Genomic DNA, 56,650 nt, shown 5'->3' on the forward strand with positions numbered 1-56,650 from the left:
TTCAACATCGATGCAAGCAGACCCACCGCCATCGCGAGCAAGCTCAGCTCCCACAGTTTTTTCGGGTGTGTTCACAGACATCGCATCCATCCCCAACCCCTGTGGGAGCCGAGCTTGCTCGCGATGGCGGCGGCACATTCAACATCGATGCAAGCAGACCCACCGCTATCGCGAGCAAGCTCAGCTCCCACAGTTTTTTCGGGTTTGCTCACAGACATCGCATCCATCCCCAATCCCTGTGGGAGCGAGCCTGCTCGCGATAGCGCCCTGACAGCCGCCGCCTAACTAACTGACCCGACCCTCCAGTGGCGAGGGAGCTTGCTCCCGCTGGGCTGCGCAGCAGCCCCGACCGGGCTAACGTATTCCCCCAGGCAAACCCAACGGAGGCCGAATGGATAGCGCTCCAGGCAAACGCGTCATCGTCATCGGTGCCGGCATCGTAGGCGCATCCCTGGCCTACCATCTGGCGACCCAAGGCGCGAAAGTCACGGTAGTCGAGGCCGAAGGCATCGCGTCAGGCGTGACCGGCAGCTCATTCGCCTGGATCAACACCTCCCATGGCGAACCCGATCCCATTGCGCCATTGCGCGGTGCTGCCATCCAGGAATACCGCCGACTCGAAACACAGCTGCCCGACCTGAAGATCCAATGGACTGGCGCCCTATCTTACGGCCCGAGTTCAAAAGCGTCGGCAAGCCGAATATCCCAATCACAGATCCGTGAACTTGAGCCAAACCTCAAGAGCCCTCCTCAACAGGCTTCGTATGCAGCCGATGAAGGAGCACTGGACGCCGTAGCAGCAACCCATGCGTTGATCGCCGGTGCTCAAGCGAATGGCGCGCAAGTGCTCACTCAAACGCCGGTTCTCGGCTTTAAAACTCAGGGGTCCAGTGTGCGGGGCGTTGAAACCGCCGCGGGCGTCATCGAAGCCGATATCGTCGTATTGGCAGCCGGTACAGGCATCACGAAGCTGACCAACCTGCTTGAAGTCTGCCTGCCCATAGACGCCTCCCCGGCAATTTTCATCCGCTACACCTCGCCACCCAACCTGGTGCGCACCCTCATCTCCAGCCCTGAAATGGAAGTGAGGCAAACCCCGGAGGGGGCGTTGCTGGCGGCCGAAGACTACCTGGACGACGCCTTGGAAAACCAACCATCGGAGATCGCGCTGCGCACCGCCAACGCCATCAAAAGCGAACTCCACGGCGTTGTCTCCCTGGATCTGCAATCGGCTCGTGTCGGATACAGACCAATGCCTGCCGATGACCTCCCCATCATTGGTTATCTTCCGCAGGTTGGCGGCGTATACGTGTGCGTCATGCACCCCGGCGTTACCCTGGCGGCGATTGTGGGTCGGCTTGCCGCTGAAGAGATCATCGACAACGAGACGTCCTCCGCCCTCTCCCCCTGCCGTCCGGATCGATTTTTCCAAGCGCATTGAGGGTTGAATGACCTAAGCTCGCCTATTCCAAAATCAGCCAAGGAAGCGACAATGGGCATTCGAGGTAAAGACCGTCAGATCGATAACATCGAGTTCAATGTCAACGACATCGCCCGAAGCAAAGCCTTCTATGGTGGTGTATTCGGCTGGAGCTTCGTCGACTACGGCCCGACCTATACCGAATTCAGCGACGGTCGCCTGACCGGTGGTCTCACGACCGGTGAACCGGTGCGCCCGGGCGGCCCGTTGATCATCTTGTACGCGGATGACCTTGAGGCCACCCAACTCAGGCTCAAGGCCACAGGAGCGACCATCAGCCGTGAAGTGTTCGCGTTCCCGGGTGGCCGACGTTTCCATTTTATCGATCCGGATGGCTATGAGTTGGCGGTGTGGTCGGCTTCCTGATAGCTGATTGAACGCAAACAAGCCTCCCTCTCCATGTCGGTTCAACTAAGCAAAATGGGGCGAGGTCATCCATTGTGGCGAGGGAGCTTGCTCCCGCTGGGCTGCGAAGCAGCCCCCATCATTCCTACAGAAAAACCGCATCAACCGCTTTACGACGCCTATCCGCTGAGCAGAAGTAAGTCCTGCTCCGAGTCCCAGGGCAACACAACGCTCTGTTTATTCCCCCACCGCCACCCTTCTCCCCACCCACAAACAACTAATCGCGCTTGCTCCACTCCCCCAGCAACGCCTCGTAGACGCCCTGGCAAGCGATCTCGGCAGAGACCTCTGCATCGGCAAAAACTTGATAGCCAGTTGGGGTTAAACAGGCGTATCCCACACGCGCATCTCGTGGGTCGCTTTGGCGAGAAACCAAGCCTATTTTTTCAAGTGGTAGCAGGGATTTGGTGACTGCCGATGCAGTCAGCCCCATGCACTCAGCCAGATCAGCGCGCCGCAGTCGCGAGTTGTGCGCATGTTTTAGGTGATACAGGATCATGAAGTCGCTGAAGCTCAGGCCATGAACGGCGGAGAGCTTGGCGTCAACGCGCCGCGATGCCGAGGTGTATGCGCGTGACAGGCGAATACATAGATCAAGCATTGAGCCGTTGGCGGCATCTGAATTAGGTTTGTTGTCAGACATGGCAGCACTGCTCCAGCTCTTTTGGGGAGGGACGTTCAAATCGTGCCTCCATGGCATCGAACATGGGACCCGTCACCTCAAAGGCATAGGTCTCTCCTTTTTCAGTGTTCCGGCGCATGACCCGCTCGCGCCGCAGTTGGAGATCTGCGTCGATGAAATAGCTGGACACCTGATATCCGGATTGGCCGGCCAACAGACGAACTCGCGTGCGATCAGCTTCGGTCATGAAGCCTTGATCAAGCACAACGTCGCGACCCGAATCCAGGACCTGTAAACACATCTCCCACATCTGCGCCTCACACCGCTGTACGCGCGTTAAAACCCACGCCAAGTTCATAGGCTGGGGTAAATCTGGGCCATAAAGCCTGAACATCCATTCATCGATAGAGAAGCGGACGCCGGTCAATTTGGCGCTCAGCTTTCGAGCTAGCGTCGACTTGCCCGCGCCAAGAGGGCCAAAAACAATATGCACAGAATTCATTTCAACGCCTGCCTTCCAGATACTTGACTACTACAGCATCTGGAAATTAAGTGGGCGCGTCAAGCCTGGCGATTAGTATTTTCAGACCATCTGTCTCAGCAATGCTCACAAAGAGGCGAAAACCCTCAACCGCGTCCATGATTACCCCCCTGCGATATCGAAAACGCTGGGTGAATGACCATTCCAGCCCCTCGACAACCGCCCCCTAAACCCGCCGAACCACCGTCCAGCCAGGAATATCGCACAGTCCCCCAGGTCCATTAATCAAGGAGTCCCTGCCATGAAAATCGACTTCACCGGACGCCACGTCTTAGTCACCGGCTCCACCAGCGGTATCGGTTTTGCCACAGCCAAAGGCTTCCTCGAATCCGGCGCCCACGTGGTCATCAACGGTCGCAGCGAGAGCCGCGTGGAGGACGCGTTGCAACGCTTGGGCGACCTCGCCTCAAGGGCCGACGGCTTTGTGGGCGATCTCAGCAACGCGCCGGGCTGCCAGGCACTGATCGCCAAATACCCACGCTTCGATATCGTCATCAACAACCTGGGCATTTTCAAACTGGAAGACTTCTTCGAAACGCCGGACAGCGAATGGCAGCGCTTCTTCGAAACCAACGTGATGTCCGGCGTGCGTGTTTCCAGGGCCTACGCCCCGGGCATGGTCGAGCGCGGCTGGGGGCGGATTGTGTTTGTCTCTTCGGAATCCGGCGTGAACATTCCCGCCGACATGATCCACTACGGCTTCACCAAAACCGCCCAACTCTCAATCGCTCGCGGCCTGGCCAAACGCCTCGCCGGCACCGGCGTGACGGTGAACTCGGTGCTGCCTGGGCCGACGCTTTCCGAAGGCGTTGCCCAGATGCTGCAGGCAGACGTCGAGCGCACCGGGGACAGCCTGGAAAAGGTCGCGGCAGATTTCGTCAACCAGCACCGCAGCACCTCGATCATCCAGCGCGCGGCACGCGTCGAGGAAGTCGCCAACATGATCATCTACGCCAGCTCGGAACAGGCCTCGGCCACCACCGGAGCGGCGCTTCGTGTTGATGGTGGGGTGGTGGATAGCATCGTTTAGGATCCTGGGACATGTTGCAAAAAAACGCCGCTTCCTCATGAGAGATAAGCGGCGTTTTTTCTTTTGGAAGCAACATGGGTTGATTCGACCGGTTTTCGGAGCGGTGAAGGGATTGTTCAGCTCACTCTGTTTTCCATCAGGCGATCGGAGCCACCTTCAGCTACGCGGTTTTCCATCAGGCGATCCGAGCCGCCTTCAGCGACGCGGTTTTCGATCAGGCGATCCGAGCCGCCTTCGGCCACGCGGTTTTCGATGAGGCGATCGGAGCCGCCTTCAGCCACACGGCTTTCGATCAGGCGATCCGAGCCGCCTTCGGCCACACGGCTTTCGATCAGGCGATCCGAACCACCCTCAGCGAACGTAGGTTGAACGAAGGAAGTCGCGAACGCATTGCCGAGGGACAGTGCCAGAAGCGAGCCGATGAGAGTTTTGTTGAGCGTTTTCATGTCCTGATCCTTTTTATTCGTGGATGAAGTGAGTTAGACGGTGACGTGCAAACGGACGTCGACGTTGCCGCGTGTCGCGTTGGAGTACGGGCAAACCTGGTGAGCGGCGTCGACCAGCGCTTGAGCATCGGCTTGATCCAGACCTGGCAGGTTGATGTGCAGGTCGATGTCCAGGCCAAAACCGCCAGGGATCTGGCCGATACCGACATGTGCCGTGATCGAAGCGTCAGCAGGAATGCTGCGTTTGCTTTGGCTGGCGACAAACTTCAATGCGCCAATGAAGCAGGCGGAGTAGCCGGCAGCGAACAACTGCTCAGGGTTGGTGGCTTCACCACCGGCACCGCCCAAGGCTTTTGGAGTGGCCAGTTTCACGTCGAGAATCTTGTCGCTGGAAACAGCACGGCCATCACGGCCACCGGTGGAGGTTGCGACTGCGGTGTAGAGAACGTTCATGGTGTTTCCTCTATTGCTGATGGGTTTGATCGAGATTGGTTTGCGCTAAATGTTTGCGCGCTAACCAGTTGCGATAAAGTTAACGGATGAATAATTTGCGCGCAAGATAAATTTTGAAAAATTTATCGATTACGAATTAACATATTGATATAAAAGGAAATTTATTTTTAGACATTGGCAATGTCGCCAGCCCCGCGTGAGCCGCGAGGTGAGCCAAGGGGAAGGAGGTGCTAGAGGGGATCAGCAGGAACAGCGCAATTGCAGGGCTTCAAAGAGAGGGAAATTCATAAGCAGAATGATGGGTTTCGATCGTCCCCACGCTCTGCGTGGGAATGCCGCCTGGGACGCTCCGCGTTCCGCTTTGGGAAAGTGACGCAGAGCGTGGGAACGATCAAATTCCGACTGATGATGCAAAGCCAACCCGACTAAGCAACAGCCACTCGATTACGCCCCAGCGCCTTCGCCCGATACAGGGCTTTATCCGCATCGTTCATCAAGCTGTGAAGATCCTTGTTGCAGGCCTCCGTCGATGCCACGCCGAGGCTGGCTGATATGCAGTGGACAGGCTCGATCATCAAACCCGCAATCGTATCGACGAGCAGTTCTGCAATCTGGGTGGCAACCCCAATGGACGTGTCCGGGAGCAGAATGGCGAACTCTTCACCTCCGAGCCGACCCTGGATATCCGTTGCCCGAAACGACGAACTGATGACCGTCCCCATCTGGCGCAAAACCTGATCGCCGACCTGATGGCCGTAGGTGTCGTTGATGTGCTTGAAGTGATCCATGTCCAACATGACCGCGCACAAGCCTTGCCGCTTGGCCTTACATTCGTTGTAAAGCTGCTGGGCATGCTCGAAAAAAGCCCGTCGACTCTTCAGGCCGGTCAGTTCATCGGTTTGAGCGGCGCGGGTTGAAATGCTGTTGGCCTGTTCCATTTCACGGGTGAGTCGAAAGGCGATTTCCAATGCCTGGGACATTTTGTGTGTGGCGCGGGCCGCAAATGCCGTGAACACCAGAATCGAAAGGGCCATGCCGACTTGAATCGGGGACGGTTGAAACAGCAGCCAGATCGTGCACGGCAACAGCACCACGCCAATGGAGACCAGTGTCATATCGCGGTAAGCCGAGTAGCAGGACACCGCGCTGACGGACATGCCGACCGTAAAGAGCATGACCAACGCCTGCGACAACAGATCGTCCGCCGGCATGAGAACGAACGCCCCGCCGCCCCAGATGCTGGCGGATAGCACCAGCGTGACCCAGTATTTGCGCTCCCAATGTTGAGGCGTGCGCTGACTTTCGTCGCTGCGGAAATAGGCAACGAACATCGCGATACGCAACAGCGTCGATGCGGTCAGGATGGCCATCCACCAAAAAATAGCGCCGTGCTCAAAACGATCCCAACACAGCCAACTCAGCATGATGGCAGCCAGGTAACTACCAAAAACCGCAGAAACGGATTGGCGAAACAGTTGCTGCAATCGGTCAGTGCGCACCTGCTCGGCTATTACAAAATCCTGGCCATTGCGCAATCTTGGGCCATCCATTTGAACCACCTGGTTATGACGCGACAAAAAACGATTGTGGCACCCTGCCATTACCGTAAACAACTGAATTACTGTGACGAGGGGATTTATCCCCAAACGCTATGCAGGAACACAACCCCCCTGTGGCGAGGGAGCTTGCTCCCGCTGGGCTGCGAAGCGTCGAGCCGTGGTAGCGGGTGAACCCGCCAAAGAAAAACCCGACGCGTTACGTCGGGTTTTTCAGCGAGGGCAAGTTGTTTACGGGTTACTCGACTTGCGACAGCTTGGCGTCATCGCAACCGGCAGCACGGCACTCGCGCTCGACAGCTTTGAGTATGACGATACGTGCCTCGGTCTTCTCGTTGGCACAGTCCAGGTAGAGCAGGCCATCGTTGGAACAGGCGCTGTCACGATTTTTGATCCACTGGATTTGAGCGGCTTTCACTTTTTTCTTTTGATCCGGGTTCAGCGCACTCATCGTCTTCTTGTATTGATCATTGATGTCCTGATCCGACTGGACCATTTTCAGCGACGCGCAATAGGTTCTGTCATAGGCGTTTCTAGGGTTATCGCAACTCATCGCAGATGCCGATGCTGATGCCATTGCCAGCAATGCCCCAACCAACAAAGACTTGATCATTCATTTCACTCCCTGAATGCCCTCTATTCATTAGAGGTCGCGGCGGGAATTTATCATGAGGGTTGTAGAACAATGAAGCAGATCCTAGGGCTCATTCGGCCCGAACAATGGGCAAATGCTGATAGGGGTTCGGGAGCAAGTGATTGCTGAAAAAGGCTGGGTCGTTCCCGCCGCCCTCGCCGAATCCCCAAGCCGGTCAAATGTGGCGAGGGAGCCCCCGCCGCGTCTTCGACGCTGCGCTGTCGCGCAGCAAACAATTATTCGGCCTCAGATAGGAGGTGCGCGCAGGACAGAGGCCGCAGTGATCACTGGCGTGTTCGCACCCGAGAGGGAGAGTGGTCCGCACGGTATCGGCGTGGAGTCGTTGTTGGCACAGCAGGCTGTAACCACGTATAGGAGAGTGAACCCTTTCGCCACCGGGTAACCTGCGCCTTGGAATCTATTTAGAAGATCAGATATCTGAGTTTTTGGGTAGGAGCTTGCTCACGAAGTCAGTCTGACAGCTGGCCAGGATTATGGCCGAGTACATATCCATCGCTGCGGTAACGGCCACTTAGGGTTCCGCCCTGACGGCGGGTCACTTTCGAAAAGCCCGGAAGCCGGCCCAGTCGAAAGTAACCAAAGCGCTTTTGCCCCACCACTTGGTGCCTCGCTTAGGCTCGGCATGCCCTCACTCCGGCATTGCTCCGTGGGCCGCCGCGAAGGGCCATCCATGGCCCAGCGCGGCTATCCCGGCATCCATGCCGGGATGCCCACTGCGCAATGCCTGCGTTCGGCCAGCGTGGTTAACGGGGCGCCCGAGATCAACGTCCACGCCGAGGCGGCCTAGTAGCCGACCTGGCTCGTCCGGTCGTACTCCGGTCCAATTGTGGGAGCGAGCCTGCTCGCGAAGGCGGTCTGATAGTTGGCCATAGATTCTGGGCAACCACATTTCCCGTGGAAATTGAACCTTTTCGCTACCGTGCAGCCTTGACCTGGAATTTGTTATAGAAAATCAATTGCTTGCGTTTTTGATCATTCCCACGCTCTGCGTGGGGATGCATCCCGTGACGCTCTGCGTCACCTTCCAGAAGCGGAACGCGGAGCGTCCCTGGCGACATTCCCACGCAGGAGCGTGGGAACGATCGACATGTATTTCCAGCCTTAAAAATCACATGGTTGCAATTTGTTCCATGAGAGCTTGCTCCCGCTGGGCAGCAAAGCAGCCCCCCACCCTCCCCGAAAAATGCCTACAGACTAAGCCGCATCACCCACTTCAAACCCTAACCGCAAACCCGTCTAGCCCCAATTTACGGGCCAAAATAAGCCCTGTTTATTCCGCTGGCGTGATCCTTCCCTCAAGCTACACATCCTTGCGCCATTGCCTACAACTACGCCAGAATCCGCCCGCTTGTGCGCCTTGTCCCTGGGTTCTATCGTTTCCCTGCCACTGCCCATCAGTGGTCGGGTTTAGTAGCCCGAGGTATTTAGTAAGGTGCAAAGCTCTATCAGTCAGGTATCTCCATGCCTGTATTTGATGGCGGTTGTGCGCAGGGCGCTCTCGGGCGCGCCGGCTTGCTAAGTCCCCGGTCTACTAACCTGCGTACAGCTGCCACCCCTTGTTTAGTAGCTAGAGGGTTGCGGCTTCACCTATAGGACTTAAGCACATGATTAAACCTACACCGAATCCGCCAGAGGCGGACCAAGCTTCCCCGCGAACCAAATCCAAAGCCAAGAAACACGACGAAGCCACCAATCGCGCCTTGGATTACTACCTGCTACCAAAACCGGAAAAGTCCGAAAATGGGTCCCAACCGGGCCAACTTTTCACCGTCGCAAAAAACGCCGACAACGAATCCCTCCTCGCCAACCTAAGCGAAACCCTGGCGGCAGCCGACGCGATGGTCAGCAACCTGGCTTTCGACCTGGAAGGTCCGCGTCGTCACATCCTTCTCGGCATCCAGCAATTGATCGAATTGAGTTCATTGCTGGCGAATCGGGTGTTGGATAACGTTGATCCGCGTTAGCCCGTGATCTTGCGGGCCTTTCCGTGACGCCGCACATTTCCGAGCATAAAAAAACGGGCCTGCATTCCCACGCAGCCCCGTTTTTTTCACCACCCGATCAGATCAAAACGCCGGCAAAACCGCGCCTTTGTACTTCTCAAGAATAAAAGCCTTCACTTCCGGGCTGTGCAACGCAGCCACCAGCTTCTTCATCGCCGCACTGTCCTTGTCGTCCGGACGGGCCACCAGGATGTTCACATAAGGCGAATCACTCCCTTCAATCACCAACGCATCCTTGGAAGGATCAAGCTTCGCCTCCAACGCATAGTTGGTATTGATCAACGCCAGATCCACCTGGGTCAGCACCCGCGGAATAGTTGCCGCTTCCAGTTCACGGAATTTCAGATCCTTCGGGTTCTCGGTGATGTCCTTGGTAGTCGACAGGATGTTGTTCGAATCCTTCAGCTTGATCACCCCAGCCTTAGCCAGCAGCAACAGCGCCCGGCCGCCGTTGGTGGCGTCGTTCGGGATCACCACGTTGGCGCCGCCCGGCAATTCTGTCAGTGCCTTGTACTTGCTGGAATACGCGCCCAGGGGTTCCAGGTGCACACCGGCCACGCTCACCAGGTGCGTGCCCTTGGCCTTGTTGAATTCATCCAGGTACGGTTGGTGTTGGAAGAAGTTGGCGTCCAGGCGCTTTTCGGCGACTTGTACGTTCGGCTGGATGTAGTCGGTGAAGACCTTGACCTTGAGGTCCACGCCTTCTTTGGCCAGGGCCGGTTTGACGAATTCGAGGATTTCCGCGTGCGGGACCGGGGTGGCCGCGACGGTCAGGGTGTCGGCGGCGTGGGCGGAAAACGCTGCGGCGGCAGCGAAGGCAACCAGTAGTTTCTTCATTCAGCTAACTCCTTTTGAGGCGCCTGCTCTTGGCGCCTGCCAGCGAATGGCCGGCTCATGGTTTATTGGCCGCGAGGCCTTATTTTCTAGAGAAATGCACAACCAACTTGTCGCCCACGGTTTGCAGGGCCTGCACCAGCACCAGCAGCAACACCACCGTGACCACCATGACGTCGGTCTGGAAGCGTTGGTAGCCGAAGCGGATTGCCAAGTCGCCCAAACCACCGGCGCCGACCACCCCGGCCATGGCCGTGTAGGACACCAGCGTAATCGCTGTCACCGTAATCGCTGCAAAAATGCCTGGGCGGGCTTCCGGCAGCAAGGCGTTGACGATGATTTGCCGCGTCGTTGCGCCCATGGCCTGGGTCGCTTCGATGATGCCGCGGTCGACTTCGCGCAGGGCGGTTTCCACCAGGCGGGCGAAGAACGGTGTGGCGCCGACCACCAGCGGTGGGATCGCTCCGGCTACGCCCAACGAGGTGCCAGTGATCAATACCGTGAACGGGATCATCACGATCAACAGGATGATGAACGGCAGCGAACGCAGGATGTTCACGATCAGCGACAGCAGCGCATACACGCCGCGGGCTTCGAGCAACTGGCGCGGGCTGCACAGGAACAGCAACACGCCCAGGGGCAAGCCGAGCAGCACGGTGAACAGCAGCGAACCGAACAGCATCAGGAAGGTGTCGCCGGTGGCCAGCCAGATTTCCAGCCAGTCGATGTTGGAGAAGAACGAATTCAGCAGTTCCATTAGCGCAGCACCTCCATGTGGACATCGGCCGCGGTGAAGCGGGCAAACGCCGCCTCCATGTCACCGCCGGTGATGGCGAGGGTCAGTTGCCCGTAGGGGGTGTCTTTGATGCGGTCGATACGACCGGCCAGGATGCTGTAGTCCACGCCGGTTTCCCGGGCGATGGTGCCGAGCAATGGCGCGTAGGTCGCGTCGCCCTGGAACGTCAGACGCACGATGCGCCCGGGGACGTGAGCGAAATCGTCGCGCTGTTCGCTTTCGTCGATCTGCTCGTCTTCCTGGACGAAACGCTTGGTGGTCGGGTGCTTGGGGTGCAGGAACACCTGGGCCACCGGGCCTTGCTCGACGATCACGCCGGCGTCCATCACGGCCACTTGATCGCAAACGCGGCGGATCACGTCCATTTCATGGGTGATCAGCACGATGGTCAGCTTCAGCTCGCGGTTGATTTCCGCCAGCAGTTGCAGCACCGAGGCGGTGGTCTGTGGGTCGAGGGCGCTGGTGGCCTCGTCGCACAGCAAAATCTTGGGTTTGGTCGCCAGGGCGCGGGCGATGCCGACGCGCTGCTTCTGGCCGCCGGACAATTGCGCCGGGTGTTTGCGGGCGTGGTCGGACAAGCCCACCCGTGCCAGCAACTCGGCGACGCGCTGGTCGATTTCGCTGCGGGACAATTCGCCGGCCAGCGTCAGTGGCAGCGCCACGTTGTCGGCCACGGTCTTGGATGCCAGCAGGTTGAAGTGCTGGAAAATCATCCCGACTTGCTGGCGGAAGCGGCGCAGGCCGCTGGCGTCCAGGGCGGTGACTTCCTCGCCGTCGACGATGATCTTGCCGCCCGTGGAATCTTCAAGGCGATTGATCAGGCGCAGCAGGGTACTTTTTCCCGCGCCGGAATGGCCAATCAGGCCGAAGACCTGACCGTTCTCAATCGTCAGACTGGTCGGATGCAGGGCGGGGATATCCCTACCGGCGACTCGGTAGGTTTTATGGACGTCTTGAAACTCGATCACGTAGCGAACCTTGTGGGGCGCGTTGGAAAAGGATCAGCGGTTAGCCGGGCGCGCATTTTAGCCTGTCCGTATAGAGGTTCTTAGCATTTATTTGCGATCAGACCTGTCATTTGGCAATAACGCGATCAAAGGCCATAAAAAAGGAACACGGCCAAACGGCGTCGGTCACTCATTAGGCCACTCGAAAATGCCCAGGTGCCGAACCTGCGGTATCGAACTCAAGAGTCCCGGCCATGGCGGGGATTGCAAAGAGGAGTCATGCCTGATGAGTACCAAGAAGCCCACGGTCAACAAGAGCCAACTGGCCGGGACCGACACGCTGGATCGCGGCAACACCAACGCCAAGCTCGAAAGCCTGGAACAGTTCCGTTCCGACGCCACCGAACAGGCGTTGCGCACCAACCAGGGCGTGAAGATCGCCGATAACCAGAACACCCTGCGCGCCGGCCCCCGCGGCCCTTCGTTGCTGGAAGACTTCATCATGCGTGAAAAAATCACGCACTTTGACCATGAACGCATTCCGGAACGCATCGTCCACGCCCGCGGGACCGGTGCCCATGGTTATTTTCAGAGCTATGACGCGCATTCGGCATTGACCAAGGCCGGTTTCCTACAAGATCCGAGCAAGAAAACCCCGGTGTTCGTGCGTTTTTCCACTGTGCAAGGCCCACGCGGCTCCGGCGACACCGTGCGGGACGTGCGGGGCTTTGCGGTGAAGTTCTTCACCGACGAAGGCAACTTCGACCTGGTGGGCAACAACATGCCGGTGTTTTTCATTCAGGACGCGGTGAAATTTCCGGACTTTGTCCACGCGGTAAAACCCGAGCCCCACAACGAAATTCCTACAGGCGGCTCGGCCCACGACACGTTCTGGGATTTTGTCTCGCTGGTGCCGGAATCGGCTCACATGGTGATCTGGGCGATGTCTGACCGGGCCATTCCAAAAAGCCTACGAACGATGCAGGGTTTTGGGGTGCACACCTTCCGCATGATCAACGCCGAAGGCAAAAGCAGCTTCGTCAAATTCCACTGGCGCCCTACCGTCGGCACCTGCTCGTTGGTATGGGACGAAGCCCAGAAACTGGCGGGTAAAGATACGGACTACCACCGTCGTGATCTCTGGGAGTCGATCGAGATGGGCGACTACCCGGAATGGGAGTTCGGCGTGCAGGTTGTTGCCGAGGAAGACGAGCACAAGTTTGACTTCGACCTGCTCGACCCGACCAAGATCATCCCTGAAGAGCTGGTGCCCATCACGCCCCTGGGCAAAATGGTGCTGAACCGCAACCCGGACAATTTCTTCGCCGAGGTCGAGCAAGTTGCGTTCTGCCCCGGGCACATCGTGCCGGGCATCGACTTTTCCAATGACCCGTTGCTGCAAGGGCGGCTGTTTTCCTACACCGATACGCAGATCAGCCGACTCGGTGGGCCGAATTTTCATGAGCTGCCGATCAACCGGGCGATCACGCCGGTACACAACGGCCAGCGCGATGCGATGCACCGCACCACCATCGACAAGGGGCGTGCGTCCTACGAGCCGAACTCCATCGACGGCGGCTGGCCGAAGGAAACCCTGCCCGGCCCGGAAGATGGCGGCTTCGAAAGTTACCCAGAGCGCATCGACGCCTACAAGATCCGCCAACGCAGCGATTCGTTCGCTGACCATTTCTCCCAGGCACGGCTGTTTTACAAGAGCATGAGCGCTCACGAGCAGGAGCACATCATCGCTGCCTACAGCTTCGAGCTGGGCAAGGTGGAGCGTGAGCTCATCCGGGCGCGGCAGGTCAATGAGATCCTCGCCAATATCGACCTGGAACTGGCCGGGCGAGTGGCGAAAAACCTCGGGTTGCCGGCGCCCACCGCTGGCACCGTCGATGTGCCAACGCCATCGTTGGAGCAATCTCCGGCCTTGAGCCAGGCGAACCTGCTGTCCGGCGACATCAAGACGCGAAAAGTGGCGGTGTTGGTGGCTAACGGTGTCGATGGGGCGATCATCGATGCGCTCAAGAAGGCCCTGAAGGCCGAGGGCGCCCACGCTAAAGTGCTGGGGCCGACCTCCGCACCGGTGACCACGGCCGATGGGAAAACGCTGGCGGTGGATGCGTCCATGGAAGGGTTGCCGTCGATTGCCTTTGACGCGGTGTTCGTGCCGGGTGGGGCGGAGTCGATCAAGGCTTTGAGTCGCGACGGCGTGGCGTTGCATTACGTGCTGGAGGCCTACAAGCATCTGAAAGCCATTGGGCTTCATGGTGAGGCCCGGCAGTTGTTGGTGGGGTTGAAGCTGGAGGTGGATGCGGGGTTGATCGAAGATGCGGATGCGAGCGGTTTTTCGCGGTTTTTTGCGGCGATTGCTCAGCATCGGGTTTGGGCGCGGGAGCCGAAGGCCAAGGCGGTTCCGGCCTAAAGAGATTTGTTGTCTGGTAGGGCGCTATCGCGGGCAAGCCTTGCTCCCACAGATCAGCTCCACAGGATCAACTCTCACAGGATCAACTCTCACAGGTGTTAGCTCTCACAGGATCAACTCTCACAGGTGTTAGCTCTCACAGGATCAACTCTCACAGGTGTTAGCTCTCACAGGATCAACTCTCACAGGTGTTAGCTCTCACAGGATCAACTCTCACAGGTGTTAGCTCTCACAGGATCAACTCTCACAGGTGTTAGCTCTCACAGGGTCAATTCTCACAGGGTCAGATCTCACAGAGAACACATTGACCTATGGGAATTGCCCTGTGGGAGCAAGGCTTGCCCGCGATGCTTTTAGGGTTTGCGAGGTGTCAGCACCATCTGCGCCGACACACTGCGCAAAATCTGCTTCTGCAGTTTCAAATCAAACCCCGGATCAAGTTTCTTGACCCGCTTGCTCAGCAACGTCGCCAACCACGGATAATCATCAGTACGCGGCGCCTGGATGCTGACGTCACACTGATAATTCACCACGTCGGCGGCGATGGCATCCAGTTGTCGACGCATCTGCTGTATATCGGCGAGGTTGAGCGCAACAGTGGTGCTGGGGGCGCTCGGGTCGATCACTTTGGCGACTGGTTTGGCTTCGGCGGCCTTGAGGTCGGCCTCGGCTTTTTCCAGGTCGGCCTTGCGCGCTTCGGCAATGGCGCTGTTGACCTCGCCAGTGAGGGCCGGGGCCTTGGGCATCAACGCTCGGGCACGGCTCAGGGCGGTGGCGGCGGCGTTTACATCGCCTTTTTGCAGGTCGATCTGGCTGCGGCGCAAATACGCCTCGGCCAGTTGCCGCTGATAGGGTTCCAGCGACCGGTCTTCGGGCGACTGGGCTTGCAAGGCGGCCAACTGGTCTTCGGCGGTGGCCAGCTCATTGCTGGCAAGGCTTTGCTCGAGCTGCGCGATGGCCGGGCCCCGCGTATCGGGGGCCTGGATGACCGGCGGTGTACTCTGGCAGGCGCCCAGCAGCAGGGAAAATGCGACAAGGAGCAGATAACGGGAGGCGAACGGCTTCATTCCTGCGACTCTCTATTTGCGCAAAAAGCGAGCAAGTCTACACCCCTCGACGAGGCAGGACAAAACTCAGCAGAAACAGCGCGGCGGCGCTGACCACGATCGACGGGCCGGCCGGGGTGTCCTTGAACCAGGAAAGTGCCAGGCCGCCACACACTGCGAGCATGCCCAGCAGGCTCGCGCCCAGGGCCATCTGCTCGGGTGAGCGGGCGTGACGCTGTGCCGCAGCCGCCGGGATGATCAGCAATGAAGTAATCAGCAACACCCCGACGATTTTCATCGCCACCGCGATGACCACCGCAATCAGCAGCATCAGCGCCAGCCGCAAACCCAGTACGGGCAGGCCTTCGACCCGGGCCAGTTCCTCGTGCACGGTGACGGCCAGCAAGGGCCGCCAGAGCGCCACCAGCAACAGCAGCACCGCGGCGCTACCGCCGAGGATCCACGACAGGTCCGTCGGACTGATCGCCAACAGGTCGCCGAACAGATAGGCCATCAGGTCAATCCGCACGTCATGCATGAAGCTTAGTACCACCAGCCCGAGGGACAGGGTGCTCGGCGCCAAAATACCCAGCAGCGTGTCGGACGCCAGCGGTTGGCGGTGTTGCAAGGTCACCAGCACCACCGCCAGCAACAGGCAACCAACGGTCACCGCCACCGCCGGGCTGACATCCAGCAGAAACCCCAAGGCCACGCCGAGCAACGCTGCGTGGGACAAGGTGTCGCCGAAATAGGCCATGCGCCGCCAGACCACGAACGAACCCAGGGGACCGGCTACCAAGGCGAGTGCCAAGCCTGCGAGCAGGGCGTACAACAGAAAATCAGCCATGCTTGCAGCCATCTCCATGAACATGATTGGAAGCAGAAGGGGCGCTGACCACCGAACCATGCAGGTCATGGGCGTGGTCATGGTGGTGGTGATAAATCGCCAGGCTTTGTGCGTTTTTTCCGAACAGCTCGACGAAAGCCGGATCGCCACTGACTTGCTCGGGATGCCCGGAACAGCAGACGTGGCGATTGAGGCAGACCACCTGGTCGGTGGTGCTCATCACCAGGTGCAAGTCGTGGGAGACCATCAGCACGCCGCAGCCGTGGCGGTCGCGCAGGCGCGTGATCAGGCTGTACAGCTCGGCCTGCCCCGCCACGTCGACCCCTTGCACCGGCTCGTCGAGCACCAGCAGCTCAGGCTCACGCAGCAGGGCGCGAGCCAGCAATACGCGCTGCATCTCGCCCCCGGACACGCTTTGCACCGGGCTGTCGATCACCTGTTCGGCGCCGACTTCTTTGAGCGCGGCCAAGGCGCGTGCGCGGTCCACGCCTGGCACCAGGCGCAGGAAACGCAGCACCGACAGTGGCAGCGTCGGGTCGACGTGGAGTTTTTGCGGCATGTAGCCGACGCGCAACCTGGGCTTGCGCCAGACGCTGCCGCTGTCGGGCTTGAGCAAACCCAGCACGGCGCGCACCAGGGTGGTCTTGCCGGCGCCGTTGGGGCCGATCAAGGTCACGATCTGCCCCGGCTCGACGCTCAGGTGGATGTTGTCCAGCACGCTCTGCCCGGCGAACGTCACGGCCACCTGTTCGAGGCGGATCAACGCATTGCTCATCAGGCCCCCTGGCAGCCGGAGCAGAGACCGACCACTTCGACGGTCTGGGTGTCGACCACGAAGCCGACGTCTTTGGCGCTGGCGATGATGGCATCGCTGATGGACTTCTGTTCCAGCTCGATGGCGGCGTGGCATTCGCGGCAGATCAGGAACTGGCCTTGGTGGGCGTGCTCCGGGTGGTTGCAGCCGACGAAGGCGTTCAGCGACGAAATGCGATGCACCAGGCCGTTTTCCAAGAGGAAATCCAGCGCCCGGTAGACCGTTGGCGGCGCGGCGCGGCGGCCGTCCTGCTCGCTGAGCACCGCGAGGATGTCGTAGGCGCCCAGCGGCTTGTGGCTTTGCCAGACCAATTCCAGCACGCGCCGACGCAGGGCGGTCAGGCGCAACCCTTGGCGCGCGCAGATGGCGTCGGCCTCGGACAGCGCGCTGTGCACGCAGTGGGAGTGATCGTGGGGGCGACTGGCAAGGGGTGTAATAGGCATGGGCAGCGACGAGTTTAGTGAGAGACGTTATTATGTTACCCGTTCTCGCCTCTACGAGTGGTCATCGTGTCCCGATTTTTTTCGCTCTTTGTCGCTTTTGTCGCAAGTTTTCTACTGATCAGCTCGGCCCAGGCCGACGTCAAGGTGCTCACCAGCATCAAGCCGCTGCAACTGATTGCCGCCGCCGTGCAAGACGGCGTGGCCGTTCCAGAGGTGTTGCTGCCGCCAGGGGCTTCGCCGCATCACTATGCGTTGCGGCCATCGGATGTACGCAAGGTGCAGGCGGTGGACCTGCTGTATTGGATTGGCCCCGATATGGAAGGCTTTCTGCCGCGGGTGCTCAACGGTCGCAAGCAGCCCTCCGTCGCCATCCAGGATTTGCCCGGGCTCAAGTTGCGTCACTTCGCCCAGGACAGCGCGTCCCACGAAGATGATGACCATGACGCCGATGAACACGATCACGACCATCGCCCCGGCACCGTGGATGCCCACCTGTGGCTCTCGCCGCTCAATGCGCGGGTGATCGCCGCCAAGATGGCGGCTGACCTGAGCGCGGCGGATCCGGCCAATGCGGCCCGCTATCAAAGCAACCTCAAGGGGTTCAACCAGCGTCTCGATGCCTTGGACGCACGCCTCAAGGCGCGTCTGGCCGGGGTCGCAGGCAAGCCGTATTTCGTCTTCCACGAGGCGTTCGACTATTTCGAAGACCACTACGGCCTCAAGCACGCCGGGGTGTTCGCCGTGGCCGCCGAAGTCCAGCCCGGTGCCCAGCATGTGGCGGCGATGCGCACGCGCTTGCAGGCGGTGGGCAAGACCTGCGTCTTCAGCGAACCGCCCCTGCGCCCGCGCCTGGCCGAAACCCTGGTGGCCGGGTTGCCGGTGAAGCTGGCGGAGCTCGATGCACTGGGCGGCTATACCCCGGCGACGGCGCAGGGGTATGAGCAGTTGTTGGAGAAATTGGGCAATGATCTGGCGGGGTGCCTGGAGTCGCTATAGCCCTGTGGGAGCAAAGCTTGCTCGCGACATAGGCGACTCGATTTCTGAAAGATTTCATCGCCTTCATCGCGGGCAAGCCTTGCTCCCACAGGAAAAGTCGCTTACTGCTGTGGGAGCAAGGCTTGCCCGCGATGCTGTTTAGAGGGCGAAAGGCAACACTGTGTGAACCGTCTGCCGCTGCGCCAAGCGCTGCTGGAACTCCATCGGATCGTGGATCAACACATCCTGCCCGGCAAAGGATTCAGCGGCGATCAACCGCGACAGCCAGAACCGCACGCACGCCACGCGCAGCATGGTTGGCCATAACTCGGCTTCGGCGGCAGTGAACGGTCGCAGCGCTGCATAGGCGCCCAGCAACGCCCGCGCCCTGGGGCCATCGAGCACGCCGTCGTCGTCCGAGCACCAGTCGTTCAGGGCAATGGCGACGTCATACAGCATCGGCCCGGAGCAGGCGTTGTAGAAGTCGATCAGCCCGGTCAGGTGCGTGCCTTCGAACATCGCATTGTCGCGGAACAGATCGGCATGGATGTTGGCGCGCGGCAGCGCCAGGATGCCGACTTTCTGCAAGGAGATTTCATCCAGCGCCGCCTCGAGCAGCCGACGTGGCTCGGCGTCGAGGTGCGAAAGCAGCTGGGCGCCCTCCTCCTGCATCCAGTCCAGGCCGCGATCGGTCTTGCGCTTGATCATGTTGTCGCGGGTTGCCAGGTGCAGATGCGCCAGCAACTCGCCGACCTGGGCGCAGTGCTGGGCGTTGGCCTGCTTGATGTGCTTGCCGGCCAGGCGCGGTTGCAGCAGCGCCGGCTTGCCCGCCAGTTCCCGCAGCGCGACGCCGTCGGTGGTGCGCAAGGCGTAAGGCACCGGCAGGTCGGCGTCGTGCAGCACGTCCAGCAGTTCGATGAAGAACGGCATTTCCTGCACCGGACCGCGCTCGACCAGGGTCAGGACGAATTCGCCCTGCTCCAGGCTGATAAAGAAATTGGTGTTTTCGCTGCCGGCGGCGATCCCCTGGAAATCAAGCAGGCGGCCAAGCCCATAAGGGGCGAGAAAGGTTTCCAGCTCGGGCCGAGCCAGGGGCGTGAACACAGACATGGTTAAAACTGCCAGTACGGGCGCCCTTCAGCGGGCGCCGGTTGAAGTGCAGAGTGGTACTACCACTCAAAGATTTTCCACGAAGGGATCAGCATATCCGGCTGGTCCGAGCGGATGAAGTTTGCATCGGTACCGTCGGCACGCACCAGGAAATAAGGCTTGCCATTCTTGGGCGTGACCTTGATCGCGTACAAAAATCCGTTTTGCCGATACTCCTGAATGGTTTTATCGCCTTCGGTGCGGATGGTGACGTCCGGGTCTGCCGAAGGTGCGTCGTCCGCCGCCATGACGGCCAGCGGGGTGATTGCAAACAAGCCAGCCAGTAACAGGCGATTGAGTGTACGCATGATAACCTTGTCCCTTTGTCGTCAACGGTCCCGCTATTCTAGCCCCGGACCCGCCGAAAAGGTTGATCCTGCTCATGAGCCAAGCTCCCCTCGTCCTGGTGGACGGTTCTTCTTATCTGTACCGCGCCTTTCATGCGCTGCCACCGCTGACCACGTCCAAGGGCCTGCCGACCGGTGCGGTCAAGGGCGTGCTGAACATGCTCAAGAGCCTGCGCAAGCAGTATCCGGACAGTCCGTTCGCCGTGGTCTTCGACGCCAAGGGTGGGACGTTTCGCGATGAGCTGTACGCCGAATACAAGGCCAACCGCCCGAGCATGCCCGACGACATGCGCGTGCAGATCGAGCCGCTGCATGCCAGCGTCAAGGCCCTGGGGTTCCCGCTGCTGTGCGTGGACAACGTCGAAGCCGATGACGTGATCGGCACCCTGGCCCGCAGCAGCGCGGCGGCCGACCGCCCGGTGGTGATCTCCACCGGCGACAAGGACATGGCGCAGTTGGTCGACGGGCACATTACCTTGGTCAATACCATGACCGGTAGCGCCCTGGACGTGGCTGGCGTGAAGGAGAAGTTTGGCGTCGCTCCCGAGCAGATCATCGATTACCTGGCATTGATGGGCGATTCGTCCGACAACATCCCAGGCGTTCCGGGGATCGGACCGAAGACCGCTTCCGGCCTGCTGGTGGGCGTCAATGGCGGCCTGACCGAGCTGTATGCGCAACTGGACATCGTCGCCACCTTGCCGATCCGTGGCGCCAAGACCCTGGCCGCCAAGCTCGAAGAGCACAAGGAAATGGCGTTGCTTTCCTACGAGCTGGCGACCATCAAGACCGACGTACCGCTGGATGTCGGCCTCGACGACCTGCAAATGGGCACGCCCGATCACGAGAAACTCGCTGAGCTGTACACGCTGCTGGAGTTCAAGAGCTGGTTCGAAGACAACCAGCGGGACGCCAAGCGTGCCGGCCAGGAGATCGTCGACGTTGCCGAAGAACAGCCCGGCGCTGCCGAGGCCAAGTACGAGGTCATCCTCGATCAGGCGCGCTTCGACGCGTGGCTGGCCAAACTGGACAAAGTGCCGCTGTTTGCCTTCGTCACCGAAACCAATGGCGGCGATGCCCAGCATTCGCAACTCGTCGGCTTGTCGTTCGCCGTGGCTCCTTTCGAGGCGGCCTACATCCCGCTGACCCATTCCTACATGGGCGTGCCGGAGCAACTGGACCGCGACACAGTGCTCAAGGCACTCAAGCCGCTGCTGGAAAACCCGAACAAGCTCAAGGTCGGCCAGCACGCCAAGTTCGAAACCAACATCCTGGCCAACTGCGCCATCGGTGGCGATCAGAACAACGGCATCCTGGTCCAGGGCGTCGCCTTCGACACCATGCTTGAATCCTACGTGCTGGACTCCACCGCGACCCGCCACGACATGGACAGCCTGGCGCTCAAGTACCTGGGCCAGAGCAAGACCGATTTCCAGGACATCGCGGGCAAAGGGGTCAAGCAGCTGACCTTCGACCAGATATCCCTGGAACTGGCGGGTCCTTACGCCGCCGAAGACGCCGACGTGACCTTCCGCCTGCATCAGGCACTGCAGGAAAAGCTGGCCGCCACGCCAAGCCTGGGCACGGTGCTCAACGACATCGAAATGCCGCTGATGCCGGTCCTGGCGCGCATCGAGCGCCAGGGTGCGCTGGTCGATGCCAACCTGCTGGGCGTACAAAGTGTCGAGTTGGGCGAGAAACTGGTGGCGCTGGAGCGTGAGGCGTTTGCCATCGCCGGCGAGGAATTCAACCTGGGCTCGCCGAAGCAATTGGGCGTGATCCTGTACGAAAAGCTCGGCTTGCCGGTGCTCAGCAAAACCGCCAAGGGCCAGGCGTCTACCGCCGAAGCAGTGCTCGCCGAGCTGGCGGAGCAGGATTACCCGCTGCCCAAGGTGCTGATGCAGTACCGCTCGCTGAGCAAGCTCAAGAGCACCTACACCGATCGCCTGCCGGAACAGATCAACAGCCGCACGGGCCGCGTCCATACCAATTATCAGCAAGCCGTCGCCGCGACCGGGCGCCTGTCGTCCATCGATCCGAACCTGCAGAACATTCCGATCCGCACGGCCGAAGGCCGACGCATCCGCCAGGCGTTCGTCGCGCCGAAAGGCTACAAGCTGCTGGCGGCGGACTACTCGCAGATCGAACTGCGGATCATGGCGCACCTGGCCAAGGACGAAGGCCTGCTCTATGCGTTTCGCCATAACCTGGACGTGCACCGGGCCACCGCGGCCGAGGTTTTCGGCGTTGAGCTGGAAGCCGTCACCCTGGACCAGCGCCGCAGCGCCAAGGCGATCAACTTCGGCTTGATCTATGGCATGAGCGCGTTCGGCCTGGCCAAGCAGATCGGCGTCGATCGCAAACAGTCCCAGGCTTATATCGACCGCTACTTCGCCCGCTACCCGGGTGTGTTGGCGTACATGGAGCGCACCCGCGCCCAGGCGGCCGAGCAAGGTTTTGTCGAAACCATTTTCGGTCGCCGGCTGTACCTGCCGGACATCAACGCGAAAAACCCGGCCCTGCGCAAAGGCGCCGAGCGCACCGCCATCAACGCGCCGATGCAGGGCACGGCGGCCGACATCATCAAGAAAGCCATGGTCGCCGTGGACCGCTGGCTGACGGCGTCCGGGCTGGATGCGAAGGTCATCCTGCAGGTACACGACGAACTGGTGCTGGAAGTACGTGAAGACCTGGTCGACCAGGTACGCGAGGAAATCCGCCAGCACATGAGCGCCGCCGCCACCCTGGACGTGCCGCTGCTGGTGGAAGTGGGCGTGGGCAACAACTGGGACGAGGCGCACTGATCCTTTCGTCCTGAGGCTTCGGGCTTTTGTGGCGAGGGAGCTTGCTCCTGCTGGCCTGCGCCCTGTAGGAGCTGCCGAAGGCTGCGATCTTTTGATCTTGATCCTTCACTTGAGATTCAAGCGTCAGGGGAAAGATCGCAGCCTCGTTGCACTCGACAGCTCCTACGGGGCCGCTTTGAGCCTCAGCAGGAGCAAGCGCCCTCACCACATCGACTCACCGAAAACCCAGGCGCGGCCTCATTAGCTCTGAAGATTCCTACGGTTATTTCCAAAAATAATCTGAACTAAACCCATGAATTGCCACTCAGAGATTCTGAATGGCTGGTGAAGCCCTTCAATGCTCCTATGTTGTGTTAAGTGTTGGCAGATATCTGGACCCCGCCCTAGCGGTCCGGAACTTGGACCCCGAACTTCCCCCTCCCCATAAGAAGTCCGGGGTTTTTTTTGCCTGCGATTTGGCTTACTCGGCCTCTTCGCTGCCCTTGTCCGCCAATTCCATCCAGTCGGCCAGCACCGTGTAGGCGTCTTCCAGGCCCATGCGCTTGGGCGCGGAGAACAGCTGGATGGTGATCGCGTCGCCCCAGCCTTTGCGAATTTCCGACTGCACTTTGAGCAGGGTATTTTTGGCCGCGCCGTAGGTGAGCTTGTCGGCCTTGGTCAACAGGATGTGCATCGGCATGCCGCTGGCGACCGCCCAATCGAGCATCAACAGGTCGAAGTCGGTCATCGGATGGCGGATGTCCATCATCAGGATCAGGCCTTTCAAACTCTCGCGGCTGCCCAGGTAGGCTTCCAAGTGGCGTTGCCAGTGTTGCTTGAGCGGGATCGGTACCTTGGCGTAGCCGTAGCCGGGCAGGTCGACCAAACGCCGTTCATCGTCTAGCTTGAAGAAGTTCAAGAGCTGCGTGCGACCCGGGGTTTTCGAGGTGCGTGCCAGGCTCGCATGGGTCAAGGTGTTCAGCGCGCTGGATTTGCCGGCATTGGAGCGCCCGGCAAAAGCCACTTCGAAGCCTTCGTCGTCTGGGCATTGATCGACTTTGGCGGCGCTGAGCATGAAGGTGGACTGTTGGCACAGGCCGAGGATGGGGTTCTTCAGTTGCATGGGATTTCCGATGTGGGCGGCGTCGGGAATGGACGCGGCAAGCTGTGTCGTTTCCGTTTCAGTGACGCCAGTATATAATGCCGCAGATTTTGTGTGCGCTTTGTCCCAGCGTAGGATGAAGTTCACGGGAGCGACCGACCGAAATTGCGCATTAGAACGCAGCTCGTTCCCAACCCTGAAAAGGTCGTTTTATGACGAAATGGCTGCTAGCTGCCGGTGTCTTGATGCCGCTTTACAGTGCTCAGGCTACACAGGATCCGGAAGCTGTGTACAACCGTGTTTGTGGTGCCTGTCATTCCGGCCAACTCCCCATGGCGCCCCGCAAGGGTGATCAGGAAGCTTGGACGCCGAGGTTGGCGAAAGGTATGGAGACGCTGGTGCAACACGTGACCCAGGGTTTCAAGGCGATGCCGCCGCGTGGTTTGTGCATGGACTGCAGTGCCGAGGATTACCGAGCCATCATCCAGTGGATGAGCGAGTGAACCCGGTCCATAACTCTTTAACCCTTAGCCGTAGTTGGATTAGCTGATGAACAAACTGATCGTGAGTCTGCTGTTGACCTTGGGGATATCCGGCGTAGCCCACGCCGCTGGCGATGCCGCTGCCGGTCAGGCGAAGGCGGCCGTATGCGGAGCCTGCCACGGCCCGGATGGCAATAGCATGGCGCCCAACTTTCCGAAACTGGCGGGCCAGGGCGAGCGTTACCTGAACAAGCAACTGCAAGACATCAAGTCCGGCAAGCGCACGGTGCTGGAAATGACCGGCCTGCTGACCAACCTGAGCGATCAGGACCTGGCGGATATCTCGGCGTATTTCGCCAGCCAGAAAGGCAGCGTCGGCGCCGCCGATCCGAAACTCGTGGCCCGGGGTGAAGCGCTGTTCCGTGGGGGTGACCTGGCCAAGGGCCTGCCATCCTGCACCGGTTGCCATTCGCCTGACGGCAAGGGCAACGCCGCGGCCGGCTTCCCTCACCTGGGCGGCCAGCATGCCCAGTACGTCGGCAAGCAACTGACCGACTTCCGCAAGGAAGAAGGCGGCCGGACCAATGATGGCGACACCAAGCCGATGCAGAGCATCGCCAAGAAGCTGAGCGACGAAGATATCGCGGCAGTCTCGAGCTACATCCAGGGCCTGCACTAAGGCCGTTGGGCGGGCGTTGCAAGGGGATACACCGCTTGCAACGTTAACGCTCGATTAATCTGTCGATGCGAGCATCAAAAGGGTGGCTTTGGCCGCCCTTTTTTGTGGCCGCTGCCGTTACACTAGAGAACTTGAACCCGCCACGGCCTGTCTTAGAAACAGGTCTCGCGAGGCCCCCTCATTGTCCAGGAGTAAAGCATGCGTAATCTGATCATCAGCGCCGCGCTCGTCGCCGCCAGCCTGTTCGGCGTGACTGCCCAAGCGGCTGAAAAGCCAGCCGCACCCTATGTCGAATTGACCAACCCCGTTCCGGTGGCGGCACCTGGCAAGATCGAAGTCGTGGAGCTGTTCTGGTACGGCTGCCCGCATTGCTACGCTTTCGAGCCGGTCATCAACCCATGGGTCGAGAAGCTGCCGTCTGACGTTAACTTCGTGCGCATCCCCGCCATGTTCGGCGGCCCATGGGACGCCCACGGCCAGATGTTCCTGACCCTCGAAGCCATGGGCGTCGAGCACAAGGTTCACGCAGCGGTATTCAACGCGATCCAGAAAGAAGGCAAGAAGCTGGTCAAGAAAGATGAGATGGCGGACTTCCTCGCCACCCAGGGCGTCGATAAGGACAAGTTCCTCGCCACCTTCGATTCCTTCGCCATCCAGGGCCAGATCAAGAAGGCCCGCGAGCTGGCGAAGAAATACGAGATCACGGGCGTACCGACCATGATCGTCAACGGCAAGTATCGCTTTGATATCGGTTCTGCCGGTGGCGCAAATGAAGCGCTGCAACTGGCCGACCAGCTGATCGCCAAAGAGCGAGCGGCCACCAAGGCTGCTGCCAACTAAGCGCGGCCTCCGCCCATGGCCCGCTGGAGCACCGAACGCATCGTTGGCCTGCATGAACCGCGGGTCAACGAGCATCATGTCACGTCCACGGGCCTGCCTGGCGACAGCCGCTTGCGGCTGCTCAGCTTCAATATCCAGGTGGGCATCAGCACCGAGCGCTACCGGCATTACCTGACCCGCGGCTGGCAACATTTGCTGCCGCACACCGGGCGTGCCGGTAACCTGCAGAAAATCGGCGACCTGCTCAAGGACTTCGACCTGGTGGCGCTGCAAGAGGCCGACGGCGGGAGCTTGCGCTCAGGCTACGTCAATCAGGTGGAACACCTGGCCCAATTGGGCGCCTTTCCCTACTGGTACCAGCAACTCAATCGCAACCTTGGACGCCTCGGCCAGCACAGCAATGGTGTGTTGAGTCGCTTGCGCCCGTGGGCGATCGAAGACCATCCGCTGCCCGGGCCGAAGGGCCGCGGGGCGATCCTCGCGCGTTTCGGCGAAGGTCCCGAGGCGCTGGTCGTGGTCATGATGCACCTGGCGCTCGGGGCGCGTACCCGGACGATGCAGCTGGCGTACATTCGCGAGTTGATCGGCGGCTACAAACACCAGGTGCTGATGGGCGACATGAACACCCATGCCAGCGATTTGCTGCAGACGTCGCCCCTGCGCGATCTCGGTCTGCTTGCGCCACAACTGGAAGCGACATTCCCCAGCTGGCGCCCCCAGCGCTGCCTGGACCATATCCTGTTGAGCCCGACCCTGACCCTCGAACGCGTCGAGGTGCTGGCCCAACCCATTTCCGATCACCTGCCAGTCGCGGTAGAAATTCGTTTGCCAGGTTCGCTCACGGCCGATGCATTCCCCGCGCTGAGTCCTGCCCCTCGCGGATCCGATGAATGAGCGACGACGCCGAACGCTGGAGAGAGAAGTACCTCAAGAGTATCGAACAGCAGGAAAAGCTTGAGCGTCGTTGGGAGGCTCGGCTCGACTTGCTGCGTCGTGGCCTGGTGCGCAGCACCCTGGCCGCTGAGGGCACTGACAGGGCTGTCGATCAATGCATGAAAGAGATGCGCGAGGTGGTGCGCACCGATGACATGGATGCCGGCCTCGCCGCCCTGCTGCCGCGCCTGGAGAAAGCCGTACTCGATTCCGAGCAGCGCCGCGAGACGCGGGTCGAGCAGACGAGCGCCGCGTTGACCGCCCTGGTTGCCCAGTTGCAGAGCCTGCCGCTGCCCAAGGAAGTCAGCCGGCCGCTGAAGAAGTTTGCCAAGCAAGTGGAGGATCGGGCCAGCCAGGCCCGGGAGATTCCGCTACTGCTCAGCGAATTGAGCGGCTTGCAAGGCAAGGCACTCAATGCCCTGGATGCCCCTGTCGAACCGAGTCGCCCCGGCCTGCTGCAACGGCTGTTTGGCGGCCAAGGCCATGAGGAAGCGACGCCCCAGCCCCACGAGCCTGCCCAGGCCAGTGTGGCATCGACGTCAGAAACGGCCTTGCCCATAGCCGTGGCGCCGGCAACGGACGCAAAATCTGTCGCACCAGCACCAGCACCAGCACCAGCACCAGCACCAGCACCAGCACCAGCACCAGCACCAGCACCAGCACCGCAGCCATCGGTCGCGGAGCAAGCACCCACGTTGGAGATGACGCCCGAACCGGTTGCCATGACTGCGCCGAAGATCGAGCCAGACCCGACGCCCGCTCCAACACCTGTAGCCGAAGTGGTTCAACCGATCAGCGAACCGGACGAAGCCACCGAGCCCACGCCGCTGCAAGCCTTGGTCGCGGACGAACCCCCGGTAGCGGCAACGCCGCTCGAGAATCCCGACGAACTGATGCCCGAGGAGCCTGCACAGGCCCTGCCCGATCCCTCGCTGCCCCCAGCGGAGCCCGCCGAGCCTCTGGAAGCCATCGATGGGGCTGACGCCCAGTACGCCCTGCCCGACTCGCCGGAGCCGTCGTACAGCTCGGTCGCCAAGCATATCGAAGACACGTTGTTGGGCCTGTTGGGCGACCTGACCTTGCCCGAGCGCCATCGGCCACAAGCCGAAGCCATGCGTGAGCGGTTGCGAAATGGCTTGAACTGGTACGAATTGCTGCCGATCCTCGATGATCTGGCGGTACTGATGTTGGCCATCACCGACACCGGTCAGCATGAGTTCGAAGCGTACCTGCAGCGCCTCAACGATCGGCTTGAGTCATTCCAGAGCAGCCTGCAGGCCGCCAGTGAAGACCACGCGGATAACCTGTCGGCCTCCCGGGAAATGGACACCCAGATTCGCGAACAGGTGGACGGCCTGCAAAGCAGCGTGCAACAAGCCGATGACCTGGAAGGCCTCAAGCAGGTGCTCGAGAATCATCTCGAAGGCTTGCTCGGCACGATGGACCAACACCGCCAGCAACGTGATCAACGCGAGCAGGAAGTCTCGGCTCGCCTGAAAAGCCTGGCCGATCGCGTCGCGCTGATGGAGCAGGACGCCCAGGTCGTGCGGGAGAACCTCGAGGAGCAGCGGCAAAAAGCGTTGGTCGATCCGCTCACCGGGCTGCCGAACCGCGCCGCCTGGTCCGAACGTCTCGAGCATGAAGTCGTCCAGTGGCAACGGCACGGCAACAGCATGCTGCTGGCCATGCTCGATCTCGATCATTTCAAGCGCATCAATGATAACTACGGCCATCTGGCCGGTGACCGGGTGTTGAAACTGATCGCCTCGGTCCTGCGTAAACGCCTGCGTGGCGGCGATTTCATTGCGCGTTTTGGTGGCGAGGAATTTATCCTGTTGGTGCCCAATACGCCCCTGGCTGCCGGCGCCAAGCTGGCCGAAGCGCTGCGCCTGGCCGTTGAAGCCTGTCCGTTCCATTTCAAGGGCGAGCCGGTGACGGTGACGGTATCCATTGGCCTGACGGCCTTCAAGCCGGGCGAACACAGCGATTCGGTGCTTAAAAGAGCCGATCAGGCGCTTTACCGCGCGAAAAATGCCGGGCGTAACCGCATAGAATTGGGCTGAGGGGCTAATTGTTCCAATTTGTTTAATATCGCCGCGCGCACCGGATCATCGCGAGGCGATACGTTACACTGTTGCATTACTTCCAGCGTGTAATGCCTTCCGCCATGAAATTTTTTTCGCTCATTGCTGCTTTATTTATCCTGGCCGGCTGCACCAGCGGCCCGCGGCTCGACACCAGCCACCCTTCGGTCAACCATGACAACCGCATCCAATTCGTGGTGGTGCATTACACCTCGGCTTCCCAGGAACGCTCACTGGCCCTGCTGACCCATGGCGAAGTCAGTGCCCATTACCTGATCGGCGATGATAAAGACGCGACCATCTATAAGCTGGTGGATGAAGGTCGACGCGCCTGGCACGCCGGGGAAAGTGAATGGGAAGGCCGGACCTGGCTCAATTCCAGTTCCATCGGCATCGAAATCGTCAATCCGGGGTTTGTCGACACGCCCACCGGGCGCCTCTGGTACCCCTACAGCGAAGCCCAGGTCCAGGCCTTGACCGTCTTGCTCAAGGACATCATCCAGCGAAACGGGATCAACCCGCGCAGCATCATCGGCCACAGCGACATCGCGCCCCTGCGCAAGCTCGATCCGGGCCCGCTGTTCCCCTGGAAGCGCCTGGCACAAGCCGGCTTGGGGGTATGGCCGGATGAACAGGCCGTCGCCCGCCAGCAGGCCGTCTTCGCGCCACAGCTGCCACCTGCCAGTTGGTTCCAGGCCGAGCTGGCCCGCCTCGGTTACCCGACGCCCCAGACTGGCGAATGGGACGTGGCCACCCACCATGTGCTGGCCGCCTTCCAGATGCACTACCGGCCGACCCGCTTCGATGGCACGCCGGACGCGCAAAGCGCGGCGATCCTGCAGGTGCTCAACCAGACAAAATAATGACGCCCGTCCGACTAATCGGGCCAAATCCAAATCAGAAGCTATAACTCATTGGTAACTTTCGGATTACCCATGATGACGGCTGCCCGCGAAACCCTGCAGAGCTGGCTCCATCGCCCCCTTTTCCTGGCGATGATGGCGGCTGCCCTGAGTACCGTCCTGCTGCTGGCGGGGAGTCTGTTTGTGGTCGTGCAGCAGATCCAGCAGCGTGAAAGCGACCAGATGAATGCCCAGGGCGAGCGCTTCCTGCAACGGCTGGAACAGCTTTTCGGGCAATTGCGTGAAAGCCTCGACGACCTGCAAAACCAGCCGCTGCGCGGATGCGACGATGACATGATCGCGACCTTGCGCGAGGTCAGCTTCAATTACCGTTTCGTTTATGAAGCGGTGTATATCGATGGCAGTGGTGTCTGTTCCAATCGCCCGCGCCAGACTGGCTTGTCGGTGACCCGCCCGCCCGACCTCCGAGGGCCGACCTACAATTACTGGCTCAATACCACCACCGAACCCAACGAAGACCGCGCGGCGTTAATGCTGGGGCGCGGCAATTTTCGAGTCGCCACCTCCCGCGGGCATTTGGCCGACGTGGTCGATCTGCCCCCGGGCAGCAGCCTGCTGGTGGTCCTGGACCACGGTGAACGAGCCATTCCGGTGTTGGGCACGGATCAACATTGGCCGCCCGCGGAGCCTTGGCCACCGAAAAGCCAGAATGCCCTGCAAGTGACGCCGACCCGGCTGATCTATCGGATGCCCACCGACAGCCCGGAATATCAACTGGTGCTGATCGCTCGGCGCAACGTTTTTGATATTCCGGCCAATGCCTGGTGGATGCTGCCCGTCAGCCTGGTGCTGGGCCTGGGGATTGGTTTCCAGGTGTTTCTGCTGGCGCGCCACCGCCAGTCCATGGATGCCGAACTGCACGGGGCCATCCGGCGCGGTGAGTTGCAGGTGCTGTACCAGCCGATTTTCGACTTGAGCAGCCGCAACTGCGTCGGTGCCGAAGCCTTGCTGCGCTGGCGACGACCGGACGGCACCCTGACCAGCCCGGACCTGTTTATCCCGATGGCCGAGAACACCGGGCAGATCCGCCAGATCACCGATTTCGTGCTGCAGCGGCTGTTCGATCAATTGGGCCAACTGTTGCGGGCCAATCCACAGTTGTACATCTCGGTGAACCTGGCGGCCTGCGATGTGATGGTGCCGCGTATTGGCGAAGTGATCGCCCGCCTGCTGGCGCTGCATCGGGTGTCGGCGCACCAGATTGCCTTCGAAGTGACCGAGCGTGGGTTGGTCGATGTGTTGGTCGCCCGGGATAACCTGCAATCGCTGCGCGACGTCGGGCATCAGGTGTTGATCGACGATTTCGGCACCGGTTATTGCAGCCTGGCCTACCTGCAAACCCTGCCGGTGGACTGCCTGAAAATCGACAAGGCCTTCATCGACGCCTTGGGCCACGATGCCGCCAGCAGCGGCGTGGCCCCGCACATCATTCGCATGGCCCACGCCCTGCAACTCAAGGTGATCGCCGAAGGCATCGAGCATGAAGCCCAGGCTTCCTATTTGAGCAGCGAAGGGGTGAAGTTCGGCCAGGGCTGGCTGTTCGCCCATGCCCTCAGCGCGGTGCAGCTCATTGAATTGATTACCCGTGGTCGGCGCCTGCGTGGACGCCGCCTCGATGACGAAGCCTGAGTCCGCTCAGGCCGTGAGCTCAGACCGCCAGCGCCATGTAGAACTGCGTGCCCTGCCCCGGCCTTGAATAGACGCCCATGCGTCCGCCGTGGAGCTGGACGATCTCCTTGCACAGCGCCAGGCCGAGGCCGGCGCCCCCTTTCTTGCGTCCGACCTGGACGAAAGGTTCGAAGATCCGTCCCTGCTGGCCGTAGGCAATGCCTTCACCGTTGTCTTCGACGCTGATGATCACCCGCTCGCCATGGCGCCGGGCCTGCAGGCGAATCTGGCCGTTTTCGCCGGTGTGACGCATGGCGTTGTCGATCAGGTTATCGAGCACGCGATCCAGTTGCGCAGCGTCGGCATGCAGTCGCGGGAGCGGGCCCTGGACCGCCACGAGCAGCTCGATACCCTTGGCTTGGGCCTGTTCGGAGAACCGCAGCCGGGCCGCTTCCAATAGCTCGTCGATGGAGCAAGGTGCCAGGGTCAGCTTCTGCAGGCCGTTCTGGTAGCGAGAGAAGTTCAGCAAGTCATTGATGAGCTGCATCAGCCGCTGCATTTCTTCGGTGACGGTGTTGAGCAGGTCGGCCTCGCGCGACTCCTCTGGAAAATGCAGGCGCTCCTGCAACAGGCCGAACGCCATGTGCATGCCCGTCACGGGCGTGCGCAGTTCATGGGAGGCACGCAAGACGAACTCGCTGCGCACCCGTTCGAAGGCGCGTTGTTCGGTCACGTCATGCAGCACCATGACCGCGCCGAGGATGTGGCCCTGGGTATGGCTGACTGGTGTGAGACTGTAGGTTAGCACCCGCGACTCGCCGTCGACTTCGATGCTCAGGTCTTCCGGCGCGCGCTCCAGGCTTCCACCGCGCAGGACCAGGTGCAATTCTTCATCCAGTTCAAGGCGCCCCAGCGCCTCGCCCAGTCCTTGCCCGAGGCGTTCCTCATCCCAGCCCAATTGACGCTGGGCCACCGGGTTGAGGTGCTCCAGCTGGCCTTGGCGGTCGATCATCAGCAAGCCGTCGTCGATGCTGTCGAGCACCGCTTGCAAACGTTGCTGGCCGGCGAGCAGCTCATCGACGTTGGTGGCCTGATGCTCACGCAGGGCCTCGGCCATGACCCCGAAACGACGGGTCAGGAGATTCAACTCAGCGGCCGAGGAAACGGGGAGCGTGACCTCGAAATTGCCTTGGCCAATGTCGTCCGCCGCTGCAGCCAGTGCCTCGATCGGCGCGCCGAAACGCTGGGCAATGCCATGGGCCGTGATAAACCCGATGATCAGCACCGCAAACCCCACCAACCCCAGCAGTCCGGAAATCCACATCGCGCGCTCACGGGTGCGGTCCTGGGTTTCACTGATGTTGGTCAGGGCCTGGCGATAACCTTCGATCAGTCCATTGCGCAGCACGTTGAATTTTTCGGTGAGGTCCTTGATGTTCGTGAGCTGGCTCGGCTGCTGGCGAGACGCGGTGAAGGCCTCAAGAAACTCCATGTAGTCGGCCTTGGCCCTGCTGAAGCTGACTGCCGCATCGTCCAGCCCCCGTTCGTGAGCGATGCCCTCGTCGATCAGCGCCAGGTATTGCTGCTTGGAGGCCTCCAGCGCCGCCAGGTCGGGCTTGTCGTCGAGCATGATCATCAACTGATCGCCGAGGGTCTGGCGCAGCTTGAGGCCCAGGTCCAGCAGGATGAAGTTGTCGCGTACCGATTGTTCCTGGGTATTGGCCATCTGCATCACGCTGACCAGGCCAAGCACCAATCCCAGCAAGGCCACGGTGATCAGGGCCGAGATGCTGAGAAACAGTCGTGTGCGCAGCTTCATCGCCAGTTTCATAAGGTGTCGCTCACAGGTTGTACTGCTTGCGTTTGCGATACAGCGTGGAAGCATCGATACCCAGGGTCTTGGCTGCCTGGTCGAGGGTGTCGGCCGTGGCCAGCACCGCGCCGATGTGGGCTTTTTCCAGTTCGTCGAGGCTCAGTGCGGCGCCGATGCGCGGCGCATTGTTGACCGGCTGCTCGGCCATGCCCAAGTGACTGATTTCGACTTTTTCCTGAGGGCAGATAATGCTGGCGCGCTCGACCACGTTGCGCAGTTCGCGGATATTGCCCGGCCAGCGATAGCCTAGCAGCGCTTCGCGCGCTTCGTCGCTGAAGCCCCGGGCCGGGCGCGCGTATTCCTTGACGAAGCGGGCCAGAAAGCGGTCGGCCAGGGTCAGAATGTCTTCGGCGCGCTCACGCAGTGGCGGCAGGTGCAGGGTGATGACGTTCAGGCGATACAGCAGGTCTTCGCGAAAACGCCCGTCGCGCACCATGTCTTCGAGGTTGAGGTTGGTCGCGGCGAGAATCCGCACATCGGCGCGGCGGGTGACTGGGTCCCCTACCCGCTCGTATTCCTTGTCCTGGATGAAACGCAATAACTTGGGTTGCAACGTCAGGGGAAAATCGCCGATCTCGTCGAGAAACAGCGTGCCGCCGTCAGCCTGGTTGACGCGCCCCAACGTACTCTCGCTGGCGCCGGTGAAGGCCCCCCGGCTATGGCCGAACAATTCGCTTTCCATCAGTTCAGCGGTCAGTGACGGGCAATTGATGGTGACGCAGGATTTTTTCGCGCGTTTGCTCCAGGCATGGATCGCGCGGGCCAACTCGCCTTTACCGGTGCCGGACTCACCGAGGATCAGGATGTTGGCATCGGTGCTGGCGACCTGGCGCGCGGTTTCCAGGACGACTTTCATCGCCGGGCTGTGGGAGTCGAGACCGTCCTTGGGTTTGCGCACTTCCCCTTCAAGGGCTTCGAGCCTTGCCGACAGTTGGCGTACTTCCAATTGCTTGGCGGTCGCCAGGCGCAATTGATCGGGGCTGCACGGCTTGACCAGGTAGTCGGCGGCCCCGGCCTGGATCGCGTCGACCGCGGTATCGACCGCCGAGTGGGCGGTGACGATGACCACGCGCATCCAGGGGGCCTGGATACGCATTTGCGCCAGCACATCCAGGCCGTTGTCTTCGCCCAGGCGCAGGTCGAGAAAACACAGGTCGAACACCTGGCGTTGCAGCAGTGCGTCGGCCTGTGCGGCGCTGTTGGCGGTGGCAACGCTATAGCCTTCGTCTTCCAGGCAGTATCGGAACGTACGCAGGATGGCGGACTCGTCGTCTACCAGCAGAATGCGGCCTTGATGCTCAGTGGCGGATTCCATTTTTCCTACGCTCCTTTAATGAATGATGTTGGTTAGTGTCAGAAAAATCGGGCAAGTTGCATGGTCGATTCTGAGGGGATATTACTCACCGAGAATGACCCTGTGGACGTGTGACTCCTAAAAGCCTGATTTGAGTTCCTTTTTTTATGAATCGTCTGGTTCAGACGGTTCGTATCGCTCATTCCGACAGCTGTGTCTGACAGCCAATTCAAAAACAATCTAACGTCTTTTCCTCCTGATTCGTGCAATACGCACGACCGGCGCTTGCGCCATCGTGCAGGATGCGCTCCCGGCACGTTGCATTTATTTACTAACTTATTGATTTTAAAGATTTTTACTTAACAAAAAATCCTGGCACGCAGGCTGCAATGCTCTGGTCAACGTGGCGTTCGCGCGCCTCAACCAGATCACCGCACCCGGGTGTGGAGGAGTTCCAGGATGAATCGTCAAAGTGCCGCCCAATTGCGCCTCTCTTCCCTGCACATCCAGCAGGGCCTATGGGCTGCCTTGGCGCTGCTGGTCACCCTCGTAACGGGCCAGCAATGGTTGCTCTGGCACGAGCGTCAACAGCCGGAAGCGCCACAGGTGTCGATTCAGCGTGCTCCGCAAACCCATTTCAGCGCTGTCAGCAGCCTTGAAGAAGCGTCCGCTCCATTGCGCATGATGGATGTCGACCAGGCTCAGCCATTGAGCGCCATGCCGCGTGAAGAGCGCTGGGTGTTTTAACCCGATGAACCGGTCGTCCATTGCGCCGGAACCATCACCGCAAGACCTTCACTAAATAGAAAAGCGTAAGGAGAATCACCATGTTGAGCTGGGCAATTACCTTCCTGATCATTGCCATCATCGCCGCTGTACTGGGCTTCGGTGGTATCGCAGGCACCGCCACGGGCATCGCCAAGATTCTCTTTGTCGTGTTTCTGGTGATGTTCATTGCTTCCTTCTTCTTTGGCCGTCGTGGCCGAGGCTGACCATGAGCGTTTCATTTAAAGGACTGGCCGCCGCCCTGTTGCTGGGCGGCAGTGCCATGGCAATGGCTGCCAATGACGGACAGATGCGCGTCAACCAGTTGCTGGAGGCCGACCCGCAATACCGCGAGACCTGGCAGCACGTTGTTAAAAAGGAAGAGCGCCTGCCCGAATGGGTGATGAACCTGTCAGGCGATTCGCAGCAGATGAATGCTGTGGAGGAAGATGGCGACAAGTACCTGGTGGGACCGTTGTGCGAAACCCAGGCGACGTGTCGCAGCGCACGCCTGTTCGTCGCCTTCAGTTTCGACAAGGACGAGGCCTATGCCATGTTGGTGGAAGTCCCTGCGGGGCTGCCGGCCGACAAGTCCCCGACCCGTCATGCCAACTACCGGTTCCTCGGCAAGCCCGATGAAGGTATGCAGAAACTGTTAATGGAACAACTCAAGAAAGATCCGAACTGGTACTGATTCTGAAAATGGGAAAAGCAGCCCTGCTTTTCTCTGCTGCACAGCCCGAGGAGGGCCGGTGCATGACCAGGGGGCCGGGACGTTCTGACGGATGAGCGTCGGAGTGACCTACGGGCACAAGGGGTGCCTGCGAAAGGGCCGGGTCAGGTAAAAGCTGCGACGCAAGTTCGCAAAGCCATCACGGCTTGGCGAACTTGCGTAGAGCTTATGTCGCCAGATGCGTGCGCCAGAGCGGTTGGCTGATTGGCGTGCCGCGAGCCACCCGGCGATGCGGCATATTGTCTCCTCCCGCCGATTTATCGCCCTTTTCCTGACCGTATATCGGAGAATGCCGGCGCAATTTCTCCCATGGGCCGCGTCTCGATTCGCGGTCGTTTTCATCGGTCCCCCACCGTTGCGAGAGAAAGCCCAGCTACGCTGAAATGGCCGTTTCACGGCACTTATGCCTGCATAAATGTCGTGTTCGAACGGCTTGGAAGGCGGGTTTCGTTTGCAAATCTTCATGCCGATTCGGCATAGGGTAGGCGTTTACGGCATTAGACGAGCCCCCCCTGCATCGCAATAGTTGCGCCTTTTTTTCGCCTGCCAGTAAGCCGCTAACGCGCTCGGGGTGACCTTATACGGGGGCAGGGGCGCGAATGTTTTTCGTCATCGACGATCTGTTCGCGCCACTGTCCGAGTCCAACTGAAGTAAGGGTAACGATATGAAGAAGGCACGACTAAGCCTCGCCTGGCAGATCCTCATCGGTCTGGTGCTGGGGATTGCAGTGGGCGCGCTGCTCAACCATTTCAGTGCCGAGAAGGCCTGGTGGATCAGCAATGTGCTGCAACCGGCGGGCGATATCTTTATCCGTCTGATCAAGATGATCGTGATCCCGATCGTGATTTCCTCGCTGATCGTCGGCATTGCCGGGGTCGGTGATGCCAAGAAGCTCGGGCGCATCGGTCTCAAGACCATCCTTTACTTCGAAATCGTCACCACCATCGCCATCGTCGTCGGCCTGCTGCTGGCCAACTTCTTCCAGCCGGGCAGCGGCATCGACATGAGCACCCTGGGTACCGTGGATATTTCCAAGTACCAGGCCACGGCGGCGGAAGTCCAGCATGAACACGCGTTCATCGAGACCATCCTCAACCTGATCCCGTCGAACATCTTTGCCGCCGTTGCCCGTGGCGAGATGCTGCCGATCATTTTCTTCTCCGTCTTGTTCGGCCTGGGTCTGTCCAGCCTGCAATCGGACCTGCGCGAGCCGCTGGTGAAGATGTTCCAGGGCGTGTCGGAAAGCATGTTCAAGGTCACCCACATGATCATGCAATACGCCCCGATCGGCGTGTTCGCCCTGATCGCGGTGACCGTCGCCAACTTCGGCTTCGCGTCGCTGCTGCCGCTGGCGAAACTGGTGATCCTGGTTTACGTCGCCATCGCTTTCTTCGCCTTTGTGGTGATGGGCCTGATCGCCCGCCTGTTCGGCTTCTCGGTGCTCAAGCTGATGCGCATCTTCAAGGATGAGCTGGTGCTGGCCTATTCCACCGCCAGTTCCGAAACCGTGCTGCCGCGCGTGATCGAGAAGATGGAAGCCTACGGCGCACCGAAAGCCATCTGCAGCTTCGTGGTGCCCACCGGCTATTCGTTCAACCTCGACGGTTCGACCCTGTACCAGAGCATCGCGGCGATTTTCATCGCCCAGCTGTACGGCATCGACCTGTCCATCAGCCAGCAATTGCTGCTGGTGCTGACCTTGATGGTCACCTCCAAAGGCATCGCCGGTGTGCCGGGCGTGTCGTTCGTGGTGTTGCTGGCGACCCTGGGCAGCGTGGGCATTCCGTTGGAAGGCCTGGCCTTCATCGCCGGCGCCGACCGCATCATGGACATGGCCCGTACCGCGCTGAACGTCATCGGCAACGCCCTGGCCGTACTGGTCATCGCCCGCTGGGAGGGCATGTACGACGATGCCAAGGGCCAGCGCTACTGGAACTCCCTGCCGCACTGGCGCAGCAAAGAGCCGCTGCCGGCGGGGGAAACTTCCAGCCGTTGAGATCCATTGTGGGAGCTGAGCTTGCTCGCGATGGCGTCGGATCAGTTGGCATTGATGTTGGCTGATCCACCGCCATCGCGAGCAAGCTTAGCTCCCACAGGGTCTTCCACAGGGGGTTCGTTGATCATCTGCGCAGTGCCAAGCAAACCCCGGAGAAATCCGGGGTTTGTCGTTTCTGCCAGCCCCGCTATCATTCGCGGCATCTTCCGGGGGATTTAACTGATGCTCAATGGCCTGTGGCTTGGCTTCTTTATCGTGGCTGCCGTGTCGGCGCTGGCGCAGTGGTTGATCGGCGGCAACGCCGGGATCTTCGCGGCCATGGTGGAAAGCATTTTCGCCATGGCCAAGCTGTCGGTGGAGGTGATGGTCCTGCTGTTCGGCACCTTGACCCTGTGGCTGGGCTTCCTGCGCATCGCCGAAAAGGCCGGCATCGTCGACTGGCTGGCCAAGGCCCTCGGCCCGCTGTTCCTGCGCTTGATGCCGGAAGTGCCCGCCGGCCACCCGGCGATCGGCCTGATCACCCTCAACTTCGCCGCCAATGGCCTGGGCCTGGACAACGCAGCCACCCCCATCGGCCTCAAGGCCATGCGCGCCCTGCAAGATCTCAATCCCAGCCCAACCATCGCCAGCAACGCGCAGATCCTGTTCCTGGTGCTCAACGCCTCGTCGCTGACGCTGCTGCCGGTGACGATCTTCATGTACCGCGCCCAGCAAGGCGCGCCGGACCCGACCCTGGTGTTCCTGCCGATCCTGCTCGCCACCAGCGCCTCGACGCTGATGGGGCTGCTGTCGGTGGCGTTCATGCAGCGCCTGCGCCTATGGGATCCGGTGGTGTTGGCTTACCTGATTCCGGGTGCGTTGGCGCTGGGCGGTTTCATGGCGCTGCTGGCGACGCTCTCGGCCACGGCGCTGGCGGGGCTGTCGTCGATCCTCGGCAACCTGACGCTGTTTGGCCTGATCATCCTGTTCCTGGTGGTGGGCGCGCTGCGCAAGGTCAAGGTGTATGAAGCCTTCGTCGAAGGCGCGAAAGAAGGGTTCGACGTTGCCAAGAACCTGTTGCCGTACCTGGTGGCGATGCTCTGCGCCGTCGGCGTGCTGCGGGCTTCGGGGGCTTTGGATTTCGGCCTGGACGGCATCCGGCACCTGGTGCAGTGGGCCGGCCTGGACACGCGTTTCGTCGATGCCCTGCCGACCGCCATGGTCAAGCCGTTCTCCGGCAGCGCCGCCCGGGCCATGCTGATCGAGACCATGAAGACCTCCGGCGTGGACAGCTTCCCGGCCCTGGTGGCGGCGACCATCCAGGGCAGCACCGAGACCACGTTCTACGTGCTGGCGGTCTATTTCGGCGCCGTCGGTATCCAGCGGGCGCGCCACGCCGTGGGGTGTGCGCTGCTGGCGGAGTTGGCCGGGGTCGTGGCGGCCATCGGCGTTTGCTACTGGTTCTTCGGTTGACCTGAGTCGCCCGGCGGCCCCTAGGGTTGGGTCGGCGTTGCGAAACGCTGGCCTTGCTCCACTGTCCAGGCCACCACTTCGGCCGCCAGCCGGTCACCGGCCCGGCCGAAGCCGTCCACCACCGCCGGCACTTTCACATCGCTCAACGGCTGGCGCACTTCAAACCGGCGACTGGCCAGGATGCGCTGGTCGAACCCGCGCACCAGCAGCGCGTCCAGGCGAATCACCACGCTGGCCGCTGTGCCCTGGTATTCGGTCTGGAACGCCTGCAATTGCCCGCCCAGTTCCAGGTCCGCTTGCAGGTTGCTGTCGGCGACGCTTAACAACCTCACGCGTCCATCCTGGGCGAAGCCATCGAGCAGGCGGTTGCGCAACAGCACCGGGGCTGGGTCGCTCCAGCGCGAGGCGGCGTAGCTGCTGAACAGATTGCCCTGGGGGATCACCGCTATTTTCGGGCTGTTGAGCACTTCGCTGGCTTGCGGGCTGGCCAGGCGCAACGACCAGTTCACCGCCGTGCCCGCAGATGCCGGCGCCTGGGTGGCGGGCAGGCGATAGACGTCCGCCGGTTCGGTTTTGGGCAGGATCGAGCAGCCTGCCATCAGGATAAATCCTGCCAGCAACAGGCCAGGGCGCAGGAATCGATTGGACGGCTTCATGGCGTGAACTCCTTGTCCTTGTCATTGCCCAGCAAATAACCGCTGGGGTTGGCATCCAGGCGCCGGGAGATGCCCCGCAGGGCACTCAGGGTCTCGCGCAGCTCACGCACGGCGGGCGCCAGGGCATTGAGGCCCTGCATGCCGTTATTCAACGAATCGCGGTTGTCGTTCAGCAGTTTGTCGAAGGTTGCCGTGCTGCGGGCCAGCGATTGCATGGCTTGCCCGGCGCTGCCCATGACCTCTTTGCCTTGATCGTCCAGCAAGCCATTGGCGTTGCGCATCAACGCCGTGGTCTGCTCCAGCGTGGCGCTGGCCTGTTTGCCGATGGACGCCAGTTGCTGCATGGCCTGGCGAATATCGCCGCGCTGCTCGGCAATGACCCCGGTGGTTTGTTCCAGATGCTCGAGGGTCTTGCCCAGGCTTTGGACGTTGTCCGAGGAAAACACCTCATTGGCGTTGTGCAGCAGCAGGTTGATGCTGGTCATCAAGTCATCGCTGTTGTTGAGCAAGCGGGCAATAGGCGAGGGCGCGGCGATGATCACCGGCGGTTCGCCGTCGTGCCCCGTCAGCGCCGGGCTCTGGGGCGTGCCGCCACTGAGCTGGATAATCGAGGTGCCGGTAATGCCGGTCAGTGCCAGCTTGGCCTGGGTGTCTTGCTTGATCGGTGTTTCTGCGCTCAAGCGCACCCGCGCCAGCACCCGGCGTGGGTCGTTCGGGTCCAGGCGCAGGTTGACGACGTCGCCGACCTTGATCCCGCTGTACTCCACCGAGCTGCCCCGGGACAACCCGCTGACCGCCTCGTTGAACACCACTTCGTAATCCTTGAACTCGCTGTCCACGCTGGACTTGGCCAGCCACAGGCCAAACAGCAGGGCGCCGGCCACCACAATGACGGTGAACAGGCCGATCAGCACATGATGGGCTCGGGTTTCCATGTCAAACCTCGTTGGATTGTGTAGCGGCCGATAACGCCGCGCGGCCGCGAGGGCCATGGAAGTATTCGTGAATCCAGGCGTCGTCGGTTTCCGACACCTTGTCGATGACATCGGCCACCAGCACTTTTTTCTGCGCCAGCACCGCCACCCGGTCGGTGATGGTGTAGAGGGTGTCCAGGTCGTGGGTGACCAGGAACACGCTCAGGCCCAGGGCATCGCGCAGCGTCAGGATCAACTGGTCGAATGCCGCCGCCCCGATGGGGTCGAGGCCGGCGGTGGGTTCGTCGAGAAACAGGATGTCCGGGTCCAGGGCCAGCGCACGGGCCAGGGCGGCGCGCTTGATCATGCCGCCGGACAGCGAGGCGGGGTACTTGTCTGCGGCCGAGAGTGGCAGCCCGGCCAGCGCGAGTTTCACCGCTGCCAGGTGCTCGGCGTCGGCCCGGCTGAGCCCGGCGTGTTCGATCAGTGGCAGGGCGACGTTTTCTGTCACGGTCAGTGACGAAAACAGCGCGCCTTTCTGGAACAGCACGCCAAAGCGCCGTTCCACCCGCGAACGTTGCTCCGCAGGTAGGCTCGGCAAGTCCTGGCCGAACACCCGCACGGAACCCTCGCTGGGCCGGTTCAGGCCGACAATGCTGCGCAGCAGCACCGATTTGCCGCTGCCGGAGCCGCCGACCACGGCAAGGATCTCGCCCTTGTACACATCCAGGTCGAGGTTCTCATGCACGCTCTGGCGGCCGAAGCGATTGCACAGGCCGCGCACTTGAATCACCGCCTCAGTGGGCGGCCGCGGGGGTTGGCTCACCAGCTCATCTCCATGAAAAACAGCGCGGCCACGGCATCGAGCACAATCACCACGAAAATCGACTGCACCACGCTGGACGTGGTGTGAGCCCCGACCGATTCGGCACTGCCACTGACCTTGAAACCTTCCAGGCAGCCCACGGCGGCGATCAGGAAGGCAAAGATCGGCGCCTTGACCATCCCCACCAGGAAATGCTGCACGCCAATGTCCGACTGCAACAGCGACAGGAACATGGCCGGGGAAATACCCAGCGACAGGGCACACACGACACCGCCGCCGATAATGCCCGAGAGCATGGCCAGGAAGGTCAGCATCGGCAGCGCCACCAATAGCGCCAGCACCCGTGGCACCACCAGCAACTCCACTGGATCGAGGCCCAGGGTGCGGATCGCGTCGATTTCTTCGTTGGCCTTCATCGAGCCGATCTGCGCGGTGAACGCGCTGGCGGTGCGACCCGCCATGAGAATCGCTGTGAGCAACACGCCGAATTCACGCAGGAACGAGAATGCCACCAGGTCCACGGTAAAGATGCTGGCGCCAAAGTCGGCCAGCACCGTCGCGCCGAGGAACGCCACCACCGCGCCGACCAGGAACGTCAGCAGGGCGACGATAGGAGCCGCGTCCAGGCCGGTCTGTTCGATGTGAACGACCATCGCTGTCATGCGCCAGCGCCTGGGGCGAAACAGGTTGCGGGCCAGGGTTTCGAGGATCAGGCCGACAAAACCCAGCAGTTGCAGGGTGTCTTGCCAGACTTTGTCCACGGCGCGACCGATACGCGTCAGCAACTGTGTCATCACGCTGACGGGCTGCTCTTTCACCGGCACGCAGAAGTCCGTCAGCGAGCAATAGACCGTCTGCAACAGCGCCCGCTCGGCGGCCGGCAAGCTGCAATCGGGGTGCTCGGCGGTCTTGCCCAGCCGTTCGGAGCCCAGCAGTTCCACCAGCAACGAAGCCCCGGCGGTGTCGAGGGCGCCGAGGCCGTTGAGGTCGATCAGGGTGTTCTCGTCGTATTGGCCGCGCAAGGATTCGCTCAAGCGCTTGAGCTGCGCGTAGTGGGCCAGCGTCCAGTCGCCGCTGACCCATAGCTGCGCGGGGGCGCTAGACGTGTCCAGCCGGGCAGTGCCAGTGGGGGATCCGGGGGTCATAAGCTCCATGCTCGTTCGACTTGAACAGCGCTACCTAATAGCACGACCGCCGTTATTTTGCTTCGGGTGTGGCGGCGTTCACAGTGAAACGCAGCACACCGATCATCTGGCCATTTTCCGTCAGCACCCGCACTTGCCATTTGCCCGTCGGATCTTGCGGGAAGTTCTGCTTGTGGGTCCAGGCGCGATAGCCTTCCTTGCGTCCGCCATGGATGTCCAGGGCGATGCGGTCGACTTCTTTGCCGTTGAACTGCCAGACGTGATAAATCCGCTCATCGAGCCCTCGCGGCGCGTTGATGGCGGTGTAGGCGTACAGGCCGCTGCCGCGGATCTGGGCCGCACTGACCTCCTTGAGGCTGGCGCCCGGCGTGCGGTCCTCCAGTTGGGTGCTGATCGCCACTTCGGTCATCCACAGCGTGGCCGGTGGCACCCAGGAGCGCAGCACCCAGCCGGCGGCGCCAATCCCCAGGGTGATGCAGAGGATCGCCAAGGCGTTGCGTACAGTGCGGATCGGGAAGATCGAGGCCAGGCTGGGGAACGACAGCAGCATGGCAATGCCCAGCGCCAGCTTGAAGCTCTGGTCGGTGGTCAGGTGCAGGATGACCGGCAAAGAGGTGAGCAGGGCGGCGAACAGCGTCAGCGTGTGCAACGCCAGGAACGCCCAGCGCCGGGGCGCCAGCCATTTGTAGTACAGCGGGTCGGTGATCGAAATCAGCGCCGCGACGGTCAGCAGGCCGGTGAAAATCAACTGGCTGCTGTTCCAGGTGGTGGTGATGAAGAAAAACGGCAGGACGAAAAACAGGCTCTCCTGGTGAATCATCTGCGTGGCGTAGCGCAGCAGCGGCTGGGGGATTTCCCGTTTGAAAATCCGCGTGAACAGCCGGGTCATGCTGTTTTCGACCATCAGCCAGAGCCAGCTCACCAGCATCATGATGGCGATCCAGGTCGCCAGGCCCTGCTGGCGGTCCACCAGCATGAAACTGCCGACCCCGGAAATGAAACCACCGAGCGCGATGACCCCTGGATAGCGCTTCATCAGTTCAAGGATGCGCTGGATGTAGAGAGTCAGGTTCTGCATTCGGTGGTTTCACAGTAAGTCGTAGGAAATATCCCTGACAGAGTATCGTCAGGACATCGATGTGACGAGTGCTCTGTGGCAAGTGGGATTTGCTGTGGGAGCAAAGCTTGCTCGCGAAACAGGCGCCTCGGTTTCTGAAAGACGCGCGTCGCGTCCATCGCGGGCAAGCCTTGCTCCCACACAGCAGACAGATGCCCTCGCCACAAATGTGTGCCGCCCCGAGATCATTCTTCGTTCGGTCGAGCCTTGCGTCGCACCTGCCACACCACCAACCCGAGCAACAGCACCCCCAGCAAACCGCCCAGCCCCCAGACGAGCTCATCGTCACTGAGCAACGGCTTCTCGATGCGCAGGTAACCCGGGTCCTTGAGCAGTTCGCGCAGGGCCACGTTGGCTTGTTCCAGGCTCACCCCCTGCAGGCGCAGGGCCGGGTTGGCGAAACGGCCGTCTTCATAATTGCCCAGGGCGCTCCAGTAGTAATCGGCCAGTGCGCTGTTGCCTTGAACCGCCCAGGACTGATGGGCAATGGCCGCGCGCTTGATGCGCACGAAATCGGCGGGGTCCAGGCCATCCTTGAGCAATCTCTTGCGCAGCTCTTCCAGCGCCTGTTCGGCTTCGGGCAAGTCTTCGCGGGACAGGTCGGCGTTCAGGCTGAAGAAGCCGACGCCGCCGAGCACCTCGCGTTCGGTCCACGGCCCGTAGGACAGGCCATGGGCCAGGCGCAATTGGCGATAGAGCGCCCAGTCCAGGTAATCCTTGAGCAGGTCGAAGGTTTCGTCATGCTGCTCGTCCAGCACCGGTTCCGGGAACAGCCAATGAAGCTTGGCGCTGTCGCCGGCCAGGCCACGGATCAGGTTGCGCTTGGTGACCGCCTTGTAGCGGATCTGCGGCAACGCCTCGTGCGCGCTGGGCTCCACCGGCTCGAGTTCGCCAAAGGCACGTTCCAGATAGGCCGGCAGCAGTCGGTCGAGATCGCCGACCACGATCAGCGTCATGTTGTTCGGCGCATACCAGGCCTTGCGCACTTGTTCGAGGCGGGCGAGGGTATGGCGCTCGACCTCGGCCCGTTCCGCGCACCGCAGGCCCAACTCAACCGCCAACTGGTTGCTGGCCTTGTGGCCCAGGTCCTGGTGATCGAGCCAGCGTTGCAGGTGGGTGTAGTGGCCACCGTCCTCGCGTTCCACCACCCGCTTGGCTGCCTCCAGGGCTTTTTCATCGATGCGGGTGCGGGTCAACAGCGCCAGCAGCAGCTCCAGGACCTTGCGTTGATTGCGTGCCGGCGCCTCGATGACGAACGTGGTGTCGGCATTGCTGGTGAAGGCATTCCACTCGCCCCCCAAGGCCTGCATGCGCTCCTCCAGGCCGCCTTCACCGCTCTCATCGACGCCGCTGAACAGCAGGTGTTCAAGCAGGTGCGGCAGTTCCTTGTCGGCGCAACTGAAGTCGTCCAGGCCCACGCCGACCACCAGGCGGATCGCCACATGCCCGCGCTCGGTGCCGGGCTTGAGCAGCAGTTGCATGCCGTTGGGCAACATATAGCCTTCGACCTGGAACCGGTCCAGGGCGACCACGGGCAGTGAGCCGAGCAAAAGAAAGGCGAACAACAGACAACGCATAAGGGCTTCCTGGCGACTGAGTGGGGTCCATGGTGCCGGGCAGGCCGTCATCGGCGGATCGCCGCCCGGAGTCGGCTCGCTCCCCTATCGAATCTATGCGTTTTTCATGACAACGGGAGCAGGCGGGCCGGCGAACGCTTTCAGGCCCGAGCCATTGTTATTGACTGACATTGTTACTGACTGACCAATGCGCCAGTCGTTCACGGCGAATGGGTAATGTCGCTAATTTCATCCGCCGCCAGCGCGCCGATCTCGGCGGTCTCCAGGACCACATAGGCGCTGCCGCAAAACAGCGAATTGAGGCGCCTCATGTCGGCGATCAGCTCCAGGTGCAGGGAACTGGTCTCCAGGCTTTGCACGACCTTGCGCTGCAAGCGGCTGACATGGGCATGGGCCATGCGCCGTTCCTGCGCCCGAAAGCGACGTTTCTCACGCAGCAACTGACGGGCGCTTTCCCGGTCGGCACTGAGGAATACCGACAGCCCCAGCCGCAGGTTGGCGATCAGGTGGCTGTGCAGCCCCGCCAACTCTTCCAGGCCTACTTCGGAAAAGGAGCGACGTTGCGAGGTCTTCTGCTGCTGGACCTTGCGCAACATGCGCTCGATCAGGTCGCTGGCCAGTTTCAGGTTGATCGCCAGCTCGATGATTTCCGCCCAGCGGCGGCTGTCCTGTTCGCTGAGGTCCTCGCGGGGCATTTGCGCCATGTACAACTTGATTGCGCTGCACAACGCTTCGACGTCGTCACTCATGCGCCGCACGTCCTGGGTCACCGCCGTTTGCGCACCGCGCAGCACGTCCAGCATGGCTTCGAGCATGTTTTCGATCAGGTCGCCAATACGCAAGGTTTCCCGGGCCGCGTTCGCCAGCGCCAGGCTCGGGGTGACGAGGGCGGTAGGGTCCAGATGTCGTGGCTTGGCCGTGCCGTTGGTATCGGGCCGCTCCGGCAGCAGCCAGGCACAGAGCCTGGCCATCGGGCCGACGCTGGGCAGCAGCACCAGGCACCGCACGGTGTTGTAGAGCAGATGGAAACCAATCACCGTTTCCTGGGGGCTGAAATCCAGGCTGTCCAGCCAACCCACCAGCGGATCGAGCACCGGGATGATCAACAACAGCCCGATCAGCTTGTACAGCAGGCTGCCCAGCGCCACCTGGCGCCCGGCGGTGTTCTGCATGCTGGTGCTGAGGAACGCCAGCACGCCGCTGCCAATGTTGGCGCCGATCACCAGGCCGATGGCCACCGGCAGGCTGATCACCGCGGCACCGGCCAGGGTCGCGGTCAGCAGCACGGCGGCCAGGCTGGAATAGGAGATCATCGCGAACAGCGCGCCGACCAACGCATCGAGCAGGATGTCGCCGGTCAGCGAGGCGAAGATCACTTTCACGCCCTGGGCATGGGTGATGGGCGCCGCGGCTTCGACGATCAATTGCAGGGCCAGGATGATCAGGCCCAGGCCGATGCCGACCCGGCCCATTTGCCCGACGCGCGTCTGTTTGCGCGAGAGGAAAAAAATCACCCCGAGGAAAATCAGCAGCGGCGACAGCCACGACAGGTCGAGGGTCAGCACCCGTGCCATCAGCGCGGTGCCGACATCGGCGCCGAGCATGGTCGCCAGCGCCGGGGTCAGCGCCATCAGGCCCTGGCCGACGAACGAGGTGACGAGCATGGCCGTGGCGTTGCTGCTCTGGACCATGGCCGTGACCATGATGCCCGCGATAAACGCCAGCCAGCGCCGGGACATGTTCTGGCCGATGACATGGCGCAGGTTCGAGCCATAGACCCGCAAGATGCCGGTACGCACGATATGCGTGCCCCAGATCAGCAGGGCGACGGCGGAGAGCAAGTTCAGCAGGGTCAGCATGAGAAGCCCCCTGTTAGCGTCCCAAAGGGACAAATTGGCGATGCCACATTCTTCGTTCTTGTACTTAAGCTGTAGTTGGCGAACGGTTCGGGCGCCAGCATTGCACAGCTAAAGAATCGTTTGAAACAAATCCGTCATAAAATCCGATCGTCCAGAACGACAGAGATCCTGTGGGAGCGGGCTTGCTCGCGAAAACGGTAGGTCAGTCACATTAATGCCATCTGATCCACCGCTTTCGCGAGCAAGCCCGCTCCCACAGGTCATGTATTTCCAACCCAAATGGCAGGTTTGCTTTTCACGGGCATGAAAAAGGGGCTCCAAGAGCCCCTTCATTCATTGCCCTATGCCGTTACTGACCCGGCATGTCCTTGCGCAGTTTCACCGGATCCTGCTGCTTGCGCTTGCGCGCCATGGCAGTACGCATCTTGATGTTGATGGCTTCCACCGCCAGGGAGAATGCCATGGCGAAGTAGACGTAGCCTTTTGGCACATGCACGTCGAACGACTCGGCGATCAGCACGGTACCGACCACCAGCAGGAACGACAGCGCCAGCATCTTCAGCGATGGGTGCTTGTCGATGAACTCGCTGATGGTGGCCGAAGCCAGCATCATCACCAGCACGGCGACGATGATCGCTGCCACCATGACCGGCACGTGGGAGACCATGCCGACGGCAGTAATGACCGAGTCCAGGGAGAACACGATGTCGATGATCGCGATCTGGATGATGGTGTAGATGAAGTTGCCGCCCTTGCCCGAAGGTTCGTCGTTGGTTTCATCTTCGCCTTCCAGCGCGTGGTACATCTCCTGGGAGCTTTTCCACAGCAGGAACAGGCCACCGAAGAACAGGATCAGGTCACGACCGGAGATGCCCTGGCCGAACACTTCGAACAAATCGGCCGTCAGGCGCATGACCCAGGTGATGGACAGCAGCAACAGGATCCGCGTGATCATGGCCAGCGCCAGGCCGAAGATCCGGGTGCGCGCCTGCATGTGCTTGGGCATGCGGCTGACCAGGATCGAGATCATGATGATGTTGTCGATGCCCAGGACAATTTCCAGGGCGGTCAGAGTAAAGAAGGCAACCCAGATTTCCGGGTTGGTCAGCCATTCCATGTGAGTTCCTTTGAGCGAGTGTTAGGCCGCGCCGCCGAGACGACGCAGCGGGCGTTGCTTTTATAGAGTGCTGAACAGCGGAAAAATCCCCATCAGCAAGGCGGCGAACATTATGCACAGGCAAACCAGTACTGCCCACTTCAAGGTGAAGCGCTGGTGATCGCCGAACTCGATCCCGGCCAAGGCTACCAGCAGGTAGGTCGACGGAACCAGTGGGCTCAACAGGTGGACGGGCTGGCCGACGATGGAGGCACGGGCCATTTCAACGGCGGTGATGCCGTAATGGCTGGCTGCCTCGGCGAGAACCGGTAACACCCCGTAATAAAATGCATCGTTAGACATGAAGAACGTGAACGGCATGCTCACCAGCGCGGTGATGACCGCCAGGTAAGGGCCGAGGAACTCCGGGATGACCGCCAGCAGGCTCTTGGACATGGCGTCGACCATGCCGGTGCCGGACAGGATGCCGGTAAAGATACCGGCCGCGAAAATCAGCCCGACCACCGCCAACACGCTGCCGGCGTGGGCCGCAACGCGGTCTTTCTGCTGTTGCAGGCACGGGTAGTTGACGATCATCGCAATACTGAACGCCACCATGAACAGCACCGGCAGCGGCAACAGGCCGGCGATCAGGGTGCACATCAGGCCCAGGGTCAATGCGCCGTTGAACCAGATCAGCTTTGGACGACGAGCGTCCGGGAATTGGGAAACGCTGATTTCGCTGTGGTCGATTTCATCTCCGACCAGGTGCAGTTCACCCAGGCGCGCACGCTCGCGCTTACCGTACATGTAGGAAATCGCCAGGATCGCCACCACACCGGCCAGCATCGCGGGAATCATCGGCACGAAGATGTCGGACGGGTCCACATGCAGCGCACTGGCCGCACGGGCCGTCGGGCCGCCCCATGGGGTCATGTTCATCACGCCGCCGGCGAGGATGATCAGGCCAGCCATGATGCGCGGGCTCATGCCGATGCGGCTGTAGAGCGGCAGCATCGCGGCCACGCAGATCATGTAAGTGGTCGCGCCGTCACCATCAAGGGAAACGACGAGCGCCAGAACGGCGGTACCGACCGAAACTTTCAACGGGTCGCCCTTGACCAGCTTGAGGATCTTGCGCACGGCCGGGTCGAACAGGCCGGAGTCGATCATCAGGGCAAAATACAGAATCGCGAACATCAGCATCACCCCGGTCGGGGCGAGCTTGGTGATGCCTTCGAGCATCATCGGGCCGATTTTCGGCGCAAAGCCACCGAACAGGGCGAACAGGATCGGGATGATGATCAGGGCGATCAGCGCGGACAGGCGCTTGGTCATGATCAGGAACATGAACGTAATGACCATGGCGAAGCCAAGGAAAGTCAGCATGGGAAATACTCCAGGCGTGGCGCGGCTATGAAAGGCGAACCGGACAGGTCAGCGCAGGATGCAGAGCACGAGGGGAACGGATGGAGTGGGTGCAGCGGGACGGGTAGCAGCGGACATCAGAATCACCATTGTTGTTGTTAAAAGGGCCGAGCGAGCCTTGAAAACTCGCTTTTGGCCGACCGGTCTTTTGCCGGAAGTGGGGTGATCCTAATCGCGGAAGCTTTCAGTCAGCTTTCGTTGCAGGCAATGGAGTTTTTCTGTGAGGTAAAGCTCACCTGTGGGAGCAAAATTTATCTGTGGGGCACAGCTCCCACAGAAAATCGGTGCTCCACCGGTCAATCAAAATGCTGAGAGATTCAACGGCCGCACCGCGCCCATCCAGATCGCATGCTCGGTGTGGTCGATCAGGTCATCGCCGGTCTCCGGGTGCAGGAAAATCACCAGGCCTTTGCGATTGAGCGCCAGCCACGGCAAGACCACGCCGATGTACTGCGGGTCGAAGGCCAGCTGACAGCTCCAGTCCGGGTGCGGGCCGACCGGGCGTTGATGAACGCGGCCCATTTTCAGCGGGAACAGTTGCGCCGCTTCCTCGCACAAGGCCCGCGCCTGGTCCAGGGTGCTGGCGTCGAAATACACGTGGGCGTGGTAGCCCTTGATCCGCTGCATCTGTCACTCCTTGAAAAGAGGCCGAACCCTCGCCGTTTTCCGCGGGTCAGAGCCTTTACACGCGGGATAAAGAGGAAAGCAGCCATGAAAAACGCCGAAACCCCGGTCACCAAAGTGGTGCTCTATGGTGCCATGAGCGGCCTCGGCAGTGCGTTGATGGCTGAAATGCTGCGGCGCCAGCACGAAGTCATCGCCATTCTCGACGATCTTACCGCCCTGGCTCCCCGCCCGGGCCTGCGGACCAAGACTGGTGATCTTTTCGATCCCGAGCGGGTCAAGCAAAGTGTTGCCGGTGCCAGCGCCGTGGTGTGTCTGCTGAACGCGCCGGGGTTGCCGATGAACAGCGAACACGTGGAGCGCACCTTGATTCCCGGCCCGGTGGAGCAAGTATTGGCCGTGGATGCACTGATCGCCGGCATGCAGGTGGTGAACATTGCGCGGCTGTTCCTGGTGGGCGACTTTGCGGTGCTCGACGAAGAGCAGGCGGACGACGATTTGCAGCGCCATGCCACCGAAGAAGTCCTCGATGCCCTGAAGAACAGCACCCTGCAATGGACCTTGATCAACGCCCCCTATGCCGCGCCTGGCCTGGGTATCGAACATTTCAGCCAGGTCAGTACCAGCCTCGAACCCGGCATGGCCGAATCCCTGGAGCGGCTCAACCGGGTGGCGGTCGGCATCGCCGATGAGCTGCGCCTGAACCTGCACGTGGGCGAGCACGTCAGCTTCGTGGCCGCCCACTAGCTGTGGACATCCTGTGGCGAGGGAATTTAGCGAAACGTCGCACCGCCCCGCTGGGCTGCGAAGCGGCCCCAAAAAACCATCATCTACCCACGCACTCAAACAGCAATCGACGGCAACGGCAGCCCCGTGAGCGATTCGGCACTGTTGGCCTGTTCTTCCATCAGCCAATCGACGAATTGCCTGATCAACACACCGCGGCGTTTACGTTGGGGCAAGACCACGTAATACCCCAGCCGCGACAGCACCGTTTCAGCGATAGGACGACACAGCAGCCCCTGGGCCAATAAGTTATCCACAAGGTGCCGCCAGCCGATGGCGACGCCCTGGCCGCCAATCGCCGCCTGGATGAGCAGTGTGTAGTTGTCGAAGCGCAGTTGCCCGGGCGCCGGCGGCGAGGTGATGCCCAGCTCGCGAAATACGCCGCTCCAGTCGAACCAGCTGTTGCTGTTGCCCGCGCGCAGGTGCAGCAATGGAAACTCCGCCAAGGCCTGGGCGGACAAGGGCAGGGGACGATCCTTGAGCAGCAGCGGACTGCACACAGGAAAGACTTCTTCGCTGAACAACCAACGACTTTCACCTTGTTTGAAGCGACCGTCGCCGAACAGCACGGCAACGTCTATATCGGTGCGCAGCATGTTGTGGTTGCGTTCGCTGGTCACCAGGCTGACGTCCACCTGCGGATTGGCGGCGTGGAAGCGATGCAGGCGCGGCATCAGCCAGTAGGCGGCGAAGGCGAAGTCCGTGGCGACTTGCAGCACCTCATGCTGATGCTGGGCGGTGATCGCACTCAGCCCGGCATCGATGCTCTGCAAGCCGGCCTGCACCTGCTCGAACAGGATCGTCCCGGCCTCGGTCAGTTCGATGCCGCGATAGATGCGGTCGAACAACCGCGTACCCAGTTGCTCTTCCAGACGCTTGATCTGCTGGCTGATGGCCGGTTGCGTGGTGCCCAGCTCAATCGCCGCCGCCGTAAAGCTTTGTTGGCGCGCCGCGGCTTCAAAGGCTCGGAACAGTTCCAGGGACAGGTTACCCAGGGCCTCATACATAAGCTGTGCTTATCCTAGTCATTATCCTGCATGGGCTTTACCCCAAAACCCGGGGGCTACATGCTCAATCGCAGCAATGTCGCATAACTGCCTACTATGGAATGCCGCGAATACATGAAGCGCAAGAACATTCTTTTCATCATGGCCGATCAAATGGCCGCGCCAATGTTGCCGATCTACGGTCCTTCGCCGATCAAGCTGCCGAACCTGTCGCGCCTGGCCGCTGAGGGCGTGGTGTTCGATGCCGCCTATTGCAACAGCCCGCTGTGCGCACCGTCGCGTTTCACCCTGGTGAGCGGCCAGTTGCCGAGCAAGATCGGCGCCTACGACAACGCGGCGGATTTCCCGGCGGACGTGCCGACCTACGCCCATTACCTGCGTCGCCTCGGCTACCGCACGGCGCTGTCCGGCAAGATGCACTTTTGCGGGCCGGACCAACTGCACGGCTACGAAGAGCGCCTGACCAGTGACATTTACCCGGCCGATTACGGCTGGGCGGTGAACTGGGACGAGCCGGACGTGCGGCCGAGTTGGTACCACAACATGTCGTCGGTGTTGCAGGCCGGGCCGTGCGTGCGCACCAACCAGCTGGATTTCGATGAAGAAGTGGTGTTCAAGGCCCAGCAGTACCTGTTCGACCACATTCGCGAGGACGGTGACCAGCCGTTTTGCCTCACCGTATCGATGACCCACCCACACGACCCGTACACGATTCCCAAGGCGTTCTGGGATTTGTATGACGACAACGACATCCCTTTGCCGCAGACCCCGGCGCAAACGGCGCTCGATCCCCATTCCCAGCGGCTGCTGAAGGTTTATGACCTGTGGGACAAGCCACTGCCTGTGGATAAGATTCGCGATGCCCGCCGCGCCTATTTCGGCGCGTGCAGCTACATCGACAGCAACGTTGGCAAGCTCCTGCAAACCCTGGAAGACACCGGCCTGCTAGACGACACGATCATCGTGTTCTCCGGCGATCACGGGGACATGCTCGGCGAAAAGGGCCTCTGGTACAAAATGCACTGGTTCGAAATGGCTGCCCGCGTACCGTTGCTGATCAGTGCGCCGGGGCAGTTCGCCAGCGGCCGGGTGGGCGCGGCGGTGTCCACCGCCGATTTGCTGCCGACCCTGGTCGAGCTGGCCGGTGGCACGCTGGAGCCGGGCTTGCCGCTGGATGGCCGTTCGCTGGTGCCGCATCTGCAAGGGCAGGGCGGACATGACGAAGTCTTCGGTGAATACATGGCCGAAGGCACCATCAGCCCGTTGATGATGATCCGTCGCGGCCCGTGGAAATTCATCTACAGCGAAGATGACCCGTGCCTGCTGTTCGACGTACGCAACGATCCCAAGGAACTGGAAAATCTCCGCCAATCCCCGGAGCACCAAGTCCTGTTCGCCGATTTTCTCGCCGAAGCGCGTGCCAAGTGGGACATCCCGACGATTCATCAACAGGTGCTCGCCAGCCAGCGGCGCCGCCGTTTCGTCGCCCAGGCGTTGAGCCTGGGCAAACTCAAGAGCTGGGATCACCAGCCGCTGGTGGACGCCAGCCAGCAGTACATGCGTAACCACATCGACCTCGACGATCTGGAGCGCAAGGCCCGTTATCCACAACCCTGCCAAAACCAATAACGTAAGGGGCAAGCCATGCAAAAGTTATCCACAGTACTGACCGCTGGGCTGTTGGCGTTGAGCAGTGTTTCGGCCTGGGCCGAGCAAAGCTGCGAAACGGTGAAGATGGCTGACCCAGGCTGGAGCGATATCGCCGCCACCAATGCCATCACCGGTTTCCTGCTGGATGGGATGGGCTACAAGGCCAAGGTCGACACCCTAGCGGTACCGATCACCTTCGGTGGCCTCAAGGATGGCCAGGTGGATGTGTTTTTGGGTAACTGGATGCCGGCGCAGCAGGGTTTCTATGACAAGTTCGTCGCCAATGGCGACGTCACGCAATTGGCCAAGAACCTGGACGGCACCGAGTTCACCCTGGCGGTCCCGGACTACGTCTGGGACGCCGGTGTGCATAACTTTGCCGACCTGAACAAATTCGCCGACAAGTTCGACAAGAAGATCTACGGCATCGGCTCCGGCGCTCCGGCCAACCTCTCCCTGAAAGAAATCATCAAGACCAATGACTTCGGCATGGGCGAGTGGAAACTGGTGGAGTCCAGCGAGCAGGCGATGCTGGCGGAAGTCTCCCGGGCGGTGAAGAAACAGAAGTTCGTGACCTTCCTCGGCTGGACCCCGCACCCGATGAACGTGCAATTGAAAATGCATTACCTCAAGGGCGGCGAGAAATACTTCGGCGACACCGGCAGTGTCTACACCCTGACCCGCAAAGGTTATGCACAGGCCTGCCCGAACGTGGGCAAGCTGCTGACCAACCTGAGCTTCACCCAGGACATGGAAAACAGCATCATGTCCGAGGTGGTGAACAACAAGGTCAGCAACGCCGATGCGGCCAAGGCCTGGATCAAGGCCAACCCGGCGGTCCTGGATAAATGGCTGGACGGTGTGAAGACCCTCGATGGCAAGGATGCGCTGGCGGCGGTGAAGGCCAAGCTCTGACGGCGGAGCACTGTCGCAAGGGGATTTATGTGGGAGCAAGGCTTGCCCGCGATGAAGACGACTCGGTCTTTCAGAGACCGAGGTGCCTGTTTCGCGAGCAAGCTTTGCTCCCACATAAATCCCCTTGCCACAGGGAGAACGGTGCCTTGTCCTGATACCCTTGTTTGCAAACCCCATCCTTGAGGCCCCATGGCAATCCCCACGCGCCGTTCACTCTTGCCTTTCCTGAGCTGGCTGCCCCGGCAGACCCGCGCCAGTGTCGGCCGTGACCTGATCGTTGGCCTGAGCGGCGCGATTCTCGCGTTGCCGCAGTCCATTGCCTACGCCCTGATTGCCGGTTTGCCACCGGAATACGGCTTGTACGCGGCGATCGTGCCGGTGCTGATCGCCTGCCTGTGGGGTTCGTCGTGGCACCTGATCTGCGGGCCCACGGCGGCGATTTCCATCGTCTTGTACGCCACCGTCAGTCCGCTGGCCGTCCCCGCCAGCCAGGACTACATCACCTTGATCCTGCTGCTGACGGTGTTGGCAGGCATTTTCCAATGGTTGCTGGGGTTGCTGCGTTTCGGGGCGCTGGTGAATTTCGTCTCGCATTCGGTGGTGCTGGGTTTCACCCTGGGCGCGGCGGTGGTCATCGCCCTGGGGCAGTTGCCGAACCTGCTGGGCCTCGACCTGCCGAACGAAGCCACGGCGTTGAGGGGGCTGCTGATGCTCGTCGACCACATCGGGGCTGTGGATAAGCCGTCGCTGCTGTTGGGGTTGGGGACCCTGGTCCTGGGTGTGGTGCTCAAGCGCTTGCTGCCGCGTTGGCCGAGCCTGTTGATAACTTTGGTCATCAGCAGCCTGGTGGTCTGGTTGTGGCCGGCGATGTTCGCGCATGTGGCGCTGGTCAGTGCCTTTGCCGGGCGCCTGCCGCCGCTCACGCTGTTGCCATTGGACCTGGAGCTGATCCTGCGTCTGCTGCCCGGGGCGGTCGCGGTGGGCATGCTCGGGCTGGTCACCAGCCTGTCCATTGCCCGCTCGTTGTCGGTACGTTCCGGGCAATTGCTCGATGCGAACCAGGAGGTGAGGGCGCAGGGGCTTTCCAACATCGTTGGCGGATTTTTCTCCGGATCATTGTCGGCCGGTTCCTTTACCCGTTCCGGCCTCAGCTATGAAGCCGGGGCCTGCTCGCCCCTGGCCGGGGTATTCTCGGCCTTGTGGGTGGCGTTGTTTGCGGTCGCCGGGGCGAACCTGATCGCGCACATCCCGATCCCGGCCATGGCCGGCAGCATTCTGCTGATCGCCTGGGGGCTGGTGGACCACCGCGGTATCCGGGCGTTGTACCGCGTGAGCCGCGCCGAATTCGTGGTGATGGGCCTGACCTGCCTGGCCACGTTGCTGCTGGAGCTGCAAACCGCTATCTACGCTGGCGTACTGGCCTCGTTGTTCTTTTACCTCAAGCGCACTTCACAGCCGCGGGTGCAGCATTTTCGCGAAGGGGAGGCGGAAATCCTGCGGGTCGGCGGCTCGATCTTTTTCGGCGCCAGCCATTACCTGCAAGCACGCCTGCAACGGTTGCAGGCGCAGCGGGTGGTCATCGATGCCCAGCAGATCAACTTTATCGATTATTCCGGGGTGGAAATGCTCCACCAGGAAGCCCGGCGCCTGCGCAGCCAGGGGCGTAGCCTGACCTTGCGCATGGCCCG

General features: G+C 61.0%; 53 protein-coding genes (1 of these 53 cut by a window edge). 24 read left to right on the forward strand and 29 right to left on the reverse strand.

Features of this window, described 5'->3' with window-relative positions; all coding sequences use genetic code 11:
- Positions 1–391 precede the first annotated feature (391 nt).
- Both AD662_RS00005 and AD662_RS00010 read left to right on the forward strand, forming a co-directional pair.
- Entirely contained in the window at positions 392–1,441 is a 1,050-nt protein-coding gene (locus AD662_RS00005) for an NAD(P)/FAD-dependent oxidoreductase (RefSeq protein ID WP_053184742.1), read from the forward strand.
- Between the two features lie 51 nt (positions 1,442–1,492).
- Positions 1,493–1,846, forward strand: coding sequence for a VOC family protein (locus AD662_RS00010; protein WP_053184745.1), 354 nt, complete (start codon positions 1,493–1,495; stop codon positions 1,844–1,846).
- A gap of 256 nt (positions 1,847–2,102) precedes the next feature.
- Here the strand turns inward: AD662_RS00010 and AD662_RS00015 are convergent, their stop codons facing one another.
- Positions 2,103–2,528 carry a MarR family winged helix-turn-helix transcriptional regulator gene (locus AD662_RS00015; protein WP_018602820.1) on the reverse strand — a complete coding sequence of 142 codons (426 nt, stop codon included), beginning with the start codon at positions 2,526–2,528 and terminating at the stop codon, positions 2,103–2,105.
- Entirely contained in the window at positions 2,521–3,009 is a 489-nt protein-coding gene (locus AD662_RS00020) for a P-loop nucleotide/nucleoside kinase family protein (RefSeq protein WP_018602817.1), read from the reverse strand. Before AD662_RS00020 ends, AD662_RS00015 begins: the two co-directional genes overlap by 8 nt.
- Before the next feature lie 280 nt (positions 3,010–3,289).
- On the opposite strand from AD662_RS00020, the gene AD662_RS00025 reads away from it, so the two are divergent.
- Positions 3,290–4,078: an SDR family NAD(P)-dependent oxidoreductase gene (locus AD662_RS00025; RefSeq protein ID WP_053184748.1), complete on the forward strand. Its 789-nt coding sequence runs from the start codon at positions 3,290–3,292 to the stop codon at positions 4,076–4,078.
- A 116-nt stretch (positions 4,079–4,194) separates the two neighbouring features.
- Here the strand turns inward: AD662_RS00025 and AD662_RS00030 are convergent, their stop codons facing one another.
- The 4 genes from AD662_RS00030 to AD662_RS00045 all read right to left on the reverse strand — a co-directional run bounded on the left by AD662_RS00030 (position 4,195) and on the right by AD662_RS00045 (position 7,146).
- Positions 4,195–4,524, reverse strand: a complete 330-nt coding sequence (locus AD662_RS00030; RefSeq protein WP_053184751.1) for a hypothetical protein — start codon at positions 4,522–4,524, stop codon at positions 4,195–4,197.
- A 33-nt stretch (positions 4,525–4,557) separates the two neighbouring features.
- Positions 4,558–4,977 (reverse strand): organic hydroperoxide resistance protein, encoded by a 420-nt coding sequence (locus AD662_RS00035; protein WP_003196182.1) that lies wholly within the window; start codon positions 4,975–4,977, stop codon positions 4,558–4,560.
- A gap of 425 nt (positions 4,978–5,402) precedes the next feature.
- Complete coding sequence (locus AD662_RS00040; RefSeq protein ID WP_053184754.1) at positions 5,403–6,527, reverse strand: GGDEF domain-containing protein; 1,125 nt, start codon at positions 6,525–6,527, stop codon at positions 5,403–5,405.
- 244 nt (positions 6,528–6,771) lie between these two features.
- Positions 6,772–7,146 (reverse strand): lysozyme inhibitor LprI family protein, encoded by a 375-nt coding sequence (locus AD662_RS00045; RefSeq protein WP_033062452.1) that lies wholly within the window; start codon positions 7,144–7,146, stop codon positions 6,772–6,774.
- Between the two features lie 688 nt (positions 7,147–7,834).
- Between AD662_RS00045 and AD662_RS29120 the strand changes: the two genes are divergently transcribed.
- Positions 7,835–7,975: a hypothetical protein gene (locus tag AD662_RS29120; RefSeq protein WP_156334874.1), complete on the forward strand. Its 141-nt coding sequence runs from the start codon at positions 7,835–7,837 to the stop codon at positions 7,973–7,975.
- 817 nt (positions 7,976–8,792) lie between these two features.
- Complete coding sequence (locus AD662_RS00055; protein WP_053184756.1) at positions 8,793–9,152, forward strand: DUF6124 family protein; 360 nt, start codon at positions 8,793–8,795, stop codon at positions 9,150–9,152.
- Between the two features lie 102 nt (positions 9,153–9,254).
- Here AD662_RS00055 and AD662_RS00060 read toward each other — a convergent pair whose 3' ends face one another.
- From AD662_RS00060 to AD662_RS00070, 3 genes are all read right to left on the reverse strand, one after another.
- A complete protein-coding gene (locus AD662_RS00060) occupies positions 9,255–10,028 on the reverse strand; it encodes a MetQ/NlpA family ABC transporter substrate-binding protein (protein WP_053184759.1) in 774 nt (257 codons plus the stop codon).
- Positions 10,029–10,107: 79 nt separating this feature from the next.
- Positions 10,108–10,782, reverse strand: a complete 675-nt coding sequence (locus AD662_RS00065) for a methionine ABC transporter permease (RefSeq protein ID WP_053184762.1) — start codon at positions 10,780–10,782, stop codon at positions 10,108–10,110.
- Positions 10,782–11,789, reverse strand: a complete 1,008-nt coding sequence (locus tag AD662_RS00070; RefSeq protein WP_053184765.1) for a methionine ABC transporter ATP-binding protein — start codon at positions 11,787–11,789, stop codon at positions 10,782–10,784. Before AD662_RS00070 ends, AD662_RS00065 begins: the two co-directional genes overlap by 1 nt.
- A 187-nt stretch (positions 11,790–11,976) precedes the next feature.
- Between AD662_RS00070 and katE the strand changes: the two genes are divergently transcribed.
- Complete coding sequence (gene katE / locus AD662_RS00075; RefSeq protein ID WP_268875864.1) at positions 11,977–14,193, forward strand: catalase HPII; 2,217 nt, start codon at positions 11,977–11,979, stop codon at positions 14,191–14,193.
- Between the two features lie 353 nt (positions 14,194–14,546).
- On the opposite strand, the gene AD662_RS00080 is transcribed toward katE, so the two are convergent.
- Genes AD662_RS00080 through zur form a run of 4 tightly spaced genes read right to left on the reverse strand, consistent with a single transcriptional unit; the run spans position 14,547 to position 17,343 of the window.
- Complete coding sequence (locus AD662_RS00080) at positions 14,547–15,260, reverse strand: PA5502 family lipoprotein (RefSeq protein WP_053184772.1); 714 nt, start codon at positions 15,258–15,260, stop codon at positions 14,547–14,549.
- Between the two features lie 37 nt (positions 15,261–15,297).
- Positions 15,298–16,086, reverse strand: coding sequence for a zinc ABC transporter permease subunit ZnuB (gene znuB, locus AD662_RS00085; protein ID WP_003196213.1), 789 nt, complete (start codon positions 16,084–16,086; stop codon positions 15,298–15,300).
- Positions 16,079–16,861, reverse strand: a complete 783-nt coding sequence (znuC, locus tag AD662_RS00090) for a zinc ABC transporter ATP-binding protein ZnuC (RefSeq protein ID WP_018602784.1) — start codon at positions 16,859–16,861, stop codon at positions 16,079–16,081. Before znuC ends, znuB begins: the two co-directional genes overlap by 8 nt.
- The gene (gene zur, locus AD662_RS00095) at positions 16,861–17,343 is read right to left on the reverse strand and encodes a zinc uptake transcriptional repressor Zur (RefSeq protein WP_018602776.1); all 483 of its coding nucleotides are present in this window, start codon (positions 17,341–17,343) and stop codon (positions 16,861–16,863) included. The genes znuC and zur overlap by 1 nt, the downstream gene beginning before the upstream one ends.
- A gap of 66 nt (positions 17,344–17,409) precedes the next feature.
- Here zur and znuA point away from each other — a divergent pair, with 66 nt between their 5' ends.
- A complete protein-coding gene (znuA, locus tag AD662_RS00100) occupies positions 17,410–18,339 on the forward strand; it encodes a zinc ABC transporter substrate-binding protein ZnuA (protein WP_053184775.1) in 930 nt (309 codons plus the stop codon).
- A 138-nt stretch (positions 18,340–18,477) separates the two neighbouring features.
- Here znuA and AD662_RS00105 read toward each other — a convergent pair whose 3' ends face one another.
- Both AD662_RS00105 and AD662_RS00110 read right to left on the reverse strand, forming a co-directional pair.
- The gene (locus tag AD662_RS00105; RefSeq protein WP_024617180.1) at positions 18,478–19,428 is read right to left on the reverse strand and encodes a homoserine kinase; all 951 of its coding nucleotides are present in this window, start codon (positions 19,426–19,428) and stop codon (positions 18,478–18,480) included.
- A gap of 59 nt (positions 19,429–19,487) precedes the next feature.
- The gene (locus AD662_RS00110; RefSeq protein WP_018602771.1) at positions 19,488–19,775 is read right to left on the reverse strand and encodes a DUF2782 domain-containing protein; all 288 of its coding nucleotides are present in this window, start codon (positions 19,773–19,775) and stop codon (positions 19,488–19,490) included.
- A gap of 74 nt (positions 19,776–19,849) precedes the next feature.
- Between AD662_RS00110 and polA the strand changes: the two genes are divergently transcribed.
- Complete coding sequence (gene polA / locus AD662_RS00115) at positions 19,850–22,618, forward strand: DNA polymerase I (RefSeq protein WP_053177379.1); 2,769 nt, start codon at positions 19,850–19,852, stop codon at positions 22,616–22,618.
- Between the two features lie 460 nt (positions 22,619–23,078).
- Here polA and yihA read toward each other — a convergent pair whose 3' ends face one another.
- Entirely contained in the window at positions 23,079–23,720 is a 642-nt protein-coding gene (gene yihA / locus AD662_RS00120) for a ribosome biogenesis GTP-binding protein YihA/YsxC (RefSeq protein ID WP_024617286.1), read from the reverse strand.
- Between the two features lie 191 nt (positions 23,721–23,911).
- Here yihA and AD662_RS00125 point away from each other — a divergent pair, with 191 nt between their 5' ends.
- The 7 genes from AD662_RS00125 to AD662_RS00155 all read left to right on the forward strand — a co-directional run bounded on the left by AD662_RS00125 (position 23,912) and on the right by AD662_RS00155 (position 31,269).
- The gene (locus AD662_RS00125) at positions 23,912–24,202 is read left to right on the forward strand and encodes a c-type cytochrome (protein ID WP_003196231.1); all 291 of its coding nucleotides are present in this window, start codon (positions 23,912–23,914) and stop codon (positions 24,200–24,202) included.
- Between the two features lie 46 nt (positions 24,203–24,248).
- Entirely contained in the window at positions 24,249–24,860 is a 612-nt protein-coding gene (locus AD662_RS00130) for a c-type cytochrome (RefSeq protein WP_014335820.1), read from the forward strand.
- A 198-nt stretch (positions 24,861–25,058) separates the two neighbouring features.
- The gene (locus AD662_RS00135; RefSeq protein ID WP_018602751.1) at positions 25,059–25,700 is read left to right on the forward strand and encodes a thiol:disulfide interchange protein DsbA/DsbL; all 642 of its coding nucleotides are present in this window, start codon (positions 25,059–25,061) and stop codon (positions 25,698–25,700) included.
- Between the two features lie 15 nt (positions 25,701–25,715).
- Positions 25,716–26,594 carry an endonuclease/exonuclease/phosphatase family protein gene (locus AD662_RS00140; protein ID WP_024617285.1) on the forward strand — a complete coding sequence of 293 codons (879 nt, stop codon included), beginning with the start codon at positions 25,716–25,718 and terminating at the stop codon, positions 26,592–26,594.
- Complete coding sequence (locus tag AD662_RS00145; protein WP_053184779.1) at positions 26,591–28,696, forward strand: GGDEF domain-containing protein; 2,106 nt, start codon at positions 26,591–26,593, stop codon at positions 28,694–28,696. Before AD662_RS00140 ends, AD662_RS00145 begins: the two co-directional genes overlap by 4 nt.
- Before the next feature lie 104 nt (positions 28,697–28,800).
- On the forward strand, positions 28,801–29,580 hold the full coding sequence (locus tag AD662_RS00150; protein ID WP_053184783.1) for an N-acetylmuramoyl-L-alanine amidase: 780 nt from the start codon (positions 28,801–28,803) through the stop codon (positions 29,578–29,580).
- A gap of 75 nt (positions 29,581–29,655) precedes the next feature.
- Positions 29,656–31,269: an EAL domain-containing protein gene (locus AD662_RS00155; protein WP_018602746.1), complete on the forward strand. Its 1,614-nt coding sequence runs from the start codon at positions 29,656–29,658 to the stop codon at positions 31,267–31,269.
- 19 nt (positions 31,270–31,288) lie between these two features.
- Here AD662_RS00155 and AD662_RS00160 read toward each other — a convergent pair whose 3' ends face one another.
- Positions 31,289–33,079 carry an ATP-binding protein gene (locus AD662_RS00160; protein WP_053184787.1) on the reverse strand — a complete coding sequence of 597 codons (1,791 nt, stop codon included), beginning with the start codon at positions 33,077–33,079 and terminating at the stop codon, positions 31,289–31,291.
- A 10-nt stretch (positions 33,080–33,089) separates the two neighbouring features.
- On the reverse strand, positions 33,090–34,436 hold the full coding sequence (gene algB, locus AD662_RS00165; protein WP_018602742.1) for a sigma-54-dependent response regulator transcription factor AlgB: 1,347 nt from the start codon (positions 34,434–34,436) through the stop codon (positions 33,090–33,092).
- A 438-nt stretch (positions 34,437–34,874) separates the two neighbouring features.
- On the opposite strand from algB, the gene AD662_RS00170 reads away from it, so the two are divergent.
- The 5 genes from AD662_RS00170 (at position 34,875) to AD662_RS00185 (ending at position 39,362) form a co-directional block, all read left to right on the forward strand.
- Positions 34,875–35,162: a hypothetical protein gene (locus AD662_RS00170; protein WP_053184790.1), complete on the forward strand. Its 288-nt coding sequence runs from the start codon at positions 34,875–34,877 to the stop codon at positions 35,160–35,162.
- Between the two features lie 80 nt (positions 35,163–35,242).
- On the forward strand, positions 35,243–35,407 hold the full coding sequence (locus AD662_RS27940; protein WP_003177151.1) for a DUF1328 domain-containing protein: 165 nt from the start codon (positions 35,243–35,245) through the stop codon (positions 35,405–35,407).
- A gap of 2 nt (positions 35,408–35,409) precedes the next feature.
- Positions 35,410–35,874 carry an inhibitor of vertebrate lysozyme family protein gene (locus tag AD662_RS00175; protein WP_018602710.1) on the forward strand — a complete coding sequence of 155 codons (465 nt, stop codon included), beginning with the start codon at positions 35,410–35,412 and terminating at the stop codon, positions 35,872–35,874.
- 704 nt (positions 35,875–36,578) lie between these two features.
- Positions 36,579–37,910, forward strand: coding sequence for a glutamate/aspartate:proton symporter GltP (gene gltP, locus AD662_RS00180; RefSeq protein WP_018602708.1), 1,332 nt, complete (start codon positions 36,579–36,581; stop codon positions 37,908–37,910).
- A gap of 222 nt (positions 37,911–38,132) precedes the next feature.
- Positions 38,133–39,362 (forward strand): nucleoside recognition domain-containing protein, encoded by a 1,230-nt coding sequence (locus AD662_RS00185; protein ID WP_053184793.1) that lies wholly within the window; start codon positions 38,133–38,135, stop codon positions 39,360–39,362.
- Positions 39,363–39,382: 20 nt separating this feature from the next.
- Here AD662_RS00185 and AD662_RS00190 read toward each other — a convergent pair whose 3' ends face one another.
- The 10 genes from AD662_RS00190 to AD662_RS00235 form a co-directional block, all read right to left on the reverse strand.
- The gene (locus AD662_RS00190; protein WP_053184796.1) at positions 39,383–40,018 is read right to left on the reverse strand and encodes an ABC-type transport auxiliary lipoprotein family protein; all 636 of its coding nucleotides are present in this window, start codon (positions 40,016–40,018) and stop codon (positions 39,383–39,385) included.
- Complete coding sequence (locus tag AD662_RS00195) at positions 40,015–40,953, reverse strand: MlaD family protein (protein ID WP_018602701.1); 939 nt, start codon at positions 40,951–40,953, stop codon at positions 40,015–40,017. Before AD662_RS00195 ends, AD662_RS00190 begins: the two co-directional genes overlap by 4 nt.
- Position 40,954: 1 nt before the next feature.
- Complete coding sequence (locus tag AD662_RS00200) at positions 40,955–41,758, reverse strand: ABC transporter ATP-binding protein (protein ID WP_053184799.1); 804 nt, start codon at positions 41,756–41,758, stop codon at positions 40,955–40,957.
- The gene (locus AD662_RS00205) at positions 41,755–42,903 is read right to left on the reverse strand and encodes an ABC transporter permease (RefSeq protein WP_018602697.1); all 1,149 of its coding nucleotides are present in this window, start codon (positions 42,901–42,903) and stop codon (positions 41,755–41,757) included. Before AD662_RS00205 ends, AD662_RS00200 begins: the two co-directional genes overlap by 4 nt.
- 52 nt (positions 42,904–42,955) lie before the next feature.
- Positions 42,956–43,981: a DUF5924 family protein gene (locus AD662_RS00210; protein WP_024617274.1), complete on the reverse strand. Its 1,026-nt coding sequence runs from the start codon at positions 43,979–43,981 to the stop codon at positions 42,956–42,958.
- 224 nt (positions 43,982–44,205) lie between these two features.
- Positions 44,206–45,597 carry a M16 family metallopeptidase gene (locus AD662_RS00215; protein WP_053184800.1) on the reverse strand — a complete coding sequence of 464 codons (1,392 nt, stop codon included), beginning with the start codon at positions 45,595–45,597 and terminating at the stop codon, positions 44,206–44,208.
- Positions 45,598–45,797: 200 nt separating this feature from the next.
- Positions 45,798–47,456, reverse strand: a complete 1,659-nt coding sequence (locus tag AD662_RS00220; protein WP_018602690.1) for a Na/Pi cotransporter family protein — start codon at positions 47,454–47,456, stop codon at positions 45,798–45,800.
- Between the two features lie 349 nt (positions 47,457–47,805).
- On the reverse strand, positions 47,806–48,573 hold the full coding sequence (locus AD662_RS00225) for a TerC family protein (RefSeq protein ID WP_018602688.1): 768 nt from the start codon (positions 48,571–48,573) through the stop codon (positions 47,806–47,808).
- A gap of 60 nt (positions 48,574–48,633) precedes the next feature.
- Positions 48,634–49,941 (reverse strand): CitMHS family transporter, encoded by a 1,308-nt coding sequence (locus AD662_RS00230; RefSeq protein ID WP_014335839.1) that lies wholly within the window; start codon positions 49,939–49,941, stop codon positions 48,634–48,636.
- Between the two features lie 339 nt (positions 49,942–50,280).
- Positions 50,281–50,607, reverse strand: a complete 327-nt coding sequence (locus tag AD662_RS00235; RefSeq protein WP_018602685.1) for a DOPA 4,5-dioxygenase family protein — start codon at positions 50,605–50,607, stop codon at positions 50,281–50,283.
- A gap of 84 nt (positions 50,608–50,691) precedes the next feature.
- Here AD662_RS00235 and AD662_RS00240 point away from each other — a divergent pair, with 84 nt between their 5' ends.
- Positions 50,692–51,351 carry an NAD(P)-dependent oxidoreductase gene (locus AD662_RS00240; protein ID WP_053184803.1) on the forward strand — a complete coding sequence of 220 codons (660 nt, stop codon included), beginning with the start codon at positions 50,692–50,694 and terminating at the stop codon, positions 51,349–51,351.
- A gap of 95 nt (positions 51,352–51,446) precedes the next feature.
- Here AD662_RS00240 and AD662_RS00245 read toward each other — a convergent pair whose 3' ends face one another.
- Positions 51,447–52,397, reverse strand: coding sequence for a choline sulfate utilization transcriptional regulator (locus AD662_RS00245; RefSeq protein ID WP_053184806.1), 951 nt, complete (start codon positions 52,395–52,397; stop codon positions 51,447–51,449).
- A 114-nt stretch (positions 52,398–52,511) separates the two neighbouring features.
- Here AD662_RS00245 and betC point away from each other — a divergent pair, with 114 nt between their 5' ends.
- The 3 genes from betC to AD662_RS00260 form a co-directional block, all read left to right on the forward strand.
- Positions 52,512–54,026: a choline-sulfatase gene (gene betC / locus AD662_RS00250; protein ID WP_053184810.1), complete on the forward strand. Its 1,515-nt coding sequence runs from the start codon at positions 52,512–52,514 to the stop codon at positions 54,024–54,026.
- 15 nt (positions 54,027–54,041) lie between these two features.
- The gene (gene choX / locus AD662_RS00255; RefSeq protein WP_018602678.1) at positions 54,042–54,962 is read left to right on the forward strand and encodes a choline ABC transporter substrate-binding protein; all 921 of its coding nucleotides are present in this window, start codon (positions 54,042–54,044) and stop codon (positions 54,960–54,962) included.
- 189 nt (positions 54,963–55,151) lie between these two features.
- Positions 55,152–56,650: the 5' portion of a SulP family inorganic anion transporter gene (locus AD662_RS00260; RefSeq protein WP_018602676.1), read on the forward strand. The gene runs 70 nt beyond the window's last position; only the first 1,499 of its 1,569 coding nucleotides appear in the window; its start codon is at positions 55,152–55,154; the stop codon falls past the right edge of the window.

Source organism: Pseudomonas kilonensis (assembly GCF_001269885.1).
GTDB classification, from domain to species: Bacteria; Pseudomonadota; Gammaproteobacteria; order Pseudomonadales; family Pseudomonadaceae; genus Aquipseudomonas; species Aquipseudomonas kilonensis.

Excerpts from the sequence above, each read along its gene's own strand:
- AD662_RS00005 (WP_053184742.1), top strand. The coding sequence starts at position 392 with ATGGATAGCGCTCCAGGCAAACGCGTCATCGTCATCGGTGCCGGCATC.
- AD662_RS00010 (WP_053184745.1), top strand. The coding sequence starts at position 1,493 with ATGGGCATTCGAGGTAAAGACCGTCAGATCGATAACATCGAGTTCAAT.
- AD662_RS00015 (WP_018602820.1), bottom strand. The coding sequence starts at position 2,528 with ATGTCTGACAACAAACCTAATTCAGATGCCGCCAACGGCTCAATGCTT.
- AD662_RS00020 (WP_018602817.1), bottom strand. The coding sequence starts at position 3,009 with ATGAATTCTGTGCATATTGTTTTTGGCCCTCTTGGCGCGGGCAAGTCG.
- AD662_RS00025 (WP_053184748.1), top strand. The coding sequence starts at position 3,290 with ATGAAAATCGACTTCACCGGACGCCACGTCTTAGTCACCGGCTCCACC.
- AD662_RS00030 (WP_053184751.1), bottom strand. The coding sequence starts at position 4,524 with ATGAAAACGCTCAACAAAACTCTCATCGGCTCGCTTCTGGCACTGTCC.
- AD662_RS00035 (WP_003196182.1), bottom strand. The coding sequence starts at position 4,977 with ATGAACGTTCTCTACACCGCAGTCGCAACCTCCACCGGTGGCCGTGAT.
- AD662_RS00040 (WP_053184754.1), bottom strand. The coding sequence starts at position 6,527 with ATGGATGGCCCAAGATTGCGCAATGGCCAGGATTTTGTAATAGCCGAG.
- AD662_RS00045 (WP_033062452.1), bottom strand. The coding sequence starts at position 7,146 with ATGATCAAGTCTTTGTTGGTTGGGGCATTGCTGGCAATGGCATCAGCA.
- AD662_RS00055 (WP_053184756.1), top strand. The coding sequence starts at position 8,793 with ATGATTAAACCTACACCGAATCCGCCAGAGGCGGACCAAGCTTCCCCG.
- AD662_RS00060 (WP_053184759.1), bottom strand. The coding sequence starts at position 10,028 with ATGAAGAAACTACTGGTTGCCTTCGCTGCCGCCGCAGCGTTTTCCGCC.
- AD662_RS00065 (WP_053184762.1), bottom strand. The coding sequence starts at position 10,782 with ATGGAACTGCTGAATTCGTTCTTCTCCAACATCGACTGGCTGGAAATC.
- katE (WP_268875864.1), top strand. The coding sequence starts at position 11,977 with ATGCCCAGGTGCCGAACCTGCGGTATCGAACTCAAGAGTCCCGGCCAT.
- AD662_RS00080 (WP_053184772.1), bottom strand. The coding sequence starts at position 15,260 with ATGAAGCCGTTCGCCTCCCGTTATCTGCTCCTTGTCGCATTTTCCCTG.
- znuB (WP_003196213.1), bottom strand. The coding sequence starts at position 16,086 with ATGGCTGATTTTCTGTTGTACGCCCTGCTCGCAGGCTTGGCACTCGCC.
- znuC (WP_018602784.1), bottom strand. The coding sequence starts at position 16,861 with ATGAGCAATGCGTTGATCCGCCTCGAACAGGTGGCCGTGACGTTCGCC.
- zur (WP_018602776.1), bottom strand. The coding sequence starts at position 17,343 with ATGCCTATTACACCCCTTGCCAGTCGCCCCCACGATCACTCCCACTGC.
- AD662_RS00105 (WP_024617180.1), bottom strand. The coding sequence starts at position 19,428 with ATGTCTGTGTTCACGCCCCTGGCTCGGCCCGAGCTGGAAACCTTTCTC.
- AD662_RS00110 (WP_018602771.1), bottom strand. The coding sequence starts at position 19,775 with ATGCGTACACTCAATCGCCTGTTACTGGCTGGCTTGTTTGCAATCACC.
- polA (WP_053177379.1), top strand. The coding sequence starts at position 19,850 with ATGAGCCAAGCTCCCCTCGTCCTGGTGGACGGTTCTTCTTATCTGTAC.
- yihA (WP_024617286.1), bottom strand. The coding sequence starts at position 23,720 with ATGCAACTGAAGAACCCCATCCTCGGCCTGTGCCAACAGTCCACCTTC.
- AD662_RS00125 (WP_003196231.1), top strand. The coding sequence starts at position 23,912 with ATGACGAAATGGCTGCTAGCTGCCGGTGTCTTGATGCCGCTTTACAGT.
- AD662_RS00130 (WP_014335820.1), top strand. The coding sequence starts at position 24,249 with ATGAACAAACTGATCGTGAGTCTGCTGTTGACCTTGGGGATATCCGGC.
- AD662_RS00135 (WP_018602751.1), top strand. The coding sequence starts at position 25,059 with ATGCGTAATCTGATCATCAGCGCCGCGCTCGTCGCCGCCAGCCTGTTC.
- AD662_RS00140 (WP_024617285.1), top strand. The coding sequence starts at position 25,716 with ATGGCCCGCTGGAGCACCGAACGCATCGTTGGCCTGCATGAACCGCGG.
- AD662_RS00145 (WP_053184779.1), top strand. The coding sequence starts at position 26,591 with ATGAGCGACGACGCCGAACGCTGGAGAGAGAAGTACCTCAAGAGTATC.
- AD662_RS00150 (WP_053184783.1), top strand. The coding sequence starts at position 28,801 with ATGAAATTTTTTTCGCTCATTGCTGCTTTATTTATCCTGGCCGGCTGC.
- AD662_RS00155 (WP_018602746.1), top strand. The coding sequence starts at position 29,656 with ATGACGGCTGCCCGCGAAACCCTGCAGAGCTGGCTCCATCGCCCCCTT.
- AD662_RS00160 (WP_053184787.1), bottom strand. The coding sequence starts at position 33,079 with ATGAAACTGGCGATGAAGCTGCGCACACGACTGTTTCTCAGCATCTCG.
- algB (WP_018602742.1), bottom strand. The coding sequence starts at position 34,436 with ATGGAATCCGCCACTGAGCATCAAGGCCGCATTCTGCTGGTAGACGAC.
- AD662_RS00170 (WP_053184790.1), top strand. The coding sequence starts at position 34,875 with ATGAATCGTCAAAGTGCCGCCCAATTGCGCCTCTCTTCCCTGCACATC.
- AD662_RS27940 (WP_003177151.1), top strand. The coding sequence starts at position 35,243 with ATGTTGAGCTGGGCAATTACCTTCCTGATCATTGCCATCATCGCCGCT.
- AD662_RS00175 (WP_018602710.1), top strand. The coding sequence starts at position 35,410 with ATGAGCGTTTCATTTAAAGGACTGGCCGCCGCCCTGTTGCTGGGCGGC.
- gltP (WP_018602708.1), top strand. The coding sequence starts at position 36,579 with ATGAAGAAGGCACGACTAAGCCTCGCCTGGCAGATCCTCATCGGTCTG.
- AD662_RS00185 (WP_053184793.1), top strand. The coding sequence starts at position 38,133 with ATGCTCAATGGCCTGTGGCTTGGCTTCTTTATCGTGGCTGCCGTGTCG.
- AD662_RS00190 (WP_053184796.1), bottom strand. The coding sequence starts at position 40,018 with ATGAAGCCGTCCAATCGATTCCTGCGCCCTGGCCTGTTGCTGGCAGGA.
- AD662_RS00195 (WP_018602701.1), bottom strand. The coding sequence starts at position 40,953 with ATGGAAACCCGAGCCCATCATGTGCTGATCGGCCTGTTCACCGTCATT.
- AD662_RS00205 (WP_018602697.1), bottom strand. The coding sequence starts at position 42,903 with ATGACCCCCGGATCCCCCACTGGCACTGCCCGGCTGGACACGTCTAGC.
- AD662_RS00210 (WP_024617274.1), bottom strand. The coding sequence starts at position 43,981 with ATGCAGAACCTGACTCTCTACATCCAGCGCATCCTTGAACTGATGAAG.
- AD662_RS00215 (WP_053184800.1), bottom strand. The coding sequence starts at position 45,597 with ATGCGTTGTCTGTTGTTCGCCTTTCTTTTGCTCGGCTCACTGCCCGTG.
- AD662_RS00220 (WP_018602690.1), bottom strand. The coding sequence starts at position 47,456 with ATGCTGACCCTGCTGAACTTGCTCTCCGCCGTCGCCCTGCTGATCTGG.
- AD662_RS00225 (WP_018602688.1), bottom strand. The coding sequence starts at position 48,573 with ATGGAATGGCTGACCAACCCGGAAATCTGGGTTGCCTTCTTTACTCTG.
- AD662_RS00230 (WP_014335839.1), bottom strand. The coding sequence starts at position 49,941 with ATGCTGACTTTCCTTGGCTTCGCCATGGTCATTACGTTCATGTTCCTG.
- AD662_RS00235 (WP_018602685.1), bottom strand. The coding sequence starts at position 50,607 with ATGCAGCGGATCAAGGGCTACCACGCCCACGTGTATTTCGACGCCAGC.
- AD662_RS00240 (WP_053184803.1), top strand. The coding sequence starts at position 50,692 with ATGAAAAACGCCGAAACCCCGGTCACCAAAGTGGTGCTCTATGGTGCC.
- AD662_RS00245 (WP_053184806.1), bottom strand. The coding sequence starts at position 52,397 with ATGTATGAGGCCCTGGGTAACCTGTCCCTGGAACTGTTCCGAGCCTTT.
- betC (WP_053184810.1), top strand. The coding sequence starts at position 52,512 with ATGAAGCGCAAGAACATTCTTTTCATCATGGCCGATCAAATGGCCGCG.
- choX (WP_018602678.1), top strand. The coding sequence starts at position 54,042 with ATGCAAAAGTTATCCACAGTACTGACCGCTGGGCTGTTGGCGTTGAGC.